At 51.3% G+C, this 57,671-nt stretch carries 49 protein-coding genes and 1 pseudogene; 42 read left to right on the top strand and 8 right to left on the bottom strand.

What is annotated here, in order from left to right; translation table 11 throughout:
• Nucleotides 1–142 precede the first annotated feature (142 nt).
• The 5 genes from Q0J41_RS03740 to Q0J41_RS03720 all read left to right on the top strand — a co-directional run bounded on the left by Q0J41_RS03740 (nucleotide 143) and on the right by Q0J41_RS03720 (nucleotide 4,434).
• Nucleotides 143–979 (top strand): glycosyltransferase family A protein, encoded by an 837-nt coding sequence (locus Q0J41_RS03740; RefSeq protein ID WP_296226310.1) that lies wholly within the window; start codon nucleotides 143–145, stop codon nucleotides 977–979.
• Nucleotides 963–1,622 carry an alpha/beta hydrolase gene (locus Q0J41_RS03735; RefSeq protein ID WP_296226309.1) on the top strand — a complete coding sequence of 220 codons (660 nt, stop codon included), beginning with the start codon at nucleotides 963–965 and terminating at the stop codon, nucleotides 1,620–1,622. The genes Q0J41_RS03740 and Q0J41_RS03735 overlap by 17 nt, the downstream gene beginning before the upstream one ends.
• A 93-nt stretch (nucleotides 1,623–1,715) precedes the next feature.
• Nucleotides 1,716–2,717 (top strand): ribose-phosphate diphosphokinase, encoded by a 1,002-nt coding sequence (locus tag Q0J41_RS03730; protein WP_296226307.1) that lies wholly within the window; start codon nucleotides 1,716–1,718, stop codon nucleotides 2,715–2,717.
• Nucleotides 2,718–2,909: 192 nt separating this feature from the next.
• Complete coding sequence (locus Q0J41_RS03725) at nucleotides 2,910–3,590, top strand: TetR/AcrR family transcriptional regulator (RefSeq protein WP_296226305.1); 681 nt, start codon at nucleotides 2,910–2,912, stop codon at nucleotides 3,588–3,590.
• 10 nt (nucleotides 3,591–3,600) lie between these two features.
• Nucleotides 3,601–4,434 (top strand): hypothetical protein, encoded by an 834-nt coding sequence (locus Q0J41_RS03720; protein WP_296226303.1) that lies wholly within the window; start codon nucleotides 3,601–3,603, stop codon nucleotides 4,432–4,434.
• A 39-nt stretch (nucleotides 4,435–4,473) separates the two neighbouring features.
• Here Q0J41_RS03720 and Q0J41_RS03715 read toward each other — a convergent pair whose 3' ends face one another.
• Nucleotides 4,474–5,124 carry a Crp/Fnr family transcriptional regulator gene (locus tag Q0J41_RS03715; RefSeq protein ID WP_296226300.1) on the bottom strand — a complete coding sequence of 217 codons (651 nt, stop codon included), beginning with the start codon at nucleotides 5,122–5,124 and terminating at the stop codon, nucleotides 4,474–4,476.
• A 37-nt stretch (nucleotides 5,125–5,161) separates the two neighbouring features.
• The gene (locus tag Q0J41_RS03710) at nucleotides 5,162–6,511 is read right to left on the bottom strand and encodes a CAP domain-containing protein (protein WP_296226298.1); all 1,350 of its coding nucleotides are present in this window, start codon (nucleotides 6,509–6,511) and stop codon (nucleotides 5,162–5,164) included.
• Nucleotides 6,512–6,665: 154 nt separating this feature from the next.
• Between Q0J41_RS03710 and Q0J41_RS03705 the strand changes: the two genes are divergently transcribed.
• The 5 genes and pseudogenes from Q0J41_RS03705 (at nucleotide 6,666) to Q0J41_RS03685 (ending at nucleotide 10,975) form a co-directional block, all read left to right on the top strand.
• Nucleotides 6,666–7,754: a D-alanine--D-alanine ligase family protein gene (locus tag Q0J41_RS03705; protein WP_296226296.1), complete on the top strand. Its 1,089-nt coding sequence runs from the start codon at nucleotides 6,666–6,668 to the stop codon at nucleotides 7,752–7,754.
• A gap of 47 nt (nucleotides 7,755–7,801) precedes the next feature.
• Nucleotides 7,802–8,446 carry a MerR family transcriptional regulator gene (locus Q0J41_RS03700; RefSeq protein ID WP_296226294.1) on the top strand — a complete coding sequence of 215 codons (645 nt, stop codon included), beginning with the start codon at nucleotides 7,802–7,804 and terminating at the stop codon, nucleotides 8,444–8,446.
• A 122-nt stretch (nucleotides 8,447–8,568) separates the two neighbouring features.
• Nucleotides 8,569–9,678, top strand: a complete 1,110-nt coding sequence (locus Q0J41_RS03695) for a YibE/F family protein (protein ID WP_296226292.1) — start codon at nucleotides 8,569–8,571, stop codon at nucleotides 9,676–9,678.
• Nucleotides 9,675–10,469 carry a YibE/F family protein gene (locus Q0J41_RS03690; RefSeq protein WP_296226289.1) on the top strand — a complete coding sequence of 265 codons (795 nt, stop codon included), beginning with the start codon at nucleotides 9,675–9,677 and terminating at the stop codon, nucleotides 10,467–10,469. The genes Q0J41_RS03695 and Q0J41_RS03690 overlap by 4 nt, the downstream gene beginning before the upstream one ends.
• Nucleotides 10,435–10,975: pseudogene (locus tag Q0J41_RS03685) on the top strand (hypothetical protein). The gene Q0J41_RS03690 and the pseudogene Q0J41_RS03685 overlap by 35 nt, the downstream one beginning before the upstream one ends.
• Nucleotides 10,976–11,099: 124 nt before the next feature.
• Here the strand turns inward: Q0J41_RS03685 and tnpA are convergent.
• Complete coding sequence (gene tnpA, locus Q0J41_RS03680) at nucleotides 11,100–11,561, bottom strand: IS200/IS605 family transposase (protein WP_003611707.1); 462 nt, start codon at nucleotides 11,559–11,561, stop codon at nucleotides 11,100–11,102.
• A 66-nt stretch (nucleotides 11,562–11,627) separates the two neighbouring features.
• On the opposite strand from tnpA, the gene Q0J41_RS03675 reads away from it, so the two are divergent.
• The 11 genes from Q0J41_RS03675 to Q0J41_RS03625 all read left to right on the top strand — a co-directional run bounded on the left by Q0J41_RS03675 (nucleotide 11,628) and on the right by Q0J41_RS03625 (nucleotide 27,376).
• Entirely contained in the window at nucleotides 11,628–13,040 is a 1,413-nt protein-coding gene (locus Q0J41_RS03675; protein WP_296226280.1) for a transposase, read from the top strand.
• Between the two features lie 332 nt (nucleotides 13,041–13,372).
• The gene (locus Q0J41_RS03670) at nucleotides 13,373–14,995 is read left to right on the top strand and encodes an alpha-glucosidase (RefSeq protein ID WP_296226278.1); all 1,623 of its coding nucleotides are present in this window, start codon (nucleotides 13,373–13,375) and stop codon (nucleotides 14,993–14,995) included.
• A 149-nt stretch (nucleotides 14,996–15,144) separates the two neighbouring features.
• The gene (locus tag Q0J41_RS03665; RefSeq protein WP_296226276.1) at nucleotides 15,145–16,104 is read left to right on the top strand and encodes a LacI family DNA-binding transcriptional regulator; all 960 of its coding nucleotides are present in this window, start codon (nucleotides 15,145–15,147) and stop codon (nucleotides 16,102–16,104) included.
• Nucleotides 16,105–16,222: 118 nt separating this feature from the next.
• The gene (locus tag Q0J41_RS03660; protein WP_296226273.1) at nucleotides 16,223–17,878 is read left to right on the top strand and encodes an alpha-glucosidase; all 1,656 of its coding nucleotides are present in this window, start codon (nucleotides 16,223–16,225) and stop codon (nucleotides 17,876–17,878) included.
• Nucleotides 17,879–17,937: 59 nt separating this feature from the next.
• On the top strand, nucleotides 17,938–19,641 hold the full coding sequence (locus tag Q0J41_RS03655) for a glycoside hydrolase family 13 protein (RefSeq protein ID WP_296226271.1): 1,704 nt from the start codon (nucleotides 17,938–17,940) through the stop codon (nucleotides 19,639–19,641).
• Between the two features lie 93 nt (nucleotides 19,642–19,734).
• On the top strand, nucleotides 19,735–22,011 hold the full coding sequence (locus tag Q0J41_RS03650) for a glycoside hydrolase family 65 protein (protein WP_296226269.1): 2,277 nt from the start codon (nucleotides 19,735–19,737) through the stop codon (nucleotides 22,009–22,011).
• The gene (gene pgmB / locus Q0J41_RS03645; protein ID WP_296226266.1) at nucleotides 21,996–22,661 is read left to right on the top strand and encodes a beta-phosphoglucomutase; all 666 of its coding nucleotides are present in this window, start codon (nucleotides 21,996–21,998) and stop codon (nucleotides 22,659–22,661) included. Before Q0J41_RS03650 ends, pgmB begins: the two co-directional genes overlap by 16 nt.
• Before the next feature lie 9 nt (nucleotides 22,662–22,670).
• A complete protein-coding gene (locus Q0J41_RS03640; RefSeq protein WP_296226263.1) occupies nucleotides 22,671–23,777 on the top strand; it encodes an ABC transporter ATP-binding protein in 1,107 nt (368 codons plus the stop codon).
• 109 nt (nucleotides 23,778–23,886) lie between these two features.
• On the top strand, nucleotides 23,887–25,104 hold the full coding sequence (locus tag Q0J41_RS03635; protein WP_296226261.1) for an extracellular solute-binding protein: 1,218 nt from the start codon (nucleotides 23,887–23,889) through the stop codon (nucleotides 25,102–25,104).
• Between the two features lie 53 nt (nucleotides 25,105–25,157).
• Nucleotides 25,158–26,516: a carbohydrate ABC transporter permease gene (locus tag Q0J41_RS03630; protein ID WP_296226256.1), complete on the top strand. Its 1,359-nt coding sequence runs from the start codon at nucleotides 25,158–25,160 to the stop codon at nucleotides 26,514–26,516.
• A 2-nt stretch (nucleotides 26,517–26,518) separates the two neighbouring features.
• The gene (locus tag Q0J41_RS03625; RefSeq protein ID WP_296226254.1) at nucleotides 26,519–27,376 is read left to right on the top strand and encodes a sugar ABC transporter permease; all 858 of its coding nucleotides are present in this window, start codon (nucleotides 26,519–26,521) and stop codon (nucleotides 27,374–27,376) included.
• Between the two features lie 150 nt (nucleotides 27,377–27,526).
• Here the strand turns inward: Q0J41_RS03625 and Q0J41_RS03620 are convergent, their stop codons facing one another.
• Nucleotides 27,527–30,532 carry a TIM-barrel domain-containing protein gene (locus Q0J41_RS03620; protein ID WP_296226253.1) on the bottom strand — a complete coding sequence of 1,002 codons (3,006 nt, stop codon included), beginning with the start codon at nucleotides 30,530–30,532 and terminating at the stop codon, nucleotides 27,527–27,529.
• Between the two features lie 196 nt (nucleotides 30,533–30,728).
• Here Q0J41_RS03620 and Q0J41_RS03615 point away from each other — a divergent pair, with 196 nt between their 5' ends.
• The gene (locus Q0J41_RS03615) at nucleotides 30,729–31,238 is read left to right on the top strand and encodes a hypothetical protein (RefSeq protein ID WP_296226250.1); all 510 of its coding nucleotides are present in this window, start codon (nucleotides 30,729–30,731) and stop codon (nucleotides 31,236–31,238) included.
• Between the two features lie 119 nt (nucleotides 31,239–31,357).
• Nucleotides 31,358–32,506, top strand: coding sequence for an N-acetylglucosamine-6-phosphate deacetylase (gene nagA, locus Q0J41_RS03610; RefSeq protein WP_296226248.1), 1,149 nt, complete (start codon nucleotides 31,358–31,360; stop codon nucleotides 32,504–32,506).
• 69 nt (nucleotides 32,507–32,575) lie between these two features.
• On the opposite strand, the gene Q0J41_RS03605 is transcribed toward nagA, so the two are convergent.
• Nucleotides 32,576–33,049, bottom strand: coding sequence for a nucleoside 2-deoxyribosyltransferase (locus Q0J41_RS03605; RefSeq protein WP_296226246.1), 474 nt, complete (start codon nucleotides 33,047–33,049; stop codon nucleotides 32,576–32,578).
• 173 nt (nucleotides 33,050–33,222) lie between these two features.
• Here Q0J41_RS03605 and Q0J41_RS03600 point away from each other — a divergent pair, with 173 nt between their 5' ends.
• Complete coding sequence (locus Q0J41_RS03600) at nucleotides 33,223–33,702, top strand: PTS sugar transporter subunit IIA (RefSeq protein ID WP_035183996.1); 480 nt, start codon at nucleotides 33,223–33,225, stop codon at nucleotides 33,700–33,702.
• 9 nt (nucleotides 33,703–33,711) lie between these two features.
• Here the strand turns inward: Q0J41_RS03600 and Q0J41_RS03595 are convergent, their stop codons facing one another.
• On the bottom strand, nucleotides 33,712–34,509 hold the full coding sequence (locus Q0J41_RS03595) for a tyrosine-protein phosphatase (RefSeq protein ID WP_296226239.1): 798 nt from the start codon (nucleotides 34,507–34,509) through the stop codon (nucleotides 33,712–33,714).
• A gap of 197 nt (nucleotides 34,510–34,706) precedes the next feature.
• Here Q0J41_RS03595 and Q0J41_RS03590 point away from each other — a divergent pair, with 197 nt between their 5' ends.
• From Q0J41_RS03590 to Q0J41_RS03565, 6 genes are all read left to right on the top strand, one after another.
• Nucleotides 34,707–35,180 carry a universal stress protein gene (locus tag Q0J41_RS03590; RefSeq protein ID WP_003611675.1) on the top strand — a complete coding sequence of 158 codons (474 nt, stop codon included), beginning with the start codon at nucleotides 34,707–34,709 and terminating at the stop codon, nucleotides 35,178–35,180.
• A 419-nt stretch (nucleotides 35,181–35,599) separates the two neighbouring features.
• Complete coding sequence (locus tag Q0J41_RS03585; protein WP_296226221.1) at nucleotides 35,600–36,541, top strand: phosphate/phosphite/phosphonate ABC transporter substrate-binding protein; 942 nt, start codon at nucleotides 35,600–35,602, stop codon at nucleotides 36,539–36,541.
• Nucleotides 36,542–36,658: 117 nt separating this feature from the next.
• Nucleotides 36,659–37,429: a phosphonate ABC transporter ATP-binding protein gene (phnC, locus tag Q0J41_RS03580; RefSeq protein ID WP_296226218.1), complete on the top strand. Its 771-nt coding sequence runs from the start codon at nucleotides 36,659–36,661 to the stop codon at nucleotides 37,427–37,429.
• Between the two features lie 2 nt (nucleotides 37,430–37,431).
• Nucleotides 37,432–38,232 carry a phosphonate ABC transporter, permease protein PhnE gene (gene phnE / locus Q0J41_RS03575; RefSeq protein WP_296226216.1) on the top strand — a complete coding sequence of 267 codons (801 nt, stop codon included), beginning with the start codon at nucleotides 37,432–37,434 and terminating at the stop codon, nucleotides 38,230–38,232.
• Nucleotides 38,232–39,044 (top strand): phosphonate ABC transporter, permease protein PhnE, encoded by an 813-nt coding sequence (gene phnE / locus Q0J41_RS03570; protein WP_296226213.1) that lies wholly within the window; start codon nucleotides 38,232–38,234, stop codon nucleotides 39,042–39,044. Before phnE (Q0J41_RS03575) ends, phnE (Q0J41_RS03570) begins: the two co-directional genes overlap by 1 nt.
• 388 nt (nucleotides 39,045–39,432) lie before the next feature.
• Entirely contained in the window at nucleotides 39,433–40,689 is a 1,257-nt protein-coding gene (locus Q0J41_RS03565; protein WP_296226210.1) for an ATP-binding protein, read from the top strand.
• 50 nt (nucleotides 40,690–40,739) lie between these two features.
• Here the strand turns inward: Q0J41_RS03565 and Q0J41_RS03560 are convergent, their stop codons facing one another.
• Together Q0J41_RS03560 and Q0J41_RS03555 are read right to left on the bottom strand one after the other, a co-directional pair.
• Nucleotides 40,740–40,862, bottom strand: coding sequence for a hypothetical protein (locus Q0J41_RS03560; protein ID WP_296226208.1), 123 nt, complete (start codon nucleotides 40,860–40,862; stop codon nucleotides 40,740–40,742).
• A 123-nt stretch (nucleotides 40,863–40,985) separates the two neighbouring features.
• A complete protein-coding gene (locus Q0J41_RS03555; protein ID WP_296226205.1) occupies nucleotides 40,986–42,611 on the bottom strand; it encodes a peptide ABC transporter substrate-binding protein in 1,626 nt (541 codons plus the stop codon).
• A gap of 252 nt (nucleotides 42,612–42,863) precedes the next feature.
• Here Q0J41_RS03555 and Q0J41_RS03550 point away from each other — a divergent pair, with 252 nt between their 5' ends.
• From Q0J41_RS03550 to Q0J41_RS03495, 12 genes are all read left to right on the top strand, one after another.
• Nucleotides 42,864–43,349 carry a hypothetical protein gene (locus Q0J41_RS03550; RefSeq protein ID WP_296226202.1) on the top strand — a complete coding sequence of 162 codons (486 nt, stop codon included), beginning with the start codon at nucleotides 42,864–42,866 and terminating at the stop codon, nucleotides 43,347–43,349.
• 57 nt (nucleotides 43,350–43,406) lie between these two features.
• Nucleotides 43,407–44,807, top strand: a complete 1,401-nt coding sequence (locus Q0J41_RS03545) for a metallophosphoesterase (RefSeq protein WP_296226199.1) — start codon at nucleotides 43,407–43,409, stop codon at nucleotides 44,805–44,807.
• 96 nt (nucleotides 44,808–44,903) lie between these two features.
• Nucleotides 44,904–46,853, top strand: a complete 1,950-nt coding sequence (gene asnB, locus Q0J41_RS03540) for an asparagine synthase (glutamine-hydrolyzing) (protein ID WP_296226197.1) — start codon at nucleotides 44,904–44,906, stop codon at nucleotides 46,851–46,853.
• 33 nt (nucleotides 46,854–46,886) lie between these two features.
• Nucleotides 46,887–48,146, top strand: coding sequence for a carboxylate--amine ligase (locus Q0J41_RS03535; protein ID WP_296226194.1), 1,260 nt, complete (start codon nucleotides 46,887–46,889; stop codon nucleotides 48,144–48,146).
• A gap of 368 nt (nucleotides 48,147–48,514) precedes the next feature.
• The gene (nrdD, locus tag Q0J41_RS03530; protein WP_296226191.1) at nucleotides 48,515–50,725 is read left to right on the top strand and encodes an anaerobic ribonucleoside-triphosphate reductase; all 2,211 of its coding nucleotides are present in this window, start codon (nucleotides 48,515–48,517) and stop codon (nucleotides 50,723–50,725) included.
• Nucleotides 50,726–50,797: 72 nt separating this feature from the next.
• Complete coding sequence (nrdG, locus tag Q0J41_RS03525) at nucleotides 50,798–51,520, top strand: anaerobic ribonucleoside-triphosphate reductase activating protein (RefSeq protein WP_296226188.1); 723 nt, start codon at nucleotides 50,798–50,800, stop codon at nucleotides 51,518–51,520.
• A 17-nt stretch (nucleotides 51,521–51,537) separates the two neighbouring features.
• Nucleotides 51,538–52,095: an iron-sulfur cluster assembly protein gene (locus tag Q0J41_RS03520; RefSeq protein WP_296226185.1), complete on the top strand. Its 558-nt coding sequence runs from the start codon at nucleotides 51,538–51,540 to the stop codon at nucleotides 52,093–52,095.
• A complete protein-coding gene (locus Q0J41_RS03515; RefSeq protein ID WP_296226183.1) occupies nucleotides 52,095–53,411 on the top strand; it encodes a DUF438 domain-containing protein in 1,317 nt (438 codons plus the stop codon). Before Q0J41_RS03520 ends, Q0J41_RS03515 begins: the two co-directional genes overlap by 1 nt.
• Before the next feature lie 99 nt (nucleotides 53,412–53,510).
• Nucleotides 53,511–54,731 carry an MFS transporter gene (locus Q0J41_RS03510; protein ID WP_296226180.1) on the top strand — a complete coding sequence of 407 codons (1,221 nt, stop codon included), beginning with the start codon at nucleotides 53,511–53,513 and terminating at the stop codon, nucleotides 54,729–54,731.
• 127 nt (nucleotides 54,732–54,858) lie between these two features.
• Nucleotides 54,859–55,197 (top strand): glutaredoxin domain-containing protein, encoded by a 339-nt coding sequence (locus Q0J41_RS03505; protein ID WP_296226179.1) that lies wholly within the window; start codon nucleotides 54,859–54,861, stop codon nucleotides 55,195–55,197.
• 24 nt (nucleotides 55,198–55,221) lie between these two features.
• The gene (locus tag Q0J41_RS03500; protein ID WP_296226177.1) at nucleotides 55,222–57,174 is read left to right on the top strand and encodes a M13-type metalloendopeptidase; all 1,953 of its coding nucleotides are present in this window, start codon (nucleotides 55,222–55,224) and stop codon (nucleotides 57,172–57,174) included.
• 284 nt (nucleotides 57,175–57,458) lie between these two features.
• Nucleotides 57,459–57,671, top strand: a 213-nt coding sequence (locus tag Q0J41_RS03495) for a transposase (RefSeq protein ID WP_296226174.1), incomplete at its 3' end; no start/stop codon positions are given.

Genomic DNA, 57,671 nt, shown 5'->3' with positions numbered 1-57,671 from the left:
TCATGCTCCACCTCCAATTATACTAGAGTTTGTTTTAGGGATATCTCTCTTAGCAAAAATTTAAGCAGGTTGCCGGCCAGGGGCAGACTTTTGAGGAAGATGATATAATGTAAAGGATAGATTTGGAGAGGGGGATGCGGCTTTGCGAGCAAATGCCGACTTGAAGCTGACGGTCATCATGACTGTTTACAACCAAGAGAAATACCTGGCCCGGGCCTTGGATTACTTGCTTGAGCAGAATAACCAGCAGTTCAAGCTGCTGGTTATTGATGACGGCTCGACTGACTCAACCGCGGAAATCGCGGCCAGCTACCAGGACCGCTTCCAGGCTTTCGACCTGGTCAGCAAGACCAATGAAGGGGTGGCCGCCGCCCGGAACTTAGGCCTGGATATGGTTGACACGCCGTATTTTATTTTTCACGATGGAGACGACTGGGTTGAGCCAGACTACACGGATTACTTTATCAAGGCTTTTGACCGCCACCCGGACGATGACATGGTAACCTGCGGTTATTATGTCGACCAGGCAGGGAAGCCGTCCGTGCCGATTACTAAGCCAGTCGAAGGCGAGTTGACCCGGATTGAGGCTGTTTTAAAGGTTTTAGGCAGTGCCCACTCGCCAGTTAAGGGCTACACCTGGAACAAGTGCTACAAGACCCAGCTGGTCCGCCGCCTGCACCTGCGCTTTAACGAGGACCTGGACTTGATGGAAGACCAGGTTTTCAATATTGACTATCTGATGCAGACGGAGGGCTGCTACTACAGCTCCGTGCCGCTCTACCACTACTGGCAAAGAGCCGACAGCGCGGTGCACACGGTCAGCTGGGACCACTTTTGGAGCATCGTGGGAGCCAATATTTCGATTTACAAGAGCATTTTTTCCCACTTGTGGCAGAAGCTGCTCAGCAAGCGGCCGCAAACCCAGGAATACCAAGGCAGTTATGTAAGGGAAAGGATCAAAGATGATCATCAAAGTTAATGGAGTCGATCTTTACTACCAAAAGCTCGGTCAGGGCAAGCCCTTGATCCTGCTGCACGGCCACCACTTGGACGGTGGAATGTACAGCAAGGTGATCGCGCCTTTGTCACTGTACTACACGGTCTACACCCTGGACATGAGGGGGCACGGCTTAAGCGGCGGTGACGGGGCTGAGCACTACCAGACTGAAGTGGAAGATTTGGCCGTCTTTATCAAGGAGCTGGGCCTGGAGAAACCATACGTCTTTGGCTATGATTCCGGCGGTCTGGTGACCTTGATGCTGGCCAGCCAGCAGCCCGATATTTTAGGCAAGGCAATCGTGGCCGGGGTCTTTATCGACGGCCGGGGGATCCACAAGTACCACTACTTGACTGAAGGGGTCCGGCGCTTTCTCCGCTTTGACCGCGACAGCCGGGTAGAACTTACCGAATCCTACATGGAGCCGGAAAGCCTGGAGCAGATCAAGATTCCTGTTCTCTGCGTGGTTGGGGAAAATGACTGGGTCAAAGTCGAACATGTCCGCTGGTACAGCAGTTTGATTCCAAATGGCCGTCTGGCCTTGATGCCGCGGCAGACCCACGATTCCTACGTGGTAGGCAGCTTGAAGATTTTGGACTTGATCAAAGATTTTTACAAGGAATAAAGAGAAAAAGGCCGATCAAAGCCGAACCTTTGCTATAATGTTACTGTAGATACAATAGATTCTGTTAATGAGAGTGTTTCTAAGGGGCTCATGATGACATCAATTACAAAAGAAGAAATTCATAAGTTGCTCAACCCGATGAAGGTGATCGGGCTCGGCGGCAATCCGCAATTGAACGAAAAGGTAGCCAGCACGCTGGGCGTTCCTTTGATCGAAACGACGGTTCACCACTTCAGCGACGGTGAAATCCAGGTCAACATCGCGGAAAGTGTCCGGGGCTGTGACGTCTTCGTCATCCAGTCAATTCAAGATCCGGTCAATGAAAACTTCATGGAACTGGAAATTGTCCTGGATGCCCTCCACCGGGCTTCAGCCCACACGGTCAACTGCGTGATCCCGTACCTGGCCTACTCTCGTTCCGATACCAAGACCCGGTCCCGGGAACCAATCACGGCCAAGCTGATTGCCAACCTGCTCCAGCTGACCGGGATCGACCGGGTATTGACCATCGACTTGCACGCTTCCCAAATCCAGGGCTTCTACAACGTGCCGGTTGATCACCTGCACGCGATGCCGCTTTTGGCTCAATACTTCCTGGACAACGGGATCGCGGCCAAGGATGACGACGACGTGGTCGTTGTTTCACCAGACCACAGCGGCACCAAGCTGGCCCGGGTCTTCGGCCAGTACTTCAACGCGCCGATCGCCATCGTTGACCAGCGCGGGGCCCGCTACGACGACAGCGTCCACGACATGATCGGTGACGTTAAGGGCAAGAAGTGCATCATCGTTGACGACTTGATCGACACTGGCACCCGCCTGGCTTCATCAACCCGGTCAGTCTTCGCTGCCGGCGCGACCAAGGTTTACGCGGCTGCGACCCACGCCTTGCTTTCACAAGACGCGATCAAGATCTTGAATGGCTTGCCGCTGGAACAAATCGTGGTTACGGATACCGTTAAGCATGAGAAGTATCCTGACCGGATGGTCCGGATCTCAGTTGACCGCCTGCTGGCCAAGGGGATTGACCATATTTACAACGATCGCTCAATTCACGACATTTTTGATGAACAAAACCGCTTCACCAAAGACTAAGGCGCGATCAACAGGGAGACCGCTAGCGGTCTCCCTTTTTGCTTATATTATTTCTATTGCTTATTTTTGGAATGTGACTTAATTAAACAAGAAAAATAACAGATTTGGGTAAAATCAAGCGTTATTGCAGTGATTGGGCAAGGAAATCTTGTTATAATTTTATTAACTTTTACAGAGAGGATGAGATGATCGATGGCAAGAAGAAAGAACATGCAGAGACGGCGGGAGATCTTGGACAACACCTTCCGCTTGATCAGAGCCAATGGCTTTGATCATGTTTCCTTGCAGATGATCGCGGAGAACTCAGGAATTTCCAAGTCTCTGCTGCAGTCTTACTACCCTCACAAGGCAAGACTGATGACTGACATTGTCAGAAATCTGTTCAATACCATGTGGGACCAGGTAGAAGTAAACTATCACGCGCCAAAGAAGAACCCCTTCACCCGGGTGGACGCTTTGATCTACACGATCGTGACTTTGGGGATGACGGACAAGGGCCTGGACCGGGTAATTACAGAGGCCTTTACTGACCAGACTTCTTTGGACAACTGGAGCCGGATGCTGAACGAATGGATGAAGTCCCACCATGCTTTTTCCGAATACAGCAACTACCAGGAAATCCGGACCGGGATTGCCTTTATCGTTACGGGGGTTGGCCGTTTGTATCGTGACCGGGAAAAGCACGGCCTTAACGCCGAACAAATGGCGGACTACTCAACCAGTTCCCTGATGTACAGCTTTTTGCACGCGGACCCGGAAGAAATCAACGCCGTGCTGGAAGAAGGCCACGGGATTATTGACGACAGCAACATCGGTGAGGTCCACCACGCGATCGACACCATGTTTGACGAAGGCAAGGTAATTTACAGTTAGGAGCAAGCGCATGGCAGAAAGTTCCGGAACGCACAGACGAAGGAACAACTATGAAATCGTGGACAACGCGTTAGAATACAAGCGTCCCTTGGCCTTTATAGCTTTCTTATTGCTCAGCTTGCTGCTGGCCACGGGAACTTTTCTGAATCCCGCTTTTATGAAGGAGACCATCAAGACCGACAGCAACACGGTCGTGGTCAGCCAGCAGGTCAACAGCCACTTCAACCGCCTGGCCACGATCGTCAACGGGTCCAGCGATGAAAAGAACCTGATCTCTGATGACCAGGCCAGGGAAGTTGCCGACTTGATCATTGACTACAAGTACGGCTGGCACTTTATCCATACCAGCAATCTGGACCTGGCCAAAGACATCAAGGCCGTGATCTTGAAGAAGGAGCAGACGGACACCGACCAGGTGACCGCCATCCGCAAGAAACTGAAAAAGCAGAGCAATTCTTCAGTCTACATCGTCAGCAACGCCTTTGACCTGGCCACGGTCATGTTAGAAGCCAACTTGATCACGATCATCCGGATCGTCAACCTGCTGGTGATCCTGCTCTGCCTGGTGGCCGTAGTCTCGATTTTGCGGGAGGCTTTTGCCAGCCACACCAAGCAGGCAGTGATTCATGACATGACAGCCGGGCTGATGTGGACCGCCTTTTGGTTCATCCTGGTCTACGGGCTCTTGGCCATGCTGCCGATCTTTATGGACACTTCGGTCATTACCGTGGCGGACCTGGGCTACTGGCTGGAAATTGCCAGCGGAGTCTTCCTGGACTTCGTGATCGCCGGCGTCATTTTATACGTTGTCAGCGCCATTCCATGGCAGGCGACTTCAAGATAGCAAAAAGGCAAAGCCGTTGGGCTTTGCCTTTTTAGTTTGCTATTTAAGGATGGTGATCTGCTTGCCTTTAGCGGCGATGTAGCCATCCTTTTTTAATTTGGAGAACTCCCGGCTGAGAGTTTCAGGGGTGATGCCCAGCAGGCTGGCCAGGTCCTTCTTCTTCAAGGGGAGAGTGAAGGTGTCGGAGCCGGCTTCGTCAGCGTAGTCTTTCAAGCTGGCGTAGAGGCGGGGACCAGCTTCCAGGCTGTTGCGGCGCATGGCGTTCTTTTGCGCGCTGACCAGGCGCTTGCCGAACTCATTTAAGAGGTGCAGGGAAAGCTCTGGGGACTTGAGAAGGAGGTCTTGGAAGTCGGAATAGTCGATGGAACAGGCCGTGCTGTCTTCCAGGGCTTCGATGAAGAGGTCGTCGTTTTCCGTGTCAAAGAGGTTTTCTTCCCCGTTGATATCACCTTCCTGCATCAGGCTGAGGACCTGCTCATGGCCATCGGGGCTGAGGCTGTAAACCTTGGCCCGGCCTGAATCCAGGGAGATGACCGATAAGCGGCCGTCGCCCGGGGCATGGATCAAGCTCCCTTTTTTAAAAAAATGTTGGTGGGTCGAAATATGAACCAAGTCCTGGCGCAGGTCCAGGGGGAGGCTCTTAAAAATCGGCACGTGGCTGATACAATTTAACTCGTCGTGTTGGTGCATAGTTGTCTGTTTTGCTTTAACTTATACTCTTACTTGTTTACTTCTTCTTACTAGACTTTTTGGCAGCTTTCTTACTGGTCTTCTTAGCCTTAGACTTTTTACTGGACTTTTTCGATTTAGCCTTAGCCTTAGACTTTTTACTAGACTTTTTCGATTTAGCCTTAGCCTTAGCCTTAGTTTTCTTACTAGACTTCTTACTAGTCTTCTTAGCCTTGCTAGTTTTCTTAGTCTTGCCGGTCTTCTTGACTGCCTTGGCATTGGTGATCTTCCTGCTCTTGACGGTGGAGATGTTCTTGCCAACCTTGTAGAGGTACTTGGCCAGGCCCTTGTTTTGCAGGTCCTTCTGGCTGACCTTGTTCTTGCTCTGGGTGCTGGAAGAGGAGACCTTGCTTGAGTAGGTCTGGCTGCTGCTCTGCTTGAAGAGCTTGAAGCTGTAAGTGGCCAGGTTGCCGGCTCTGACCGTGTACTTGTGGCCGGCCGTCAGCTGCAACTTGCTTGGGTAGTAGGTGATCACGGTCTGGAAGTTGCCAAAGCCGTACTCGCTGTAGTTGGCCACCTGGCTGGCGGTGACTGTCTTGCCGGTGTCATCGTCAGTAACGGTGATCTTTGGGGTTGAGGTCACGACCTTGTTTGAAAAGTATAAAGACCAGGCGATGTTTTGTCCATTTAAAAGTTCCAGGGGGAAGACCCCAGCGTTTGGATAGGCCACCATTTCCCGGCTGGCAGTTCTCGCGCTGTCGCCTACATTTAAAACCTGGTTGACTGAGTAGCGGTAGCCGTTGGTCCCGTAAGCTGCCCCGACTGAAATCTTGCTTAAGCGGGTGGAGAGCAGCCAGGCCCGGTGGCCTGTGTCAGACCCTGACAGGTTGTAGCGGTCGGTCAAAAGGTCAGTCACGACGTCCCCGGCTGTCTGCGGGCTGGCATTGAAATTGAGGTTGGCTGAGTTGGAGACGTCCTGGGCCAAAAGCCAGTTCTTCTTGGAAATGTAGCTTGGCCGCTTCTCATTCGGCAGCCCGTGCTGGTTGACGAACGGGTTGGCATTGATGGCAGCCATGACAGCGGCTGTCATCTGGGCATTCTTGTTGCCCTGGCTGGTCGTCTTGACGGCGGTTAAGCCGAAGAGGTCACGGTAGTAGTTGATGTAGGCGACTTGCTCGTTGATGTAGCTGGACTTTAAGCTGCCCGCCTTGAACTTCTTCTTCAAGGAAGGCTTGCTGGCATAGATATTCTGTTGGGTGTAGACGGCCTTGCTCAAGGCCTGGTATTCTCTTTGAAAACGGAGCAGCTCTGCCTGTTCCTGTGGCGTGAATTCCGCCGCCTGGACAGCCGTAGGCCCTACTACCAGAAAGATTGCCGGCAGTAAAAGCAGTACTAGTTTATGACGCATCTTCCTCAACCCCTTTCTAGTTTATATTATAGCTGATTTTTTGCTTTTTTCGCTATTAAGCGCTTTCGCTAAAAAAGCTTAAAATTTGCCCGGAAAGTGCGCCAAAAGACCGAGTTTTCGGTATAATACAGAGTTGATAAAAGGAGACGAAACAATGACGAAAAAAACACAAGTTGGTTTGATTTTTGGTGGGAACTCCTCCGAATACGAAGTTTCAATCACTTCAGCCGGCAACATCTACAAGGCAATCGACAAGGACAAGTTTGACGTCCACCCGATCTGGATCACGAACTCCGGCTACGTGGCCAGTGAAGCTGATTCATACAAGGTTCTGGAAGAGCCAGGCTACATGGTGGAAAAGGCTGACAAGACAGCCAACCTTTCCAACTTGATCGAGCTGGCTTCCCGGCCGGAACTGGACGTGCTCTTCCCAATCGTCCACGGCAACCTGGGTGAAGACGGGGTCCTGCAGGGGCTCTTCCGCCTGATCGACAAGCCTTTCGTCGGGGTTGACGTTTTGGCGGCAGCCGTAACCATGGACAAGGAATTTACCAAGATCCTGGCCCAAAGAGCCGGCGTGCCGGTAGCCAAGTGGGTATCCATCAAGCGCTACGAATACGAAGACGCCAAGAACCAAAAGCTCAGCTATGACTGGGTCAGCGGCCAGCTGGGCACCAGCAACCTCTTCGTCAAGCCGTCCAACCAGGGTTCGTCTGTCGGCATCACCCACGTGACCGATGACAGCAATTACGCTGAAGCTTTGGCTGAAGCCTTCAAGTACGATGACAAGGTTTTGGTTGAAGAAGGGATCGTCGGCACTGAAGTTGAAACTGCCGTTTTGGGCAATGACCACCCGGTAGTTTCCGGGGTCGGCCGAATCATCAACGCCGACAACACTTGGTACAGCTACGAAAACAAGTACAGCGAAGAATCAACCACGACCCTGCAGATCCCAGCCCAGATTCCAGAAGAAACTGCCAAGAAGGTCCGGGAAAACGCCTTGAAGATCTACCAGATCACTGAATGCAGCGGCATGGCCCGGGTTGACTCCATGCTTAGAGAAAGCGACGGGGAAGTTATCTTCAACGAATTGAACGCCCTGCCAGGCTTTACCAACATCAGCATGTACCCGAAGCTGTTTGAAGAAGCCGGGATTTCTTACCCAGACTTGATTACCCGCTTGATCGAGCTGGCTGAAGAGCGCTACGCCCACAAGAAGACCCTCCTGCACAAGCACGACTAAGAAAAAGTACTTTGAAAGTTTAGTTTTTTGCGAAAGAAAGTCAGAACATGAGTGAGATAAGTGAGCAGATGAAGACCAGTGAAGCCGCTCAGGCCCTTGGGGTCAGCGAAAACACCCTGCGCAAGTATTCGCAGGCGGTGGAAAAGGCCACATCACCCGCTTACTTTCCCCGGGTCAAGAATGCCCGCCGCTACCGGCCGGAAGACTTGGACAAGCTGAAGCAAATGCAGGACTTGGTCAAGGAAGGCCAGAAGGTTGACCAGGCTGCCCGGAAACTTTTTGCCAGTGAAAAGGAAGAAGCACCAGTAAAAACCGCCCGGGAAGACCAGCTGGAAGCCGCCCTGGCCGCTAAGGACCAGGAAATTGCTGAGCTGAAAGAGCAGCTGTCCCGGCTGACAGCGGCTAAGGCAGAAAAAGCTGCTGAAAAGCAGATTGATTCCCTTGAGCTAGCTGATGATGTCTTGGACCTACCGGATTTTGATGACGGCTTTTTGGAAGATAAGCCGGTCACCCCGGAGCAGAAAAGGGCCCAGGTCGTGGCTGACATGGCCAAGAGTGATGAGGAGGTCCACAGGGAACTGCTCAGCCGGGTCCAGGAAAACGCGGCCAAGGGGGCGCCAACCTACCGGACCCTGGCTGACATGCAGCTGGCACCCAAGAAGACTCCCTGGTGGAAGAAAATTTTCAAATAATAACGCAAATTGCTAAATTATACTTAAAAATCAAAGGGGACCGCGAAAGCGGTCCTTTTTTTGCACTAAAATAAAAAGTGCTGAAAACTAAAACAAAAAACAGAAAGGCAAATACAAAGAGGATGGAAACGAAAAAGCAGCGCTTCCTGGCCGCCCTGGTTCTGCTGGTCCTGGGTCTGGGCCTGGCCGCGCTGACCTATTTTAAGACGAGCGGCTACAAGAACCCGGTGGCGGTGATCACGGACACGAAGATCAAGGACCGCCTGCTGAAAAAAGAAACTGATATTTACGGCAACAAGGATGAAGAGCGCCGGCAGTACTTGCACGTTCAGGTCTTGACCGGCAAGTACAAGGGGCAGACTTTTGAAACGGTCAACACCTACTACCCTTCCCAGCTGGTCACCCAGAAGTACCGGGCCGGCGAGCGGGTCTTCGTCACGGTGACTGACGGCAGCCTGGCCCTTGTTTCGCCAAAAAGAGACTGGATCCTGGTCATGACCTTGGCCATTACTTTGTCCTTGATGGTGGCCGTAGTTGGCCGGCGGAGCTGGCACTTGATCGTTTCCATGGCCATCAGCTGGATCTTGTTTTACTGCTTGATCCTGTGGGACGTGGCGGTCAACGGGGCCGGAATCATCTGGATGTTCTCCCTGGCCGACATCGTCTTCTCCTTCTTCAGTCTGGCTATCGTGCAGGGGGTTAACAAAAAGATGCTGGTTACCTGGCTGGCGACCTTACTCGGGGTCTTTGTCTCTTTTGCCCTCTGCTACGCCGTTATTAAACTGACTGGGGAGACCTACCTCAACTATGAAATGGGCGACTACGCCACCCAGGACACGCGGGGGATCTTCATGGCCCAGGCCCTGCTGGGGGTACTTGGGGCAGTTATGGACGAGGCGACGGACATCGTTTCCAGCCTTTATGAACTGACCCAGCACAAGCCCGAGATTACCGTTAAGGAGCTTTTAGCCAGCGGACGGACGATGGGGCAGGAGATCATGGGGCCTTTGATCAATGTTTTGGTCTTGATCTTCATTTCTGAAGCCCTGCCGGAAAGCATCCTGTACTTCCGGGACAACAACACTGTCGCGACGACTTTTAACTTCACCATGTCCTTAGGGGCGACGCAGAGCGCAGTTTCAGCGATCGGGATCGTTCTGACCATCGTTTTTGCCAGTCTCTGCAGCCTCCTCTTTTTAAAAAAGCCGGAGAAAGGGGGTAAGCAAGAATGAGCAGCCTTGGCGCATTAATCATTGTTTTAGCTATCTTGATGACCATCATCGGCGGGGAAACCGGGATTCGCAGCTTCTTCAGCGTCTTGATCAACAGCCTCTTGCTGGTCCTGGTGGCCATGCTCATCTCCTGGGGCTTGAGTATTCCAATTATTACCGCGATTTTCGTGCCCCTCAAGCTGGTCACGATCATCTTCCTGGGCACCCATGACTATACCGTGGCCAAAAATTCATTCTACGCCTCTTTGATCGTTTTAGCCCTCGTCAGCGTCTTGATCTTGGGCATCCAATACCTGGCCCAAGCTGCCGGTCTGGGACCGGAAGCCGGGGAAATCCTCCTGGGCCACTCCCAGATGCCGGGGATCAGCTACGGGCAGATCGCCGTTACCGTGGCTATTTTCTCCGCCCTTGGGGCGGTGGCGGAAGCCGCCGTGTCGATGAGTTCGGGGATTTTGGAACTGAAGAAGGCCAAACCGGATATTACGGAAGAGCAGCTGATGAAGAGCGGGGCAGCTATCGGCTACGACGTTTTGGGCACGGCCATGAACACCATCATTTACGGGATGTTTGGCAGCTTTTTGTCCCTCTTTTTATGGTATTACCGCCTCCACTATTCCTTTAGTGAGGTAATTAATGATAAACTTTTTGTAAACGAAGCACTGATCATCATGTATTCTCTGCTCGGTGTCCTGCTGACGGTTCCTTTGGCGACCTTTTTGCTGGCCAAGGGGATGAGCCGGCAAAGTGAGGCAAAAAATAGAAACGAAAAAACTAGAGATCAAGAACTTTAACGGCCGGACCTACCAGCTGCAGACCTATACGGTTAAAAGTAACCATGCCCCCTTAAACCAGCTCCGCTCCCTAGCCATCGTGGTGCCGGGCGGCTCCTTCACCCATCTCTCCGTCAAGGAAGGGGAGCCGGTGGCCCTGGCCTATGTCAGCCGGGGCCTTGCCGCCTAACCGAAAGCTGGTCGACACGGCCCTGGGGGTAACTCCTAAGACGCCGCCGACCTTCATCTTCCAGTCCTGGAACGACGCGATCTGCCTGCCAACCAATGCCATGGCCTATGAAGAAGCCTTGTTCAAAAACAAAGTCAAGTGCGAGGCCCACATGTTTGACATCGGCTACCACGGCTACTCTTTGGCCACCCCGGAATTGTCCACGGAAGACATCTTCTGGCAGGGCAACCCCCATACGGCCCGCTGGTTCAATTTGAGCCTGGAGTGGCTGGAACATCTTTTCTCCGGGATCAACTATGATGAAAACAAGGACAAGCTGACCCAGATTTACCAATAGACGAAAAATGAATTTATTATTTACGAGAGCTGCCCTGGCAGCTCTTTTTTGATTAAAAGGTGTGCTCAAACTCGTGTCTTTAGACATGAGTTAAGCACGCAAAAACGCCCCATTGGGGCGTTTTTTAGTTTCTCTTTCTTCTCTTTCTTTCCAACTCGCCATACTTGCCATTCTGCTGTTTTTTCATGGCTGCCGTGTACTGAGATGCAATGTAATTTTTAACGACTTCTTTGCTCATGTCACCTAAGGTGCTCATAAAATAGCTTGGTGACCAGAGGTGGCCGCCCCACAGCATCTGCTTAGTTTCCGGGTGCAGCTCGAACCATTTCCGGGCTGTCCAGCCTTTCAGCCCTTTAACTACGTCTACGGGCCTCTGTTTTGGCGAAAATGAAATAAGCATGTGAACGTGATCGGGCATTACTTCCATTTCCTGGATCTGGATGTCCGACATATCCGCTCTTTTTTGGAGCAGCCCTTTCATTTCTTCAACCTTTTCTGGGCTATCAAAGACTTCTTTCCGGTACTTGGTCACGAAAACTAGATGGAAATTGAAGTTATAAACGCAGCCTCTTTCATGGACGATCATAGTGTATGCCACCTTTCTTTGTGGTATAATTATAGCATAAAGTAGGACGAAAGAAGGTGTGCATCTGTGTCTAATGAAGAAAAGTATGGATTTACCAGACAATACCATGTGTTGCTGACTGACAAGCAAAAAATCCAGCATGAGAAAGCGTTGAAAACTCAGAATGCTTTGTTTCAGTACGCTTTAAAGTATCTCTTTAAGACTTATGGCGTTAAGCATATCGGACGCCCTATGCCATTTAGCCAAAAGCCCATTCAGTACGTACTTAACAAAATTAAAACTGGCTTTATCAAGGACAAGTACGGCTTGGCACGTTGGAAGAAGTCAGTGCTGTTTTTGTCGTCTCATTCAGCCGATGAGTTTCTCAAGACCGTCTACACCAACTTCTCACAGTATCGCAAGCGCTTGGTGAAAGCAGACAAGAGCATGGACGAGAAGGCTCGCTATAACTTCAAGATGAACGTAACTAAAGATAAGTACGGCAAGCACAAGAACCAGCTCCACAAATCTTGGTACCGCAAGGGATCGATCAACTTTTTGAGAAACAGCGCAAGCTTTAGAACCATCACCTCACAAAAGCTTCCAGAAGATTCTAAAGGAGGCATCAGAATTGAGGACAAGCATACAGACAACCACACCTTCTTAACAGTAGCCGACTTTGGTACTGTCGAAGTCATTGAAGACTTGTCCGAATTAAACTTGAAGGACATTGCTTTGACAAAGATAAAGAAGCTTCCAGATGGTTCTTACAGACTGCAGCTGACCTTTTCTCTGCCCCGCAAGAAGCAGAAGTCAAAAACTATTCAAGGCTTTGACTGGAACATGGCTGGCAATGAGGCTTTTTGCTCATCAGACGGCAAGCGGATCAAGGTATCAGACGCCGCAATCAAGCGAGCTGACGAATATGAGCAGAAGATCAATGCAATTAAGTCAGCGCGTGATCTGGAAGGAAATGCCCACGGGCAAAGCAAGCTGTATCGCAAGCTTGACCGCAGACAGCAGAAGATCAATGCAAAGCGCTCGAACATGCTTACCAACGAATACCGCCATCTGGTACACGAAGTAGTCGATGACTGCGACACGATCGTCGTTGAGAAATTGGATGCCTATGAGATGCGCAAGCGTGGGAAAGGCTCTGCTCAAAGAAAAGGCATCAATCGCAGACTGGCGGTCCTCAAGCCATATGAGCTGATGACTATTTTAGAGTCGCTTGTAAAGAAGCAGAACAAAAGGTTTGTCAAAGTGGATTCATTTTGGACAAGCAAGGCATGCCACGACTGCGGATACATCAACAAAGATCTCAAAGTTGGTCAGAAAGAATGGCAGTGTCCAAGTTGCAAGAAGACGGTAGACAGGGATTTAAACGCAGCAAGAAACATATTAGATTGGGGGATTCATCCAGAGCATCACGCAAAGCTGAAGAAAACGGCCGAAGAAGGAAAAAATCTTAGCCCTTCGTCACTGGTGACGGAAGTCTAAGATTAAAGCACTAAAAACAGCCCGGGCGAAACGGAACAATCGTCCTTAGCACTAGACGGTGTTATCTGCGTAATCTTCTGAGCGAGTCAAAACGAAGACGAGATGACATTGGGCAGTTGTGAAACTAACCTAAACACTCTGAGTACTTCTAAGAGTTGTCGATCTTACGTGTAATGTGTTGGGTGGCCCCCAGATTCCTGCGACTTTAGTCGTAGGAGGTTCAATTGGTTAGCGGTAACTGCTTGCATCCGTACCTGTTTTCCCTATACTAAACTTGTAGAAAAAAATGACAGCGCTTCAGCTGAATTTAGATGAGAGTTTGAGGAAATAAAATGACAGCAGAAAAGCAAAAGCAAGAACCATGGTGGAAGCAGGCCGTGATCTACCAGATCTATCCCAAGTCCTTCCAGGACACTAACGGCGACGGGGTCGGCGACCTGCGGGGGATCATCAAGCGGCTGGATTACCTGCAAGACTTGGGCATCGACGCCATCTGGCTCTGCCCGGTCTACAAGTCGCCAGGCGTGGACAACGGCTATGACATCGCTGACTACGAAGCCATCGACCCCCAGTACGGGACCATGGCGGACATGGAAGAATTAATCAGTGAGGCCAAGAAGCGGGGGATCCGGATCGTGATGGACCTGGTGGTCAACCACACCTCCAACCAGCACCCTTGGTTTATCGAGGCCCGGAAAAATCCATCCTCTTCGGAACACGACTACTATGTCTGGGCGGACAAGGCCAATGAACTCAAGTCAGCTTTTTCCGGCAGCGCCTGGGAATATGATGGCCAGGTCGGCCAGTACTACCTCCACCTTTTTGCCAAAGAGCAGCCGGATTTGAACTGGAAGAACCCGGCCCTAAGGCAGAAGGTCTATGACTTGATGAACTTCTGGATCGACAAGGGGATTGGGGGCTTCCGGATGGACGTGATTGAACTGATCGGCAAGGTCCCGGAAGAAGAGATTACCGCTAACGGCCCCAAGCTGCACGACTACCTGCAGGAGATGCACCGGGAGACTTTTGGCGACCGGGACTTTTTGACAGTCGGGGAAACCTGGGGGGCAACTTTAGACAACGCTCCCCTGTATAGCGACCCGGACAGAAAAGAACTGTCCATGGTCTTCCAGTTTGAATTCACGGAATTGGACAAGCAGGCCGGCAAGGAAAAGTGGGACACCAAGCCCCTTGACTACGGCGACTTGAAGAATGTCCTGGCCAAGTGGCAAAAGCTGGACTTTAACCACAGCTGGAACAGCCTCTTTTGGAACAACCACGACCTGCCCCGGATCGTGTCCCGCTTTGGCAATGACCAGCAGTACCGCGAGCGCAGCGCTAAGATGCTGGCCCTTCTCCTGCACGGTTTGCGGGGGACCCCTTATATCTACCAGGGTGAGGAAATCGGGATGACCAACTGTCCGGTTTCGGCTATCGACGAGGTAGAAGACATCGAAGCCCGGCGGATGTACCAGGAACGGCTGGCAGAGGGCTGGAAGAAGGAGGACTTGATCAAGGCCATCAATGCCCGGGGCCGGGACAATGCCCGGACCCCAATGCAGTGGGATGCTTCAGCTTCCGCCGGCTTTACCAGCGGCCGGCCATGGCTGGCGGTTAACTCCAACTGCCAGGAAATAAACGTAAAAAATGCATTGAATGATCCAGATTCAATTTATTATTTCTATAAGAAGCTGATTGCCCTCCGCCACCAGGAACGGATTTTGACCGATGGGTCCTTTGAACTCTTGGACACGGCAGATGCCGTCATGGCCTACCACCGGGAAAACGCGGAAGACAAGTGGCTGGTAGTCTGCAACTTGACTGGCGAGGAGCAAGAAGTTTCCCTGCCAGATAAGGTCAAGGAAGTCATTCTGGCTAACGGGCCTGTCCCGGAAGACCTGTCTAAGGCTCTTTTACCCCCTTACGCGGCCTTTCTTTGCCGGGTGGAAAAATAAGTCCTTTATCTAAAGGCTTTAATCGATAATCTAATTTTTTGAAAGCGAATTTTTTTACTTACAAAAAATATACTATTTTGTGTTAGAATCTAGCATAGGAAGTGAAGAAGAAAAAGTTAGACTAGAGTCCTTGATGGGAGGAAATTTGCTTGAAGAGAACCGCTACTTTAGAAGATGTGGCTCGCAAGGCCCATGTGTCGAAGATGACCGTTTCAAGAGTGATCAACCACCCCGAACTGGTTGCTCCGGAACTGCAGGTGGTCGTTGAAGACGCCATGCACAAATTGAACTACCACCCCAACAACGCGGCCCGGGCCTTGGCCAAGAACCAGACCAGCGTGGTGAAGTTCGTGATTTTAGAAGACGTTGACGATACAGACCCTTACTTTACCAATGTCTTGTTTGGCATGGCGACAGAGTTGAAGAAGCAGAACTATTCCCTCCAGCTGCTCTTGAAGGGGAGCCAGCTAGACCAGGGGGCAGCTGACGGCTACGTGATCACCGGAGCTAGGACTGATGATTACCCCCAATTGAACGAGCTTAAGCAGCCTTTCGTCCTGTTTGGCGAGAACCGGGGCGGCTACGACTTTGTCGACACCAACAACTTGCTGGGTGAGACCATGGCGACCAAGTATGCCTTGAAGGCTGGCTACCGGAGCGTGGTTTTTATCGGTATCGATGTCCGTGAGGCTTTTGAATTTTCCAGAGAAGCTGGTTATGTCAACACCATGCAGCAAAACAAGAAGATTCCCAGCGTCTTCCGGGTGGAAAACAGCTTAGCCGCGGCCCGCGAGTTCATCCAGGAACACTTGGGCGAATTTCCCAAGAACACCTGCTTTGTCTGCGGCAGTGACCGGATTGCCATGGGGGTCATCCAGGCCCTGGTGGAGGCGGAAGCCAAGATTCCGGAAGACTTTGGCGTGATCGGCTATGACGGGGTCCTTTTGGACCGGCTGTCATCGCCGACGATCACGACCGTCAAGCAGAACCTCTGGCTGATCGGCGAGAAGCTGGCGGAACTCATTTTAAGAAAAATTGCCCAAAACGGCGCGCCGCAAGGGGAGGTCTTTATCGAACCGACCTTGAGCGAGGCCGAATCAACCAAATAGTGACTGAAGCATCCTAAGGGATGCTTTTTTCATTGCCTTTTGTTACCGATAACAGACAGGTCAGGCTTGTAAGCGCTAACTGTTATTTGGTTAAATTTCTACTGGAGGAAAAAGAAACATGACTAAGCAGGATGCATGGCAAAAGAATGCCATTATTTACCAAATTTACCCGAAATCATTTCAAGACAGCAACGGTGACGGCATCGGCGACTTAAACGGCGTCCGCCAGCGGATTCCTTACTTAAAGCAGCTGGGCATCACCGCCGTTTGGCTGAACCCGATCTACCAGTCACCGGGCGTTGACAACGGCTATGACGTCAGCGACTACTACAAGATCGACCCGATCATGGGGACCATGGCAGACTTTGAAGCACTTGTTAACGACCTGCACCAGGCCGGGATCAAGCTGATCATGGACTTCGTTTTGAACCACACGTCTGACCAGCACCCTTGGTTCAAGGCCGCGGTCAGTGACCTGGCCAGCCCTTACCGGGACTACTACATTTTTGCCGGTAAAAACGGGGTCCGGCCGAACAACTGGGGCAGCTTCTTTGGCGGCAGTTGCTGGGCAGCTGACCCGGCCGGGACGGGCCAGTCCTACTTCCACCTTTTTGCCAAGGAAATGCCGGATTTGAACTGGAAGAATCCAGCTGTCCGCGAGGAAATGTTCAAGGCGGCTGAATTCTGGCTCAAGAAGGGGGTCGACGGCCTGCGCCTGGATGCCTTCATCCACATCGCCAAGGCCGACCTGCGCCAGTCCTACCCAAGTGAGGACGACAAGCCGGTCATCGCGGAAGACTTTTTCGCCAACCGGCCGGAAGTGCAGGAATGGCTGGCACCTTTCTGCGCCCGCCTGCGGGAAGAATTTCCAGACCTCCTGCTTTTAGGGGAAGCAGCCAGCGCCAGCATCAACCTGGCGGCAGACTACACTGATCCTAAGCGGAATTTGATGGACTCAGTCATTACCTTCCGCTACTTTACGGAAAAAGAAGATTCAGTTAACCCGGACTTCAGCGGCCAATACCAGCCAAAAGAGTTTGACTGGCTGGCCTTCAAGCAAACCCAGACTGTCTGGCAGCAGACCCTGTCAGCCGCGCCGACCCTGTACTGGAGCAACCATGACATGGCCCGCCTGGCCACCCGGGTCGCCAAGACCCCGGTCCAGCAGCGGTCTTTGGCCATGGCCATGTACCTGGAGCGGGGGATCCCGGTGATTTACTATGGGGAAGAATTAGGCCTGCACAACCTGGAATTTGATAATGCAGACCAGTTTGCTGATGAGACGGTGGCTGACTTCGTCAAGGAAGCCGGCGAGGCCGGGGTAGACGAAAAGACGGCCTTGGAAATGGCCAGCCAGACCCACAAATTGCCGGCCCGGGGGCCAATGCCTTGGGACGAAAGCCAGTATGGCGGCTTTAGCACTGCTGAGCCTTGGCTGACGGGCAGAAGCCGGGACAAGGTCAGCGTGGCCAGCGAAGACGCGGACCCAACCAGCATGCTCAACTTCTACCGGCAGCTTTTGAAATTGAAGCAGACGCCTTTGTTTACCAAGGGCAGCTACTACCTGCTGGATACTAAGCCCGACCTTCTGGTCTACCAGCGGGATTTAGGGGATGAGCGTGCTTTAGTGGTCGTTTCCCTCAGCGCCAAGAAGGAGCATCTGACCCTGCCAGAAGAACTGACTCCGGTCTTAACTGCCGGCAGCATCAACCTGCAGGGCAAGGAACTGACCCTGATGCCTTTTGCCGGAGCAGTTTTACAAAAGAAAAAATAAGCAATAAAACAAGCAGCAAATAACCAACGTGATGATTTTTTAGCGAGGAAACAGAAAAAATGCAAACAGCAGCAGTTAGACACAGACCTGAAAGCGAAGATTGCTATCTGGTGACGACGGAGACCATGAAGCTGCGCCTGCACACGGGCCGCGACGTCAAGGAAGTTTACGTTCACTATTGTGACGTCCACGAACCCTTGACCAACTTGAAGAAGCAGGTCATGGACCTGGCCGGCCACGGCCAAGTAAACGACTACTGGGAAACGACGGTGACTTTGCCTTTGCACCGGGCCCAGTACGTCTTTGAAATCCACGGTGAAGACGGTGAGAAATGGGTTTACGGTGACCGGGGCTTCAGAAAGAACGAAAAGGAAACTTACGAAGACCCGAACAACTACTTCAAGCTCCCTTACTTCCACGCGGTTGACATGACCAAGAGCCCGGACTGGGTCAAGGAAACGGTTTGGTACCAGATCTTCCCGGAACGCTTTGCCAACGGGGACAAGAGCAATGACCCGGAGGGAGTTAAGGACTGGAATCCAAGCGACCACCCTGGCCGGGAAGACTACTATGGCGGTGACCTGCAAGGGGTGCTGGACCACTTGGACTACTTGCAGGACTTGGGAATTAATGGCCTGTACTTCTGTCCGATCTTCAAGGCCAGCTCCAACCACAAGTACGACACGATCGACTACCTGGAAATCGATCCGGACTTTGGGGACAAGCAGCTTTTTGCCCGCTTGGTCAATGAAGCCCACGCCCGAGGGATGAAGGTTATGCTGGATGCCGTCTTCAACCACATGGGCGACTCCTCCATGCAGTGGCAGGATGTCGTGAAAAATGGCCCTGATTCCCGCTTTGCCAACTGGTTCCACATCAACCGCTTCCCGGTTGAACCATATGACCCGGCCAATCCAAGCTACGAGACTTTTGCCTTTGAAAAGCACATGCCGAAATTGAACACTGCCAACCCGGAAGTCGTGGACTACCTTTTGACAATCGCGACCTACTGGGTTAAGGAATTCGATATCGATGCCTGGCGGCTTGATGTGGCTGACGAAGTTGACCACCAATTCTGGAAGAAGTTCAAGGCCGCTGTTACGGCCATTAAGCCGGACTTCTACGTCCTGGGCGAGTCCTGGCACTCTAGCCAGTCCTGGCTGAACGGGGATGAATTCTCCGGTACCATGAACTACCCATTCACTGGCCAGATTGCTGACCACTTCCTTAAGGAGACGCAGGATGCCAAGACCATGACCGAATTATTGACTGACCAGCTCTTCTTATACAGAGAGCAGAGCAATTCAGCCATGCTGAACGTTTTGGACTCCCATGACACTGCCCGGATCAAGACGGTGGCCGGTGAAGATGAAGACAAGGCCCTGCAGGCTCTGGCCTTCACCTTCATGCAAACCGGTTCCCCGTGCATATACTACGGGACGGAAATGGGTATGAGCGGGGACAACGACCCTGACTGCCGCAAGCCAATGAACTGGAGCCAGGCAGGCAGTCCGGTCTGGCAGGCAGTTAAAGCGATCATCGCCTTCCGCCGCCAGCACTGGGAGAGCCTGAGCAAGGGGCAGACCTGGCTGGAAGTTGAAGAAAACGGTTTGATCCATGTTAAGCGGACCGGTAAGGAAACGATCGAAGGCTGGTTCAACACGACCGAGCAAGCCATCAGCTTAAGCGCGAAAGCCGCTTTGAGCCGGGGCTATGAAGCCGGCCAGCTGGCAAACAAGGGCTATGTTCTGAGCGTGAAATAGAAGCTGTTAGCGGTAACATAAAAACAACTCTTGTTAGCGTTTGCATGTTAGCTGATAATGATTACAGAATGATTTGAGCGAGGAAGAATAGCGATGAAAAGAATTTTTGAAATTGATCCCTGGAAATTGACCAGTCACACCTTTTCAAAAGAAGATAAGCGTCTTCAAGAAAGCATGACTTCAATCGGCAACGAATACATGGGCCTGCGCGGCAACTTTGAAGAAGGCTACAGCGGCGACAGTTTGAAGGGTACCTACTACGCCGGTGTCTGGTTCCCGGACAAGACCCGGGTCGGCTGGTGGAAGAACGGTTACCCGGACTACTTCGGCAAGACCTTGAACGCCCCAAGCTTCATTGACCTGCCAGTGACCATCAACGGCCACAAGCTGGACCTGGCAACTGATGAAATCAGTGACTTCAGCTTGAGCCTGGACATGCACCAAGGCCTGCTTACCAGAAGCTTTATTTATGAAGGTAAGGACTGCCGGGTTCAATTTACTTTCACCCGCTTCCTTAGTTCCGTCATCAAGGAAGCTGCCTTGATCAAGGTTAAGGCCACTGTCTTGAGTGGTAAGGCTGACCTGCAAATTGCCAGCCGCCTGAACGGGAATGTGGTAAACGAAGACAGCAACTACGAAGAAGGCTTCTGGGATGCCTTAAACGAAGATCCTAACGGCCGCAGCATCCAGCTGCGGACCAAGACAAACAACTTCGGTACCCCGCAATTCACGGTTCTCTTGAAGGAAGTTACCCGGGAAGACGGCCAGGTCATTTCCGGCGACGTGACAACCGCCAGCGGCGAAGTCAGCGAAAGCTTCGCCAAGACTTTGACCAGCAGCCAAAGCTGGGAACTGGAAAAGGACGTCATCGTCATCACCAGCCGGGACGTGGCTGATGAAGAACAAGCCGCCAAGGCTGACGAATTGATGGCCAAATTGACCAGCAAGACTTTTGCCGAGAACCTGGCCGACCATGAAGCTGTCTGGGAAAAGCGCTGGGCAAGCTGTGACGTGACGATTGACGGTGACCCGGCCGCTCAGCAGGGGATCCGCTTCAACATCCTCCAGCTCTTCATGACCTACTACGGCCAAGACCCGCGCCTTAACATCGGGCCGAAGGGCTTTACCGGTGAAAAGTACGGCGGTGCCACTTACTGGGACACTGAAGCCTTCATCGTGCCAATGTACTTGGCCGTAGCGCCTAAGGAAGTTACCAAGTCCCTCTTGGAATACCGGCATGAACAATTGCCAGGTGCCTTCCACAACGCCCGCCAGCAAGGCCTTAAGGGTGCCCTCTTCCCAATGGTTACCTTCAACGGGATTGAATGCCACAACGAGTGGGAAATCACTTTTGAAGAAATCCACCGGAACGCGGACATTCCATTCGCTATCTACCAATACACCCGCTACACGGGCGACGACTCCTACGTCAAGGATGAAGGCATGGACGTCCTGGTTTCAACTGCCCGCTTCTGGGCTGACCGGGTCCACTTCTCCAAGCGCAAGGGCCAGTACATGATCCACGGGGTAACTGGTCCTAACGAATACGAAAACAACGTTAACAACAACTGGTTCACCAACACCATGGCCAAGTGGCTTCTGGGCTACACCTTGGAACGCTGGCCACTGGCAACTGAAGCAGCCAAGAAGCGCCTGCAGGTAACTGATGAAGAACTGGCCAAGTGGCAAGACATCGTCGACCGGATGTACTTGCCGGAAGACAAGGAACTGGGCATCTTCGTCCAACACGACACTTACCTGGACAAGGACCTCAGAAGCAAGGACACCATCCCGGCTGACCAATTGCCGCTGAACCAGCACTGGTCCTGGGACAAGATCCTGCGGTCACCGTTCATCAAGCAAGCCGACGTTTTGCAAGGGATCTACTTCCTGAACGACCACTACACCAAGGAAGAAAAGGAAAGAAACTACGACTTCTACGAACCAATGACGGTTCACGAAAGTTCCTTGAGCCCGTCAATTCACGCCATCCTGGCTGCTGAACTGGGCAAGCAGGACAAGGCGGTTGAATTCTACGAACGGACTGCCCGCCTGGACCTGGACAACTACAACAACGACACGGTTGACGGTTTGCACATCACTTCCATGAGCGGGAGCTGGCTGGCCATCGTGCAAGGTTTTGCCGGCATGCGCTACAACGAAGACGGCATCAGCTTTGCCCCATTCCTGCCAAAGAAGTGGTCCAGCTACAGCTTCAAGATCAACTACCGTGGCCGCATCTTGGCCTTGGCAGTTGAAAAGGACAAGGAAGTCAAGCTGACCCTGCTCTCTGGTGAAGACTTGCCAGTCAAGGTTTGGGACCAAGAAGTAACTCTGAAAGAAGGACAAAGCCAATGCTTAAAGGATTAATTTTTGACCTGGACGGGGTCATCACTGACTCAGCAGTCTACCACCTCAAGGCTTGGCAAGACCTGGCCCGCGGCATCGGGATCGAACTGCCGGAAGAATTCGGCGACAAGCTGCGCGGCTTGTCCAGAATGGATTCCCTGGAAATCATCCTGGAATACGGGCATAAGGAAAATGACTACAGCCAGGAAGAAAAAGAAGCCCTGGCAGCCAAGAAGAACGCGGCTTACGTGAACGCGGTCAAGGACATGACCCGGGCCGACATCCTGCCAAAGATGGATGACCTGCTCAAGCAGGCCAAGGCCCAAGGGCTGAAGATGGCCCTGGCCTCAGCTTCCAAGAACGCTCCTTTGATCTTGAAGCAGCTGGGACTTACAGACATGTTTGATGCCCGGGTTGACCCGGCTACCCTCAAGCACGGCAAGCCGGATCCGGAAATCTACATCCGGGCCCAGGAACTGCTTAGTTTGGAGAAGGATGAAGTAATTTCTTTCGAAGACGCGCCAGCAGGCGTAGCAGCCATCAAGGCGGCCGGCCAGTTCGCGGTCGGGATTGGCGATCCGATCGTTTTGAAGGGGGCCGACTACATCGTTGGTTCAACCAGCGCCTTGGATTTGACCGAGATTGAGAAAGTTTTTGAAGCAGGGAATTAGGTAAGAAAAATGGTAAAAATCAACTTAAATCATATCTACAAGAAGTATCCAAACGCGGATGACTACTCAGTTTCAGACTTTGACCTGCACATTGGCGACCATGAATTCATCGTCTTTGTTGGCCCGTCTGGCTGTGGTAAGTCAACGACTTTGCGGATGATTGCCGGCTTGGAAGACATCACTGAAGGGACTTTGGAAATCGGCGGCAAGGTCATGAACGACGTGGCTCCCCGCGACCGCCACATCGCCATGGTTTTCCAGAACTACGCTCTTTATCCGCACATGACGGTTTACGACAACATGGCCTTCAGCTTGAAGCTGCGCCACTATGACAAGGCCGAAATCGACAAGCGGGTCAAGAATGCCGCTGAAGTCCTGGGCCTGGCCCACCTTTTGGAGCGGCGGCCAGCCGACCTGTCTGGTGGTCAAAGACAGCGGGTTGCCTTGGGGAGAGCGATCGTGCGTGACGCTCCGATCTTCCTGATGGACGAACCTCTGTCCAACCTTGACGCCAAGCTCCGTGTCTCCATGCGGGCGGAAATCGCCAAGTTGCACCAGAACTTGAAGACGACCACCATCTACGTTACCCACGACCAAACTGAAGCCATGACTCTGGCTGACCGGATCGTTGTCATGAACGCCGGCCGGATCCAGCAGATCGGGACGCCTAAGGAAGTCTACAACAAGCCTGCTAACCAATTCGTTGCCGGCTTCATCGGGTCACCGCAGATGAACTTCTTTAATGTGACCTACAAGGACGGCTACATCGACGACGGCCAGGGCATCAAGCTCAAGGTGCCGGAAGGCCGGACCAAGGTCCTGGATGCCAAGGGCTATAACGGCAAGGCCATTGTGATGGGCCTGCGGCCGGAAGACATCCACATGGAAGAAGCCTTCCTGGAAACCTGGCCGGAAGCGGTCGTTTCCGCCAAGGTTGTCGTTTCCGAATTGCTAGGTGCAACCAGCCAGCTCTACATGAACGTTGACAAGACTGAATTCGTCGGCGTTGTCAACGCCCGTGACTTCCACAAGCCGGGTGACAGCGTCAAGGCGGGCTTTAACCTGAACAACGCTCACTTCTTTGACAAGGAAACGCAAGTAACGATTACCGATTAATTCCATCAAATATCGGACGCTTAAGAAAAATTAATTCAGCTAATCAACTTGCAGCTAAAGGCTGCAAGGTGATATAAAAAAATAAACATTATTTGTTTAGGAGGAAAAAATGAGTTTCTTTAAAAAGGCTGCTTTGAGCAGCGCGGCAGTATTAGCTGCCTTGAGTTTGTCAGCATGCTCCAAGAGCAGCAATAGTTCATCATCAACTGCCGACAAGAAGGCATCATTGACTTTGTGGGTAGATACTGAACAAGTATCTTACTACAAGGATATTGTTAAGGACTTCCACAAGAAGTATCCAAACATTACCGTTAAGGTTACCCAAAGTCCTAATGGTTCCGCTAACGCCAAGACTGACGTTGGTAAGGATGCTTCCAAAGCAGCCGATGTCTTTGAAGTTCCAAACGACCAATTAGGCCAAATGGCAAACGCTGGTTACATCAACCCGCTGTCACCAAGTGACACTGCCAACATCAAGAAGAACTATGTCAGCCAGGCTTCCAAGGGTGTTACCTGGAAGGGCAAGGTTTACGCTTACCCATACGCTCAACAAGCCGACACGATCTACTACAACAAGTCCAAGCTGTCAGCTAATGACGTTAAGGACTGGGACACTTTGACTTCCAAGGGTGTTCTGGCTACTGACTTCACCAACGCTTACACCATGTGGCCAATCTTCTTCTCAGCTGGCACTAGCCTGTACGGGGAAAACGGTGAAAGCTTGAAGGGGTCAACCTTCAACAGCCAAAACGGTGTCAACGCTTTGACTTGGATTGCCAAGCAAAAGAGCAACAAGGGCGTAATGCAAACTTCAAACGCTTTGAACCAATTGAAGAAGGGTAATGCTGATGCCATCATGGACGGTCCATGGAACGCTGCCAACATCAAGAAGATCTTGGGCAAGAACTTCGCTGTTGCCAAGTACCCAACTGTAACTGTTGGCGGCAAGAAGAAGCAATTGGAAGCCTTCCTGGGTATCGAAGGTTTCGCGGTTAACTCCCACACTTCAAACGCCAAGGCCGCTTCACAACTGGCTTCTTACATCACCAACGAGAAGTCACAATTGATCGCTCACGAAAAGGCTGGTCAAATCCCAGTTTTGAAGAGCGCTGTTAACTCAAGTGACGTGCAAAATGACCCAGTTGCTAAGTCCGTTATCGAAATGTCACAACCAGGCAACTCAGTTCTGCAACCAAAGTTGCCACAAATGGCAACCTTCTGGGACGGTGCAGCTCCTCTGATCAGTGGTACTTACGACGGCAAGATCAAGGCTAGCCAATACAAGGCACAACTTGCCAAGTTCTCAAAGAAGATTTCTCAAAAGTAATTTAATTAAGCAGCAACAACTTTAATTAAGCTTGAGAAGGAGAGTAATGAAAAATGTTTAAAAGAAAAGGACATGTTCCTCCGAAAGCCAGCTACAAAGAAGTCTGGTCCAAGGGGGACGCGGCTGATAAGCTGTCCTTCTTCTTCATGGGCGCCAGCGCCCTGAAGAAAAAGCAGTGGGCCAAGGGCCTCAGCCTGCTGATCAGTGAAATTGTTTTCCTGGTCTGGCTTATCTTTAGCGGGGTCAGTGCCCTCAGCATGTTGAGCAACCTTGGGGAAAACAAGACTAAGAAGGTTGTCTTTGACCAAGCACAAGGCGTTTACGTGACCAAACAGCCAGACAACTCAGTCTTGATCCTCCTCTTCGGGGTCATGGCCCTCTTTCTGGTCATCGGTTTTATCTGCCTCTATGTCGCCAACTTGCGCTCAACCCGGGCCAACTACATCAAGAAGCGTGATGGCAAGCACATTGCCACAAACAAGGAAGAACTGGCCAGCCTGTTGGACTCCCGCCTGCACGCGACCTTAATGTTCATTCCTGTGCTGGGGATTCTCCTTTTCACTGTTTTGCCAACTGTCTTCATGATTTCGATGGCCTTTACCAACTACGACCGCCAACACCCGATCGGCTTCTCCTGGACTGGTTTCCAGGCCTTCGGTAATGTTTTGAGCGGGGACCTGGCCGGAACTTTCTTCCCTGTTCTGGGCTGGACCTTAATCTGGGCCGTAGCTGCCACGGCAACCACCTTCTTAGGTGGGGTGCTCCTGGCCCTCTTGATTGAATCCAAGGGGATCAAGCACCGGAAAGTATGGCGGACGATCTTCATCGTGGCTTACGCCGTACCGCAATTCGTTTCCTTGCTGCTGATCGCGCAATTCCTGGACGCGCAGGGGCCTTTGAACAGCCTGTTGCAAAATTGGGGCTGGATCTCAGGGCCGATTCACTTTATCGACAATGAAGCTGCCCCTTGGGTAGCCCGGCTGACGGTTATCATCGTCAACATGTGGATTGGTATTCCGGTTTCCATGCTGGTTTCCATGGCGATTATCCAAAACCTGCCACAAGACCAGATTGAAGCCGCGAGAATCGACGGGGCTAACGCCTTCCAGATTTTCCACAACATTACCTTCCCGCAGATCCTCTTTGTCATGGGTCCGTCCTTGATCCAGCAATTCATCGGCAATATCAACAACTTCAACGTTATCTTCCTGTTGACTGGTGGTAAGCCAATGAACAACAACTACAACGGTGCCGGCTCAACTGACCTTCTGGTCAACTGGCTCTACAACCTGACCTTCGGTCAGCAGCAGCGCTACAACGCCTCAGCCGTTCTGGGCATCTTGATCTTCATCTTGAGTGCGACGATTTCCTTGATCGCTTACCGTCACACCACTGCGTTTAAGGAGGGATAAAATTGAAGTCTTACTCTAACCAGAGAAAAGTATCCCTTTTCTTCAGATATTTATTGCTGACGATTTTAGCAATTTTGTGGCTGATCCCCATCCTCTGGATCGTTTTGGCCAGCTTCTCATACAACGACACTGGCTTTATCTCAACTTTCTTCCCTGAAAAATGGAGCTTACAGAACTATATCGGGATCTTTACCAACTCCCAGTTCCCATACCTGCACTGGATTATCAACACTTTGCTCGTGGCCATCATTTCCGCCACTCTGTCAACCTTCTTCCAAATCTCGGTTGCTTACGTCCTGTCCCGCTTACGCTTCAAACTCCGCAAGCCATTCCTGCAGATTGCCCTGGTTTTGGGTATGTTCCCTGGCTTCATGTCCATGATCGCCCTTTACTACATCTTGAAGGGGCTGAACATGCTGAACCTGGGCGGCTTGATCCTGGTCTACGTCGGTGGTGCCGGCCTTGGCTTCTACGTTGCCAAGGGTTTCTTCGACACTATCCCGCGGTCACTGGATGAAGCAGCTGAACTGGATGGGGCAACCAAATGGCAGGTCTTCACTAAGATCGGCCTGCCGCTCTCCAAGCCAATGATCGTCTACACAGCTTTAACGACTTTCATGGCACCATGGGTAGACTTCATCTTCTCCGGGATCATCCTCTCAACTTCAGGTGACCCAAAGACCTACACGATCGCGTATGGTCTGTACAACATGCTTTCTTCTTCAAAGGGGAGCGCGACGGCCTACTTCGCCCAATTCGTGGCTGGCTGTGTCATCATCGCTATCCCAATCACGATCCTCTTCGTCATCATGCAGAAGTTCTACGTCAGTGGGATTACTGCAGGTGCTGACAAGGGTTAACACACAAACCCAAACAACATTTCATTCAATCCTTGCCTTCTCAGCGAAAAGAATCTGAGAATATCTCGGATTCAATTAAAGAAAAACAGTGGAAGCTTCCTTACGAAGCTTTCCACTGTTTTTTTGTCTAAAAATATCGAAATTTACTGTTTATTTAAGGGGCCGGTAGAAGTCGATGCGGCTGGCGGCCGCGTAATCGCCGGTCGTTTCCAGGATGATAAGGCGGACAGCCTTGGCGCTGACCCCTCTGAGGCCAATGACCTTGTTCTTGTAGTCACTGTTGAACTGGTAGTCAGATCCGTAGCTGGTGAAGTTTTCCCCATCGGTGGAGATTTCCACCCGCATCTTTAAAGGCCGTCCATCCCGGCTGCTGGCTCTTGGCAGGTAGATCAGCTTGTTTAATTCCGTTTGGTCCGGGAAGCTGAAGGTCAAAGTCAGCGGCTGGTCTTCACTTGGCTTGCTAACGCTTTGCCAGTCGGTTGCCAGTCTCCGGTCCAGGAGATTTTTCAGTTGGTGGCCACTTGCGCTTTCCTGGCTAGAAGTGACTTTGACATTGGAGATGATAAAGTCCCGTGGGTTCTGCTTGGTCTTGACCTGCAAGAAGTCGGACCATTCGGATACCTTATAGCCGGCTTTATAGCGCAGGCGCAACCGGTAGCCAGTGTCAGCGGCTAGGTCGGTAAAGGTAAAGATGTTCCCGCTGATCCCGGTGTAGAGCAGGCCGTTCAATTCGATCTGGACGCTAGGCGTCCGCTGGGCCCATTTGATCGTAAGAGAGTGGGCACTGATCTTATCCCGGTCGACTTCGACCTTGCCCGGCAGGGGCAGGGCGGCGTCGGTGATCTGGTGAACCAGCTGCTCATTAGCGAAGCGGAAGTTGTTGACCAGGATTTCCAGCTTTTCCTGCTTGATGTCCCGCTCTTGCAGCTTGATGATCAAAGCCGGGCGGGGAGTTGCCCCCAGATCCTTGAAGCCTTCCGGCCAGCAGAACTTGTTGTCGTAGTAGAAGCCTTCCTTAGCTCTTTGCAGGGTTTCCGGCGTGCCGTATTCAGTCAAAGTGATGACTTCCTCGTCACCAGCCCGGAGCTGGATTTCATCTGGGTGCTGGTCACAGTATATATAAAGGAAGGTTTGCTCTTTAATGGCCATGTTCGGGTAGTAGCCGGTGGTTGGTTCGATGATTACGCGCAGCTTGCTGTCGGCCACATGGGTGCGGATAACGGTTTGGGCGCTGTTGTGCTTGTAGTCGCTTTGGTCGTTGTCGCTGTAGGTGCTGATGGTGGAGTCGCCTTGCGGGTAGAGGACGAAGCGCCGGTTGCCCAGGTCGAAGATGCTGCCGCCTCTGACGAAGACGGGCAACTGCCAAAGGGGGTATTTGCGCCGGTTGTAGACCCGGCCGCCCATTAGCCGGTCACCGGTAAAGAGGTCGATCCAGACGGTCTGCTTGTCAGGCAGGTAGATCCGGTCGCGGACGCTCATGCCTTGGTTATCAGACTTCCCGTTGACGATTGGGGCGACAAGCAATTGGTCACCCAGCATGAATTCATCGGCAAAATCCCGGCCGTAGCCAACCTGTTCATGTGGAAATGCCATAAGCAGAGGCCGGACCAGGGGCAGGCCGTCCTGGGCCTGGCGGTTGAGGGCATAAAGGTAAGGCTTCAGCTGTTCGCGCAAGCCAAGGTAGGCCTTCATGATCCGGGAGACCTTGTTGTTGAAGGCAAAAGGCGTCTTGCTGAGAGGGCTTTGGTCGTCGATAACGAAGAAAAGTGGGGTGAAGGTCTTCCACTCCAGGTCCCGGACGGCAACTTGGGCATTTTCCTGACCATGTTTGCCGCCAGCCGCTGCTCCGATGAAGGGCAGACCGGACAAACCGGCACCTAATAAGGTAGAGATTTGCGTTTTAATGCTGGACCAGTCGCCGCTGACATCGCCGAAGGCCAGGGCAGCCTTGCTTTGGTAAGGTAGGAGGCTGTCGCGGACCAGGCTGAGGGGCTTGGCTTTTGGATTTTCCTTAGCCAGGTCGGAATTGACGGCGGTCAAGTCGCTGCTTGGGTCGTCGACCGCGGCAAATTCGCTGTGGTGGGCTAAGGGCTGGCCCTTTTCACTCCAGAAGCCGGGGTGGCAGCCGCGGCTTTGGGCATAGCTGGCAAAGGCCGCGAAGTCATCGGGCTTGGCAGCAGTTTGGCTTTCGTAGTTAGGAACGATCCAGGATAATGGGAAGCCCCAGCGCTGGTAGCGGTCCAGCATGGCCCGGGCTGAGAACTGGTAGTCCTTGTCCCCGTTTAAGCTAGGCAGGCGGCCGCTGCTTTCCTTCTTTCTTGAATAGTAGCGGTTGTCTTCAAAACGGACAGCTTCATGGCCCTTGCCGTCAGCTTCTTGCCAGGAGCCGTCCATGAAGTTGCCGAGGTGGCCAAAGGAGAGGGCGTAGCTTGGCAGCATGAAGGGTTTACCGGTCAAATAATAGAAGCTGGACAGCAATTCTTGCGGAGAGTTTCCTATTATATAGTAGCTGTCAAAGACCGGGGTCCGGTGGCTGAGGATGGTGAGCTGGGAATTTTGTCGGCCGAAATCATAGTGGCCAGTCGCGGTCGTGTTGCGTAGTTCAGCAAAGCCGGCATTGGTCCAGAAGAAGGGGACAGCTGCTAGAACGCCGTCAGCCCCGGTGATACCGTCGGTCTTGATGGTGATTTTTTCACCCTTGTGGCTGAAGTGGCCGTTTTGGACCCCGCCGCCGTAGTAGTATTCGTTTTGCCCTTGCTTCAGGATTTCGATGCTGTGCTTGCCGCTCAGTTCGAGGGCGGAAGCCTGGACCATCCGCGGCCGGTGGACAGACTCGTCAAAGATACTGAAGCTGCCGGTTTTTTGCTGGAAGATCAGCTTGCAGCTGCCAGTGGTGATGATGAACATGTCGCTGGTCGCGTGGGCCGTGGCCCGGGCGAAACATTGCGGGTCGGGCTCAATGCCTTTGACCAGCATGTCGTCAGTTTCGGCAAATTCTTGACTTGGATCCAGCCAGTAGCGGAAGATGCCGCTTGCGATCAAGTAGACGCGGGCGATCTCGCCGGTCGCGTAATGAAGCTCATAGTAATTTTCACGCTTATTGACGCCAACCAGTCTTCCTAATTGATGTCTTGAATTTTGCAGGTCTGCAGTCATAATCTTTTTCCTTTATATCATGAAATATCTAATCTAATTATAGCCAAAAAGCCGGTAAATTGGAAAAAATAGCCTATACCAGTTTGGGTGATGAGGATTATAATTGACAGGAGTTGGAAACAGGTTGCCCAGTTTAATTGATAATTTATAAAGCATATCTAATTTATATGCCTGTGTTTATTTTTGGGTTAGATGAATGGTAGAATTGTTGGAAAATAAACTAGACGATATTCTGGCGAAAGATGACGAAGAGAATGAAGGTAAGTGGTATTACCTTGATTTCTTTCCTGTAACCTTTCAAGCTGGAAATGATAAATTTGATGAGTTTGAGTCATTTATCCAAGAAAAGTACTATAAATCTTTTTCTAAAAAGCTTTCTTTCATCATTTTGGGCCTGGTCAGCTACTATGACGCGGAAGTCTATTTGTATGATGTGGATTACGGTGATGACTGGCTGAACTCCTTGTGTCATCAAGATCTTTTAAGGCAATTAGAATACCCGGACTTGAGCAAGCTCATCAAGCACTTTTGCGTGAGCGAAACGCTTGGTTTAAAAATTGCCTTGCAGGATCATGACAATTTGGCATTGATGCTCTTTGAGGGCGGCTTGCGGCTAAGTTTTTACAATTTGACGGATGAACAGAAGAAAGTTGCTGAAGACCTGACCCGGTCGCAGGGCTTTTTCTTCAAAGAATCCAATAGCTGATCTTTAACTGCCTGAAATGGACAGTTTTATTTTTGCTCATTTTTTAGCAAAGCATTGACTAAAGCACTTACAGAGTTAAGAATAGTAAGAGAAAAAGATTGTTTTACTAAGGAGAAAAAATGCGCTATTACATTCATGCTGATCAGTTTTACCTGCCAAACGGCCGGGAAAAAGGCGGCTATTTAGAGATTGTTGATGGTAAATTCGGGGCCTACCTGCCAGAAGGTAGCCAAGTGCCGGACGCGGTGGACTATACTGGTTTCAGTGTGGCTCCGGGCTATGTCGATACCCACATCCACGGCTCTGTCAAGGAAGACGTGATGAAGAGCGACTGGGAGGGGATCAACCGCTTGTCTGAAGCCTTGCTGAGTGCCGGGGTAACCAGCTGGCTGCCAACGACAGTGACCGCGTCGAGCGAGCAATTGTCAGAAGTCTGCCGGATGTTTGCTGCTCACCAAGGAGAAGAGAGCGGGGCTAAGATTCAAGGGATCCATTTTGAAGGCCCATTTTTCACGGAAGAACACGCGGGGGCGGAAAATCCAAAATACATGATGGACCCAAGTCCGGCAGAACTAGACAAGTGGCTGGAAGCGTCAAAGGGGATGCTGAAGAAAATCTCTCTTGCGCCAGAACGTCCTGGAACGCCAGCTTTTGTAAGCTATGCTGTCAGCCGGGGAGTCAAGGTAGCCCTGGGCCACTCTAGCGCCAGCTACGACCAGACTAAGGCAGCCGCGCAGGCTGGGGCGACGATTTTTACCCACACCTTTAACGGGATGCCGGACTTCTCCCACAACCAGCCAAACATCGCTAACGCGGCCATGGCCCTGGAGAATATGGACAACGAACTGATTGCCGATGGCCACCATGTCACGCCTAGCGCCATCAAGGCCCTGCTGGCGGCTAAAGGCAAGGACCATATCGTTTTGATCACTGACTGCATGGAAGCTGGGATGATGCCGGATGGCGACTACATGCTGGGTGAACTGCCAGTATACGTTAAGGACGGGATGGCGCGCTTGAAGGATGGCGACAACCTGGCTGGCAGCGTCTTGCAGCTGAAGGATGGGGTAAAGAACCTGGTTGACTGGGGCTTGGCTGGCAAGGAAGAGGCTGTGTTGATGGCCAGCTATAACCCGGCCCGCAGCCAAGGCCTCTTGGACAAGTGCGGGGCAATTCGTCCGGGCCTGCCAGCTGACTTCTTGATTCTGAAGGATGATATGTCCCTAGCGAAGACCTACTTGAACGGGGAAATCCGCTGGGAAGAATAATAAGTATAAAGAAAAAAGCCTATCTTCCAAAATTGCGGAAGGCAGGCTTTTTGTTAGATATAGTTGTTTTTAGTATACGGCACCTTCGTAGAAGTCGAAGCGCGGCTTGTTGAAGTTGAAGTCCTTCAGCTGGCTCATCTTGATCACGTTGTCGCTGACGCCCCAGCTCATGAGGTTGATCGGCTTGCCGTAGTCTTCATCCGGGATGACCAAAAGGACGTACTTGCCTTGGCTCAAGGCGTAACCCAGTTCCATGCCCAGGCCGACGTCTTCTTCGTCAGGGATGTAGACACCCAGCATGACGTCGTTGGTCTTGATCCCGTTCAAGTCGTTGTTGTAGGTGGCCGTAGCCCAAACCTTGTCATGCAGGTATTCCGGGTGTTCATCAACCCGGATGCCCTTATATTGGTTTTCCAAAGGCACGTAGCTGTTTTCCAGGTCAATGGTTGGGTTTTCCTTGAGGGCTTCCATGGCTTCCTTGTAGGCTTTGTTTTGGCGGTCAGTGAACCAGCCGGCACCGAAGTAGATCGTCTTTTTTGGCATATCTTGTATTCCTTTCATGTCCGCGGCGAGATATTGTGTTTCTTTTTCTAGAATAACTTTACCATTTTCCGCCCCGGCTGACTAGTCAAAAATTAAGCCTTGGCGAAGTCGAGAGGGGCTAGAAAGCTTATAATAAAAGTAGTTGTATTTTTGAAAAAAGGGGTGGACTAAAAGTGACTGAAGAACTCTTAAAAGCGGAAAGCTGTTTTGTTTTGCGCGCCGAAGACCGGGCTGACATGTTTGCCCAAGTCTACAAAAAGCTGCTAGAGCAGGGGCTGGTAGCGGCCGGCTTTTTAGACCAGGTGGTGGACAGAGAAGAGGACTTTCCGACCGGCCTGGCCAGCTGCAATCTGGCCCCGGGTCTCCCCAACTTGGCTTTTCCGCACACGGAAGGCTGCTTCGTCAAGCAGCAGCGGGTCGTTCCCATTAAGCTGCTGGCCCCGGTCAGCTTCAAGAGCATGGTCGATCCCAGCCGCGAATTGCCAGTTGGCTTTTGCTTCATGCTGCTGGACCAAAAGGCAGACGGCCAGGCTGAACTTTTAGCCAGAACCATGACCTTCCTCAGCCAGGCTGAACCAGCAGCCCTCAGTTGGATTTTTGCCCAGACTGATCCTGCCGGCTTGTACTCTGCCCTGCGGGAAGAGGGCTTTTAATTCTGGCGCTTATTTCTCCAAGTATATCGTTCGCAAATCCAATAGGTCAGCATTAGAGAGACCGATCTGCTGGTGAAGGTAGGCATTGATGCTGCCGTAGTCCCGGTTGATGACATTCAGCAGGTACTTGAAGTAGTCCGGCTGCACAGTCTGCAAATCGCGGAAGGTCGCTAGGAGGCTGTCATCAGCTCCGGCGGCCTTTTCCTTGGCCAAAAGCTGGCTGACGAAGTCCTTGATTACTTCATTAGTGAAGAGGTAGTCTTTTTCAATGGTTTTCATCGGTACGCCCAAGGCCGTCAAGATCAGGATTGCCCCGAAACCGGTCCGGTCTTTCCCAGCCGTGCAGTGGAAAAGAACGCTCTCGCCGTCTTTTTCATTAGCCAGGAGAACTTCAAACAGGTGCTGGTAGGCCTTGTTGGCGTTCTTCCCGGTTGCCATGTTCTTGTAGGCCCACAGCATCCGCTGGTAGCCCCAGCCTGGATCCTGGCTTTCTCTCGCCATGTCGGAAATGCTCATGGTGGAGTTGGTCAAGTCCTCATCGAAAACCGGGTCGGCAAAGTACTCAACGCCCGCGATCTTCCGGTCCGGCTGCTTGTTTCTTTCAAAACTGGTCCGGAGGTCGATGTCGTATTTAAGGCCGTAGCGGCGCAGGTATTCCTGGTCTTCCTTGAGCAGGTCGGCTAAATGCCCGCTCCGGATCAGCTTGTGCATTTTGATCTTTTTGCCGGAAACGGTCTGGTAGCCGCCCAGTTCACGGAAGTTCCGGCCGCCTTTAACGGCCAGCAATTGCTGCTTTAATGAAGTCATTTTTCGAATCCTTTCTTAATTTTTATATCTGTATTTTCTTTTTATTGTTTTCTAGCGGTTGATTTTTTCATCCTGCTTAAAAAATGCTCCCCTGCAAGTTTAAGATGTAACAATTTTGCGAAAGCGCATTACTAAACTGTGACTTATGTTAAAATATAGATAAGCGAAATACGTAGATAGTACGGGAGATGAGCACTATGACTGAAGAAAAAATCAAAATTTTGGTACCTGTCGATGGATCTGAATCTGCTGAACGTGCTTTTGATAAGGCCGTGAAGATTGCCGCCAACAACGGCTACCACGTTGATGTTTTGAACGTGATCGACACCCGGCAGTTCATGGGCGAAATGCAGGACACCTTGATCTCAGGCGACACGATCTACCAAATGACCCAAGACTCAGAGGAATACCTCAAGAGCCTCAAGCAATGGGCCCACGACAACCTGGCCTTTGACGACATTGACTACCACATCCGTTACGGCAGCCCGAAGAGAATCATCTCTTACGACTTCGTCAAGGACCACGGCAACAACCTGATCGTGATGGGCGCCACCGGTTTGAACGCCGTTGAACGGATGCTGATGGGGTCAGTTACCGAATACGTCAACCAGCACGCCATGGCCGATGTCTTGATTGTCAGAACTGACGTCAACAACATGCCTGCCAAGTAAGCTGGCTGATAAAAGTATATCTTAAAAAGGGGACGTTTGGAACAATTTCCAAACGTTCTTTTATTTCCTGTTTATTTAACTAAAATTTTACTTTCGTTCGGATTTCAGCCAATTAAGTTAGTAGTTTGTGTAATTTTTCGCTATTTCATTAACTTTTTGCTGACAAAATTGGACCGTATCAATTAGTTTGGGTAAAAAAGCCGAAAAAAGCTTGCTAAAACCCGAATATTTCTGGTAAAATTGTTCCAGAACACAGAAGCGAGATTCGCCTAGCTGTCGTTCCGATGAGATTCATGAGCGTGAGAGCCGCCGATGGAGGAAGCTTTTGTGTGTGCCTCTCTCTGGCTGCTTTCAAGTTCATCCCTTATGCTGCTGTTGTACTGTTTTAACTTTCATTAACCATTTTTCAGGGGGAAATAATGAAAAAGTTCAAGAAAGCATTGTTTGGTGCTTTAACTGTTGCTGCTGCCGTGCTGGCAACTGCTTGCTCTTCAAGCAAGTCATCTTCTTCATCAAAGGGCTACACTCCATCAAAGTCACACCCTTTGACGATCCAATTTGTTCCTAGTCAAGCTGCTTCCACTTTGGAAGCCAAGGCTAAGCCGCTTGAAAAGATCCTTTCCAAGGAGCTCGGCGTTCCGGTTAAGATCTCAATGTCAACCGACTACAACACGGTTGTCGAAGCCATGAAGTCAAAGAAGGTTGACGTCGGCTTCCTGCCACCGGATGGTTACGTTCTGGCCCACAAGCAAAAGGCTGCTGACGTTCTGTTGCAATCTCTCCGTTACGGTGTAAAGCAGCCAGGCGGTAAGGCAACCAACAAGCTGGTTAAGTTCTACCGGGCAGAAATCCTGGTTAAGAAGGGGTCAAAGATCAAGAGCTGGAAGGACTTGAAGGGCAAGAAGATTGCCGTTCAAAACGCTACTTCTTCAGCCGGCTACATTTTCCCAATCGCTGAATTGAAGGAAAAGGGCCTGGACTTGACTAAGAAGGGCAACGCCAACCTGGTAACTGTAACTGGCCACGACCAAGCCGTGCTTGATGTTCTTAACGGGGACGTTGACGCTGCCTTCACTTTCGAAGACGCACGTAACACTGTTTTGGCTGACCAACCAAACATTATGAAGAAGGTTGTTCCGATCTACTTCACTAAGGGCATCCCTAACGACACTATCTCAGTTCGTTCAGACATGAGCAGCTCCTTCCGCAAGAAGCTGTCCAAGGCCTTCGAATCTCTGCGCGATGACAAGAAGAGCTTGAAGATTATCGAAAGCATCTACAGCCACGAAGGCTACACCCCTTCAAAGGACTCAGACTTCAACATCGTCCGCAAGTACGACAAGATGGCTGCTACGAAGTAGTCATTGATATCACAAAGACTATCAACTGAATACTAATAGTGAAATCGTGCCCCGCTTTAACGTAGGACACGATTTTCAATGAAAAAGCAAATTTAGTTATTTAAGGAGTTATTATTCATGGCAGAACAGCCGATGATCGAAATGAAGAACGTTACCAAGGTCTACGACAATGGTACCGTTGGTTTGAAGAACATCAACCTGAAAATCAACAAGGGTGAGTTCGTGGTAATCGTTGGTCTTTCCGGTGCCGGCAAGTCCACTCTGCTCCGGGCCATCAACCGCCTGCACGACATTTCTGAAGGAGACATCTTGATTGACGGTGAGTCAATCACCAAGGCCAAGGGTAAGAACCTGCGCCTCATGCGGCGCAAGATCGGGATGATCTTCCAAAGCTTCAACCTGGTTAAGCGTTCCAGCGTTTTACGGAACGTCTTAGCTGGCCGTCTGGCTTATTACCCAACCTGGAAGACTACTTTCAACCTGTTTACTGACAAAGACAAGCAAAGAGCTTATGAAGCCCTGCAAAGCGTTGGCATGGCTGAAAAGGTTTACTCTCGGGCTGACGAGTTGTCCGGTGGTCAGCAACAGCGGGTGGCTATCGCCCGGGTTCTGACCCAAAGACCGGAAATCATCCTGGCCGACGAACCAACTGCTTCTTTGGACCCGAAGACTTCCCGGCAGGTTATGGAAGACTTGAAGATGTTGAACGAAAAGTATGACATGACGGTCGTGGCCAACCTGCACTCAATTGAATTGGCTAAGGAATTCGGCCACCGGGTCATCGGTGTCCGGGCCGGGGAAATCGTATACGACGGCAAGATGGAAGACACGCCGCAAAGCGTCTTCGACAACATCTACAATGGCGGCAAGGGTAAGGAGGAAGACTAACAATGTCAGCAACTGACCGCGACATGTTAAAACTTCCAAAAAAGAAGTTTAAGATGTGGAACTGGGTCTGGCTCATCTTAATGATCCTGGGTCTGGTTTTATCTGTTAACAACACGCAGACCAGTCTGCCGGAATTTTTTGCCAACTTTGACCAGTTCGCGGAAATCTTCGTGCAGATGGCTCAGCCGGACTTGTCTTACGCCGGGACGGCTATCCCTTATCTGGTGGAAACGATCAAGATGGCCATCATCAGTACGGTTATCGGGTCTCTTCTGGCCTTCGTTTACTCACTCTTGATTGCCAGAAACATCGTCCACAACCGGGCAGTTACTGGTGTTCTGCGTTTCATCATGAACATCATCAGAACTATCCCAGACCTGCTCTTGGGTTCAATCTTCGTTGCCATCGTTGGTATCGGCCCGGTTGCCGGTATCCTGGCCTTGATCGTCTTCACCTTTGGTGTTGTTGTCAAGCTCTTCTACGAAGCCATCGAAACTATTGATCCAGGTCCAAGTGAAGCCATCAAGGCTGTCGGGGGCAACGGGATGAACAACATCATGTTTGCCGTTATGCCGCAGATTTTGCCTTACTTCATCAGCTACGCCCTGTACGCTTTTGAAATCAACGTCCGGGCATCCACGATCCTCGGTTACATCGGTGCCGGTGGTATCGGTCTGCAATTGAAGAACACTTTGGACATGTTCAGCTACAACCAAACGGGGATGATCATCCTGGTTGTCTTCCTGGTTGTTTTGGTCATCGACTTTGTTTCAACTAAAGCAAGGGAGGCTTTGATGCGCTAATGGATACGACAATGAAGAAATTACCACCAAAACCAATGACGGCCAAGACCAGAGCAATTGAGTGGGGCGGCTGGATCATTTCCATCGCCATCATCATCTGGTCCTGCACGGGCATCGACTTCGGCGGGATCAAGCCAACTGCCGGTCAGATTACCGGGGCGATCTTCAATGGTCTTTTCCACCCGGACTGGTCCTATGTTTATAACGGCAGCGGGGAAGACCTGGTTTCCCAATTGTGGCAAACCTTGTGTATTGCCTTCCTGGGTACTTTTATCTCCGCGGTTATTTCCGTACCTTTTGCCTTCTGGGCTGCCAACACCCGACACAAGAAGTTCTGGGTATCTGAAAGCGGGAAGATCGTTTTGACTTTCATCAGATCCTTCCCGGAAATCGTTCTGGCCTTGATGTTCATTAAGGCTGTTGGTCCAGGCGCTCCAGCCGGTGCCCTGGCCTTGGGTTTCCACTCAGTCGGGATGCTGGCCATGCTGTTCTCAGAAGCGATTGAAAGCTTGGATGATGGTCCAGCTGAAGCTATTACGGCGGTCGGCGGGTCCAAGTTCAACGTTGCAGTTTTCGCGACCCTGCCTGACTTGATGCCAGCCATCGTTTCCAATACCCTTTACCGTTTTGACGTGTCCGTCCGGTCCGCTTCTGTTTTGGGTCTGGTTGGTGCCGGTGGTATCGGATATCCTTTGATCATCGCCTTGAACTACCGGCAATGGAGCCGGGTCGGGATCATCCTTTTGGGGATCATCGTCATGGTTGTGATCATCGACTGGATCTCTGGTGCCATCCGGAAGAAGCTGGTTTAAAAATTATCTGAATAATAACTCTTTGAAAAGCTGTGGCGGTTGCCACGGCTTTTTTCATTTTGTTAATTACTGGCAGAGATGCTCCGGCTCTTGCTGCTCCTCTAGCTGGCTAGTTTGATGGAATTTATTGCCAAAATCATCCGTGACAAGTTTCCGACTTTGCTGATCGTGCTCTTGTTGATACTTTTCTTTAGGGCAACTCATGCGGCTTGGGACGCTTACTGGCGTTTCCGCAAAGATTTACGTGTTAATAAAATACGTAAAAAATACAATTAGCTTTTTATCTTTTTTGCATGCGAAAAAAACGCGCAAATTTGCTAATTATGTGTTAAAATTGATACGCAAAAAACACAATTAGCTTTTCGTGTTACGCAAGGAGAAGATGCAAATGCGTGAAACTAAAAACCTAGAATTTAAGGAAAAAGTATCTAATAAATTCCTCAAAACCGTTAGTGCTTATGCCAACTATGGAACTGGCAAAATTATTTTTGGCCTAACCGACTCTGGAAAAGCTGTGGGAATCAATGATCCAGTAGCTACTTGTCTAAAAATCGAAAATACAATTAATGATGCTATTAAGCCTAATCCTAAATATGATTTGGATATTGACTCAGACAAGAAGTTAGTTGTTTTGACCGTCCACCAAGGTAAGTTTCCCCCATATTTTTACAAGTCTAAGGCCTACAAACGCAATGATAGTTCTTCAATTGAAGTCGATCCTTTAGAACTGTCTGAATTAATTTTAAAGGGTAAAAACCGTTCATATGATAGCCTACCAGCGCCTAACCAAGATTTGAGCTTTGAATTTTTGAAGAGAACTTTTCAGCGAGACTTAGGCATATCTGATCTTACTCGTGATACCCTAATTACGCTCAACCTCTATGAACAAGGTTCAGGATACACAATTGCAGGGGAACTCCTTGCTGATCAAAATACTTTTCGCGGGATTGACATGGTACGCTTTGGGAGCGACATTAATACCATGCGAGAACGCGTCATCTATGAAAAGGAATCTATTCTAAGAGAATACGAAGAATCTATCACCAAATATCAACAATACTACCAGTATGAGCAAGTCGTTGGCGCATACCGGCAAAAGTTTGAGCTGATTCCTGAAGACGCCTTTCGTGAAGCCTTAGCCAACGCCTTGGTTCACCGGAATTGGGAAATCAATGCTCAAATCAAAGTAGCTATGTTTGACGATCGAATCGAAATTACCTCTCCTGGTAATTTACCTCAAGGTCTAAGCAAAGAAAGTTACTTAAATGGCGAAATCTCAGTTTTACGAAATCCAATAATTGCCAATATTTTCTTTAGACTAAAAATTATTGAGCAGTTTGGAACTGGGATTCAGCGAATTATTACTAGCTACAGTGATAGTACTATACAGCCTCAGTTCTCTGTTTCTGAGAATTCGGTCAAAATTATTTTGCCGATAATTCAAAATGAAGCTAGCTTAACTGGTGACTTGAAATTAGTATACGATTCTCTACAAAGCATCCCCTTAGCAACTTCTGACCTAATGCAAGTAACTGGCTTTAGTAGAAGCAAACTTGTTAAGCTCTTAAACGAGTTGATTGCACAAGGTTACGCTGTTAAATCAGGACGCGGACGCAGCACTAAGTACTGCCGAGCACAAAAATAAAGCTAAAGGCTAGATCACGTTATGTGATCTAGCTTTTTTAGATTACTTTTTCAGATTTGTTTTGCTTCTTCCGTTGCCTTTTGCCAGGCAGCCGCTTGGCCGGTCTGGGTGAAAAAATTGCCGCTAATTTCTTGACCTTGCTTGGCATGCTTTTGCTGATTTGACAGTGACAATCATCATTACTTGCTTCTTGCTTTTGTTGCCTTCCTTAGGCAAAAGAAAAGAGACTCGCGTAAGCCGCGAGCCTCTTTTCTTTATTTCTAGTTTGTTATCTATCGTATCGCTACTGTGACTTGTTATTTCAAGTAAGCGTACTTGAAGCTGTAGTTTGCCCCGGCGCCGTTGTAGATCACGCCCTTAACGCTAGGCTTGACCATCCAGGCTTCAATTGGGTGGTAGAGTGGGGTAACCCCTTGTTCTTCTAGCAGGATTTGTTCAGCCTTGGCCAGGTCCTTGAAGCGGTCAGCATCTGAGCTGGTCGTCTTGGAAGCAGCCACGTACTTGTCGTATTCCTTGTTGGACCACTTGCCGAAGTTGTATGAAGCACCAGTAGTCTGCAGGTCAAGGAAGGAAATTGGGTCAGCGAAGTCGGCGTTCCAGCCAGTTGAAACAACGTCAAAGTTGCCGCTCGTCATTCTGGTCAGCCGGGTCTTCTTCGGGATGCTTTGAACTTGAACGTCGATGCCCAGGTTGTTTTCCAGTTGGCTTTGGACGAATTCCGCTGCCTTCTTGGCCGTATCGTCATCATCGCCAAGGAGAGTGAAGGAGATCTTCTTCTTGCCGGTTTCCTTCAAAGCTTGCTTGTAGAGCTTCTTGGCTTCCTTGACATTGTAAGTCGTTGCCTTTTCAGTAGCCGCGTTCTTGACCGTGTCAGTGTAGTCCTTGTTACCAACCGTCGTCATGCCTTCTGGGTCAAAAGTCGTGGCTGGAGTAGCTGCCCCGCCCAGAGTTGAAGCCAGTTCCTTCCGGTTAATGGCCATGGAGATAGCCAAGCGGAGATTCTTGTTCTTGAATTCTGGGTGCTTCTTGATGTTGTAAGACAGGTACTGGGTCGTGGACATCTTCCGCTGGGTGTAGCCGGTCTTGCCCTTCAAAGACTTAGTGGCTTGGGCGTCCAGGAAGGCGGCATCAAGCTTGCCTGACTGGTAAAGGTTGTAGTCAGTTGATGGCGTCTTTTGCACGCTGAACTTGATCGTATCGAGCTTGATGCTCTTCTTGTCCCAGTACTTGTCGTTCTTGACCAGTTTCCAGCTCAAGTTAGACCCGGTCCAGCCGACTTGCTTATATGGACCGTTGTAGATCATGTACTTGGATGAGGTCGCGTACTTAGAACCCATCTTTTCAATGAACTTTTGGTTCTGCGGGAAGAAGAGCGGAAAGGCCATCAGCAGCTTAAAGTAAGGGATCCGCTTTTCCAGAGTAACCGTCAGCTTGTACTTGCCGTCAGCCTTGATCCCCAAAGCTGCTGGCTTCTTCTTGCCGGAAACGATGGCGTCAGCGTTCTTGATGCCGGAGAACAAATAGGAATATTCAGACGCGGTCTTCGGGTCGATGGTTCTGCGCCAGGAATAGACGAAGTCCTGGGCCGTAACCGGGTCCCCGTTGGACCACTTGGCGTTCTTCCTCAAAGTAAATGTCCAGGTCTTGCCGTCAGCGCTGTTCTTGGTAGAAGTAGCCAGGGCGTTTTGCACCTTGGCGTTCTTGCCTAAAAGGTAAAGTCCTTCTTCAACGTTGTTGATCTGTTCATAAGATGCCTGGTCAGTTGCCTTGGAGGCGTCCAAAGTTGCCATTTCCGCGGTGTTCATCCAGGTAAGGGTCTGCTTCTTGGTACTGCTTTGGGAGCTGCTTGACCCGCAGGCGGCTAAAGTGGCCGCGCTGGCTAAGATTACGGCTGAGCTGGCTAAAAGTTTCTTGCTTCTCATATTTTGTTGCCTTCTTTCTCTTGTAAAACTCATATATTATGACACGGGCAGATAGATGCAGCTAAACTACTGATCTAAGAGATATTACTAATTATAGCAAATAAATTAAAAAGCGCTAGTTGTACTTTAATTTTTTTGCCATTATTTTTAAGAAGCTCTTTTAATCCTTAAAAAAGCGCTTTGCCAAAGTAAAAAAAGCTATTCCAGACCAACTTTTTGCTATAATTAGGGTAAGATTGCAAGGAGGACAACATGGAAAAATTAACTACCATGGAGCTGGCTGACGAGTTGGCTGAAGCTCAAGACAAAATTCTTAACGGTGAAGCAAAGCTGGATACCGGCCGGGTTTACCAGGCTATCGATGATTTGGGCGTCTTGAACGATCCCATCAGCAATTACTTCGACCGGACCGAAGACGAATACTATGAAACTGAAAGTGACCACTACCTGGCCTTGACTAATTTGACTGGTAAGCTGGCTGACCTGCATGACCGCATCTTGACCAACCACGTGGACGGTTTCGTTGACAAGGATGAAATCAACTTGACTTATAATCACGAAGATGTTTATGTCGAAGGCAACTATGTGCCAAGAACCGACATGCACGTTTTGGTCTACGGGCTCAAGGTAATCGGGGCGGTTGAAGCCATCGCCGCTGCCGACCTGCGCAACGTCTTGTCCAAGGATGCCGTGCTTTCCTTGGGCCTGGCGGCACACGCTTTAGCAGAAAATCTATAATTGAGAGCCGGGGGAGGCCCGGCTTTTTGTGATTTTAGGCTTTTTGGAAGGGTAGAAATGGACCTGTTTAAATACACAAAGGGAATTATTGACAAGGCAGTTGGGGCTTCCAAGCTGCACGCCGTGCAAAAGAATGGCGGCGAGCTCCTGGATCCCATGCAGAAGTATCTGACGGTAGGGGAGTACCATGTCGATGCTCGCGACGCCACGCCTGACGGCCGGCCGTTTACCTTGACGGTCTACCAAGATGACCAGGGCATCCTGCACCAGGCGCTCAGTCCGGAAAGCACCGACAGCCTGGCCGCTGAATATGACCGGAAATTCGTGCCGGAACTGAACCGCTTCAAGGCTTTCCGCAGCCGGGAAACAGGCCGGCGCTATGTCGTGGAAGACTACCTGGCCCGCTTTGTCAGCGACGTGAAAAAGGAAATCCGGGAAGGGGACGACTCTGTCAATATCGGGGTCATTACCGACACCCACTTCAAGAACGTTGACAGCCTGGACTTCTACGGCTGGAACGGCTTAATGCATGTCAAAGAGTTTTCCTACCTGGACCAGCTGGATATTTTGGACCTCAAATGCCACCTGGGCGACTGGATCGACGGCTCTGACGCCGGCCTCATTAGTGAAAGCGAACTGATGAAGTTGCGGGACTCCTTTAAGTCCAGCAAGGTGCCTTACCTCATGATCAAGGGCAACCATGATGAAAACGACAAGTTTGACGAGCACCATGACCTGAAGGCCAGCTTCCCGGAGCGGGAGTTTGAGAAGATTATGTGGCCGGATATGTACCGGCAGCGGGAATTGGGCTACATTTCCCGCCAGCACGGGGTGGCCTGGTTTGACCAGGGCCATGTCCGGGTGATCAGTCTGAATACGTCAGATATTCCCTACATTTTGGATGAAAAAGGGCAGAAAAAGTACGATGTTAAATTGACCCTGGGGGTACGGGAAGACCAGGTGCAGGAACTGATCGAAATCCTGCAGCAGTCAAGCGGCAAGCAGGTCATCCTGCTCAGCCACGCCAACCCGATCAACCGGAAGGGCGGCAATGCCTTGAAGTATAACGGGCGGTCCCTGCATGAACTCTTGGTAGCTTTCAACCAGAAGGAAAAGGGCCGGATGCACTCCAGCAAGGACGTGCCAGCGGAATTCCGCTTAAGCAACGACTTTGACTTCACCAAGGTCAAGGACGCCCGGATCATCGCCTACTTCTGCGGCCACCGGCATGTGGAAGACCAGTACCGGATAAACGGCATCCAGTATGTCCTCTTCAACTGCTCAGCCTTGATGGGCCCAAGCCACCAGCTGACGACCAAGTATAACAGGAACTTAAACCGGAAGATGGACCACCAGAATGAATTTGCCGGCTATGTCGTCAACCTGGACCTTTTCCGGCGGCGGATCAAGGTCTTTGGCTATGGGGCCGCGACCAGACGGAGAATTTTTTTCATTTAGGTAAAGATTGACAAGGACTCTGTAAACATTAGAGCCCTTGTTTTATAATAAGAAGTTGACTTTATAGAAACTAACTAGAATTAAGGGAGAGAAAATATGTGCGGAATTGTCGCCTTTTACGATCCAGAAATCAATGACAAGCAGGCGGCCATCGGTAAGATGATGGCTACCATCCAGCACCGGGGACCAAACAGTGACGGGATGTATACCAACGACAAGGTAGCCCTGGGTTTCAGAAGACTGTCGATTATCGACCTGCGGGGCGGTAGTCAGCCAATCTACAACGAAGACCGCAGCCGAGCAATCATTTTCAACGGGGAAATCTACAACTTCAAGCCCTTAAGAGAGGAACTGATCAAGGCGGGCCACACCTTTTCCACCAAGGCCGACACTGAAGTCATCCTGCACGGCTATGAAGAATGGGGGATGGACGGGATCCTCAAGCGGCTCCGGGGGATGTTCGCCTTTATCATCTGGGACGACAATACCCAGACCATGTACGGGGCCCGGGACTTCTTCGGGATCAAGCCGATGTACTACCAGGACGTGGACGGCCACCTTTTGGTCGGCTCAGAATTGAAGAGCTTTTTGCCCTTCCCTCATTTTAAAAAGGAACTGAATACCGAAGCCGTCAAGCCATACCTGATGAACCAGTACAACGACCTTAAGGAAACCTTCTTCAAGGACGTCTACCGCTTCCAGCCAGGCCACTGGTTCGAATACAAGGACGGCAAGATGAAGACCCACCAGTACTGGGATGCTGAATACAAGGACAACAACCTTTCCTTTGAAGAAACGGTCAAGAAGATCAACGAAGACTTGAAGGAAACGGTTGACCTTTACCGTAACGCCGACGTTAAGGTCGGGTCCTTCCTTAGTGAAGGGGTTGACTCCAGCTTCTTGACGGCCCTTTTGGACCCGGATGAAGTCTTCTCCATCGGCTTTGACGACAATACCTACGATGAAGCTTCCAAGGCCAAGGCCCTGGCCGACATCAACGGCTGGCACTTCTACGCTGACAAGGTCTACTCAGAAGAAGCCATGCGGGACTTCCCGGAAATGCAGTACCATATGGACGAACCAGACGCCAACCCGTCAATCATTCCTTTGTGGTACCTGTGCAAATTGGCTAGAAAGCACGTGACCGTTGCCTTGTCCGGGGAAGGGGCCGATGAGCTTTTTGCCGGCTATGTCAACTACGGGATGCACACCCACAACAATGTCATCAAGGTCTTTACTGACAAGCTGAAGAAGCTGCCAAAGGGCAAGCGGGTTAAGCTGGCTCATAAGATCAAGAAGATGCCAAACTTCCCGGGCAAGGTGCACCTTTACACCAACCTGGCTGAACCAAGCGAATTCTACGTGGGCCAGTCAGTCATCTACGACATGGACTACCCGACCATCTTCACTTCCAAGGACGCTAACGCTGTCTTGCAGCCGAGCTACCGGAACAAGCTGACGGTTAACGGCAACTACCAGGAAGACTTCAAGAAGGTCAAGGACCTGGACAATGTCAAGCAGATGCAGTACATCGACCTGCACCACTTCATGCTCAACGACATCGAGCAGAAGGCTGACAAGATTTCCATGGCCCACTCCCTGGAACTTCGGGTGCCTTACCTGGACGTGAAGATCGCCGAACTGGCCAACTCTATTCCAAGCAAGTACCTGGTCAACAAATATGACACCAAGTACGCCCTGCGCAAGGCTTCAGAACAGGTCCTGCCAGATGAATGGGCCAAGCGGCCGAAGCTGGGCTTCCCGACGCCAATCAAGCAATGGCTGCAGGAAGAGCGTTTCTACAAGCAGGTCAGAGACCTCTTCAGCGAAGACTTCGTCAATGATATTTTTGAACAAAAGAAGATCCTGGACCTGCTGGATGAGAACTACAATGGGGACGGTTCTCACCGCCGGCAGATCTGGGCAATCTACACCTTCCTGGTTTGGTACAAGCTCTTCTTCGTTGACTACGAGGAAACCGTGCGCAAGTACCAGCACGTGCAGCCGGAAGTGGCCAGCTTGATCGCCCAGGGCAAGCTGCTCTAATCCAAAAAGAAGAGAAAGAGAATTTAATTACTAATGGCTAAATTTACACCAATTTTGCTTGGCAGCGACATCAACGTTTACGGGATGGCGCGGTCTTTTAACGAAGCATATGGCATCAAGGTCCAGGCTTGGGCGGCAGCGCAATTGGCGGCCACCCGCTATTCCAAGATCGTGGACGTTGAAGTGCACCCTGGTTTTTCCGAAGACCCGGGCTTCATGGAAGTCATGCAGGAAAAAATCAAGGAATACCAGAATCATGAAGAGCTAGTCATTCTGATCGCTTGTGGGGACGGCTATGCGGAACTTTTGGCTAAGCACAAGCAGGAACTGGAAGGGACCTTCGTCGTTCCTTACATCGACTACCAGCTTTTGGAAAAGCTGATCTCTAAGGAAGGCTTCTACGAGGTCTGTGAAGAATACGGCCTGCCTTACCCGAAGACCAAGATCATCAAGCTGGCTGACTACCAGGATGGGTCATATGCCGATGTGCCTTTTGCCTTCCCGGTTGCCTTGAAGCCGGAAGACCCGGTTTCCTGGCTGGATGTCCAGTTTGAAGGGCGGAAGAAGGCTTTTGTCATTAAGGATCTGGATGAATTCAAGGACATTGTGGGCAAGATCTACACCAATGGCTACAAGGAAGACTTGATCCTGCAGGACTTCATCCCGGGCGACGACTCCAACATGCGGGTCTTGAATGCCTACGTGGACAAGAACCACCAGGTCAAGATGATGTGCCTGGGCCACCCGCTTTTGGAAGACCCGACTCCGCAGTCAATTGGGAACTACATGGCTATTTTGCCGGCCTATGACGAAAAGCTCTACGAGACTGTCCAGACCTTCCTGGAGAAGATCAACTATGTCGGCATGGCCAACTTCGACATCAAGTACGATGCCCGCGACGGCCAGTACAAGTTCTTTGAAATCAACCTCCGCCAAGGCCGGTCCAGCTTCTACGTGACCTTGAACGGCTACAACCTGGCCAAGTGGTACGTGGAAGATTACGCTGAAGACTCCTTGGCCGGCCAGGAGACCGTCTATGCCAACAAGCTGGAGAGCAGCCACATGCTCTGGCTGGGCGTGCCGGAGAAGATCTTCAAGGAATATGCGGTCGACAACGAGGCCAAGCAGGCGGCCTTGAAACTGATCGATGCCGGCCAGGTGGGGACGACCGTCTTCTACGACCAGGACGGCTCCTTTAAGCGCTGGCTCTTGATGAAGTACATGTTCCACAACTACTACAAGCGCTTCAAGACCTACTTCCAGGTTAACAAGGGCCAGTACTTCGATAAATAGCCAATACTTTTATAAGCCCTTGATGAAAATCAAGGGCTTTTTTTTCACCTTTTTAAAATTTTCGAAGCGCTTTGCCAAAAGGATAAAAATATTTGCTCTAACAAAATATTCTTTTTTTAAAAATATACGGGCTCCAAGTCCCGTGACAACTGAATTCTGCTCTGCTGTTTAACACAAACGCGTCTTTGTATAGACCACAATATCTGGTAGTTTGTGCTATGCTTATCTCATAAACTAAACAAGATGTGGTGGTTATCCACACTTAATCTACAAGATAGTCTACTGCTTGTGGTCAACTCGCTTAAACAGCCCCAGAGGCTGGATGTAAAAAACGTAAAGTATTTTTGAGAGATAAGAGGTTAATTGTCATGTTAAAGCCAGCAGCAGAAACTGTGAGCTTGAATTTCGCTAACGCGCCAAAGAAGTTCATCAAGCGCGACGGCGCCCCATTTAAATTTGAACAATTCAAGCTGGAAATGGTTCTGGATGAACTTGGCCTGGAAGACAGCGAAATCAAGGCTGCCGTTTTGAGCAAGGTTTACGCCAAGCTGGCCGCCTACACGGTTGACGCCGTTCAGGTCCACGATGCTTTTAAGGCCAGCTTGAACGAACTGGGCTATCTGAATGAAGCCAGGGAATACGAAGCCAAGCGGCAGGAAGACGAAGCTGACTGGCGGGCAGAAACTGACACCAAGCAGCGCCTGGCCAAGCTGGTCGACAAGGACCCAAGCATCGTCCACGAAAATGCCAACAAGGACTCTGACGTCTTTGCCACCCAGCGGGACTTGACTGCCGGGACGGTGGGCAAGACGGTCGGCCTGACCTTGATGCCTCAGCACATCGCCAAGGCCCACCTGCGCGGGGACATCCACTGGCACGACCTAGACTACACGCCCCTTTCACCAATGTCCAACTGCTGCTTGATCGACTTTGACTACATGCTCAACCACGGTTTCAAGATCGGCAACGCCTTCGTGGAAGTGCCGAACTCCATCCGGGTGGCCACCAGCCAGGTAGCCCAGATCATCACCAGCGTGGCTTCCAGCCAATACGGCGGCTGCTCCTTTGACCGCTGCGACGAAGTCCTGGCGCCTTTTGCCGAAAAGAACTACAAAAAGCACCTGGAAGAAGGGCGTGAATTTATCGACGACGAAGACAAGGTGCAGGCTTTTGCTAAGAAGCGGACCCAAAAGGACATCTACGACGCTATGCAGAGCCTGGAATACGAGATCAACACCATGTTCTCCAGCCAGGGGCAGACGCCTTTCACCACCTTGGGCTTCGGTCTGGGGACCAACTGGATTGAAAAGGAAATCCAAAAGGACATCTTGAAGGTCCGCATCGAAGGCCTGGGTCGGGAACACCGGACAGCCATCTTCCCGAAGCTGGTCTTCACTTTGAAGAAGGGGCTTAACCTCCACCCGGGCGACCCGAACTACGATGTTAAGAAGCTGGCTCTGGAATGTGCTACTAAGCGGATGTACCCAGACGTTTTAAGCTACGACAAGATCATCGACATCACTGGCTCATTCAAGGCCCCGATGGGCTGCCGGTCCTTTCTGCAAGGCTGGAAGGATGAAAATGGCCAGGAAGTCAACTCCGGGCGGATGAACCTGGGCGTGGTTACTTTGAACCTGCCAAGAATCGCCATGGAAAGCCAGGGCGACATGGACCACTTCTGGGAAATCTTCAATGACCGCTTGGAACTGGGCCGGCAAGCCTGCGAATACAAGGCTAAGAAGGTCACTGAAGCTAAGCCGGTCAACGCTCCAACCCTGTACGAATACGGCGCCTTTGGCCAAGGGGTTGGCGATGATGGTGACGTCAACGACTTATTCAAGAACGGCCGGGCTACGGTTTCCCTGGGCTACATCGGCCTTTACGAAGTTGGCACGGTCTTCTACGGGCCAGACTGGGAAAAGAACCCGGAAGCCAAGGCCTTCACTTTGGAAGTGGTCAAGAAGCTGCATGATGCCTGCGCCAAGTGGGAAAAGGAAGACCCGAACCACTACCACTACAGCGTTTACTCCACCCCAAGTGAAAGTCTGACTGACCGTTTCTGCCGCCTGGATACGGAGAAGTTCGGCAAGGTCAAGGACATCACGGACAAGGAATACTACACCAACTCCTTCCACTATGACGTCCGCAAGCACCCGACCCCATTTGAAAAGCTGGACTTTGAAAAGGACTACCCATACTACGCTGCCGGTGGTTTCATCCACTACTGCGAATACCCGAACCTGAAGCAAAACCCGGCCGCCCTGGAAGCTGTCTGGGACTGGGCTTACGACAGAGTCGGCTACCTGGGTACCAACACCCCGATCGACAAGTGCTACGAATGCGGCTTTGCCGGCGAGTTCAAGTCAACCGCCAAGGGCTTTGAATGCCCGCAATGCGGCAACCACAACCCGGAAACCTGCGACTGCGTCAAGCGGACCTGCGGCTACTTGGGCAACCCGCTGAAGCGGCCAATGGTTCACGGCCGGCATGAAGAAATCGCCCACCGGGCCAAGCACATGAGCTTGGGCATGGTCAGCGAGGAAGCCAGCTTGGAAAAGCAGAAGAACAGCCAATACTAAACGAAAAGAATTATACTAATAGGCAGGAGGCTTTCCTGCCTATTTTTTAGTCAAAAGCAAAGGAGAAGCGAGATGCCAGAGAAAGACAAGAATCAGCAAGAAGGCCCTGACGTCCGGGACAACCTGATCCGGATCAGCGTCGGCGGGGAAACGGTCTTTGTGGACGCCAACCAGTACAAGGCTAAAAATGCCGGTCAGACGGCCAAGCCCCGGAAGATGAAGCGCCAGCCCAAGAACCCTAAGCCGGGCGAATGGATCTCAGAAGATTACAGCAAGCATAAGATTGCCGACTACAAGCCCTTCAACTTCGTAGACGGGGAAGGGGTTCGCTGCTCCTTATACGTGTCCGGCTGCCTCTTTGACTGCCCGGGCTGCTACAACCTGGCCGCCCAGAACTTCAACTACGGCCGTCCCTACACCCAGGAATTGGAAGACCAGATCATTGCGGACATCGGCCAGTCTTATGTTCAAGGCTTGACTTTGCTTGGCGGGGAACCCTTTTTGCACACCTGGGTCTGCAACCGGATCATCGACCGGGTCCGGGCCGAATACGGCCACAGCAAGGACATCTGGTCCTGGTCCGGCTATACCTGGGAAGAACTTTTGAAGGAAACCCCGGACAAGGTGGAAATGCTCAAGAAGCTGGACATCCTGGTTGACGGCCGCTTCATGGACAACTTGAAGGACCTGACCCTGCAGTTCAGAGGGTCCAGCAACCAGCGGATCATCGACGTGCAGAAGTCCCTCAAGAGCCCGGACCTGCACCCAGTCATCTGGGACAAGCTGCAGAGATAGTTTTTTAGCGAGGAAAAATGAACGAAGAAAAACGCGCCTTGGTTAACCAGATTATCGGCCAGCTGCAGACCGTCATCGACCCGGAGCTCCTGGTCAATGTGGTCGACCTGGGCCTCATCTACGGAGTCGACATCGATGATGAGGGCAACTGCCTGGTGACCATGACCTTGACCACAGCCGGCTGCCCCTTAAACGACTACCTCAACCGGGAAATCCGCCAGGCGGTGGGCCAGCTGGCCGCCATCAAGCAGGTGGACATCAAGCTGGTCTGGTACCCGGTCTGGACCCCGGACCGCTTAAGCGAGCAGGCGAAAAAGCAGCTGGGCATCAAGGAAGAGCTGGCTCCGGCGGCTAAGGAGATCAACCTCCACCAGCCGATCAAGACTTTCGCTGACCAGTATCCGGAATTTACCGAAGATATGGCCGAGATCGGCTTCAACCGGATTAAGATTCCGGGGATGCTGGACACGGTGGGCCGGCTGATGACCCTGCCGATGGGCTGCCGGGCCATGGGCTTTGACCTGGAAGAGGTCAAGGAGAAGCTGCGCTTGAAGGGATACGAGGTGACTGAGTGATGACCATGTCTTTAAAAGAGCGGCAGGAGAAGCTGCTGGAGATCTTGCGCCTTTTGCGGGACAAGGGAGACTTTGACCAGGCCAAGGCCATGTTCAATGAGGCTTTTTCTTCAGTCTCAGTCAAGGAAATCACGGAAGCTGAGCGGGCCTTGATCGCCGGTGGCCTCAATCCCCAGGAAATCCAGAACTTGTGCACGGTCCACGCGGAAGTCTTCCGGGGATCGATCGGCGAGCAGGAAGCAGGGGAGGCTTTTGCCCGGCCCGGCCACCCGGTCCAGACCTTAAAGCAGGAGAATGTCGTTTTGACTTCTTTGGTTAACGACGCCCTTTTGCCAGACCTGGCCAAGTATGAAGCCAATCCGGCCCCGGACCTTCTGGCCAAGATCAAGCGGGAGCTGGCTGACCTGGCCCAAGTGGACAAGCACTACACCAGAAAAGAAATCTCCATGTTTCCCTTGATGACCAAGTACGGCATCACGGCCCCGCCCCAGGTCATGTGGGGGGTAGATGATGATATCCGGGGCTGGATCAAGGAGTCCCGGCAGGCGGCTGAAACGGGCGAGGCAGAACTTTTGGCCAAAAAGGTCAAGCGGGCGGCTAAGGAAGTCACCGAAATGATCTTCAAGGAAGAGGCGATCATGCTGCCGCTCTTGACAGAAGTGGCGACTCCGGCTGATTGGCTCAGGGTCAAGGAAGACGAGGTCCGGGTGGGCTACTGTTTGATTCCCAATCCGCCAGCCTGGCGGCCATCCGCGGCCGAACTGGCTGAGAAAAAGGCAGCTGACCCGGCAGCGATCGCCAAGTGGAATGACCAGATCGGGGCTTTTGCCGGCCAGCTGGGCGGAAATGAAGCCGAAAACTACCAAAAGCTGGTGGAAGTTGAGCAGACGGAGGAAAAAGCCCGGCCGGCCCTGACGGACTCCTTTATTGAGTTCGCGGAAGGCAGCCTCAGCTATGAGCAGCTTTCGGCTGTCCTGGACCTTCTGCCCCTGGACCTGGTCTTTGTGGATAAGGACGACGTCATCCGCTACTTTGGCGGCAGCTGCGGCTTTTATCCCCATTCTAAAAACGACCTGGGCATGAACCTGTTTAGCATTCACATGCCCAAAAGCGTGCCTAAGGTCAAGGCTATCGTGAATGACCTCAGAAGCGGGAGAAAAGACAAGCATGCCTTCTGGTTTGAAGTTCGGGGCCGCTTCGTCTATATCCAATACCTGGCGGTCAGAAACAAGGCCGGGGAGTACCTGGGCGTTTTGGAAGTCCTGCAGGATATTACCGACCTGCGCGCCTTGCAAGGAAAGAAGAAAGAGTTGTAGAATTATAATAAAGAGAGAAGCCATGACTTGCTGAGTCGTGGTTTTCTTATTGCCTGGAGTATTTTTAGCAATTAAGTTTAGAAAAGGAGGAATGGAGAAATGAAAACTAAACACGGACAGAGCCAGTTGCCGGAAATCGCGCTGCCCTGGCTGGTCGTGGCCGAACTGGCTACTTGGATCGGGGCCAGCTTCATTTGGCCACTGACTTCCGTTTACCTAAACAAGCGGTTGGGGATCAGCCTGTCGGTAATCGGGATCGTCCTCTTCTGCAACTGCGCGGCCAATATGCTGGGGTCGACCATCAGCGGCCGGCTTTTTGACCGGCTCAATCCTTATCCTTTGATTGTGGGCGGGATGCTGCTGGATGCCCTGGTTCTGTTGGCCATGGCCTTCTTCCATGGTTGGCCGGTTTACTGGGTCTGGCTGGCCTGTACGGGCTTTTTAGGGGGCTGGAACGGGGCCCTGGTCAATTCCATTGCCACCAGCCTGCGCAAGTATCCGGGCCGGTATGTCTTCAATATTCTCTACTTCTCCCAGAACCTGGGGGTGGTAATCGGGACCTTGATTGTCGGCTACCTTTACGACTACTCAATTGAGCTGCTCTTTATCATAGCCAGCTGCCTTTTCTTGATCGGGACTTTAGTTGCCTTCTGCAAGTTTAAGCCGATCGTGGCCTACCATGCCCGCCGGCAGGAGCAGAAGAAGACTGGCCAAAGCCCACTGAAGGCGGAAAAGATGCCGAAGGCCAACTTCTGGATGACCATGGGCTTCTTCATCACCCTGGGTGTAACCTGGCTGATGTACATGAACTGGGAGTCCAACCTGTCCGTTTACATGGTCAGCCTGGGGATTCCTTTCCACCTCTACTCAACTTTGTGGACGATCAATGCCGGCATCATCGTGGTCGTGCAGCTGATTTTGGCCCGCTTCCCGCGGATCTTCAAGAGCATCTACCAGCAGATCTATTTCGGGATTTTCATGTTTGCCGTGTCCTGGCTGACCTTGATTTTTGCCAAGACCTACCCGGGCTTCGTCTTGTCCATGTCGATCTTGACCTTGGGTGAATCGACGGCCTTTTCCGCCATTCCGGCCTATGTCAATGACATGTCGCCGTATTCCAGCAAGGGCAAATACCAGGGGATGACCCTGGTGGCCAGCGGGGTCGGCCGGGCCTTCGGGCCGCTTTTCGGCGGGACCCTGATCGACCTCTTCGGCTACAAGGCCATGTTCGTGGTCGCCAGTTGCGGCATCTTCCTTTGCCTTTTGGCCCTCTTGCCGCTGAGAGCCAAGCTGAAGGACCAGGTGCATTTCTTCAAGTAGAGCATTTTTAGCATTTTTGCAAAAGTAAGACTGGATTTTCATTCCGGCCTTATTTTTTTGCACTTTGATTGAAAGGGAAGCAGTTAACGGGTAAAATAAGAAAATAGTGAGAAAAGGAGGAAAAAACATGCTTAAGGTTTACGGGACAAAAATCTGTCCGGACTGCATCGCCTGTGAGGCCAGTTTTAAAAAGCATGGCATCGACTACGAATTTATCAATATTTTCGCGAATATGCCGGATTTCAAGGAATTTTTGCGCTTGCGGGATGCCAGTCCCGCCTTTGCTCACGCTAAGGAGCAGGGCAACGCGGGGATTCCAGCCTGCGTCAAGGAAGATGGGGAAATTTTTACCGACTGGGAAGGTTTCTTAAAGGACCAGGGCTTAGAGCCAATCTGGCCGGAAGCTGCCGATCAGGCCAAGGTTGAAATTGAAGCTCAGTGCGACCTGCGCCAGCACAACTGCTAGCTGAAAAACAAGGAGGAATAAAAAATGAACAATAAATTTGCCGTCCGCGGCGGCAGCGGCGACACGACTGTCGTTGACAAGACTGCCCGCCCGCAGGACAACCTGTATTTGGCCGTTAACTCTGACTACCTGGACCAGCTGGAAATCCCAGCTGACCGGTCCCGCATGGGAAGCTTTGACCAAATCGCTGAAAACGTGGAAAAGAGCTTGATGGCTGACTTCGCGGCTTTTGCCAGCGGGGAAAAGGAAGTGCCAAACCTGCCGAACCTGGCCAAGGCTGTTGAACTCTACAAGCTGGCCAAGGACTTTGACAAGCGGAACGCTGACGGGGCAGAACCAATCCAGGCTGACTTGCATAAACTGGAAGGATTGAATAGCTGGGCTGACCTGCAAGGCGCGGCAGCTGCCTTGGCCAAAGAAGGCTTTGACCTCCCATTCTCCTTCTCCGTTGACGCGGACATGAAGAATACCAAGGTCAACACGGTTTACTTCGGCGGTCCTCACATCTTCTTGCCAGACACGACCACTTACGAAAGCCCGGACGCTGAAAAATTACTGGGCGTTTTGAAAGAACAGTCCCTCAAGCTCTTCCAAATGGCCGGAGTCAGTGAAGAAAAAGCCGCTGAATACGTGGACGGGGCCCTGGCTTATGACCAGCGCCTGGCTAAGGTAGTCAAGTCCAGCGAAGAATGGGCCGACTACCCGGCTATGTACAACCCGATTTCATTGACGGACTTCAAGGGCAAGTTCACTAGCTTTGACATGGGCCAGTTCCTGGCAGGCTTCCTTGGCGAAGAACCAGAAGTTTTGATCAACACGGAACCGCGCTACCTGGACCAGGCTGAAGGCCTTTTAAACGAAGCAGGCTTCAGCGAAATCAAGGGCTGGATGCTGGTTAAGTTTATCAATGACGCGGCCTCCTCCTTGTCGCAAGAATTCAGAGAAGCCGCCTTCCCGTTCAGCCAAGCTTTGACCGGCCAGCCGCAACTGGCCAGCGGGATCAAGCAGGCCTACCGGATCGCCAACAGCACTTTCAGCGAAGTTGTCGGCGTCTACTACGGGCAGACCTACTTCGGGGCCGCCGCCAAGGAAGACGTTTTGGGCATGATCAAGCGGATGCTGAAGGTCTACGAGGACCGGCTGGCCAAGAACGACTGGCTCTCCCAGGCGACTAAAGACAAGGCCATCACCAAGCTGCAGGCCTTGATCTTGAAGGTTGGCTACCCGGACAAGATTGAAGACATCTACAACCGCCTCCAGGTTACCCCAGCTTCAGCCGGCGGCAACCTTTACGGCAACCTGCAGGCCGCCAGCCAGGAAAGCATCAAGTACAGCCTGGAGAAGCTCCACCAGCCGGTTGACCGGACTGTTTGGCTGATGCCAGGCAACCTGGTTAACGCCTGCTACGACCCGCAGAGAAACGATATCACTTTCCCAGCGGCCATCCTGCAGGCACCGTTCTATAGTGCTGACCAAAGCCGGGCAGCCAACTACGGCGGGATCGGGGCCGTGATTGCCCACGAAGTTTCCCACGCCTTCGACAATAATGGGGCCCAGTTCGATGAATTCGGCAATATGAAGAACTGGTGGACCGAAGCTGACTACAAGGAATTTGCTGACCGGACCAAGGCGGAAATCACCCTCTTTGACGGGCTCAAGTTCGGCCCGACTACTTTGAACGGCAAGCAGATCGTGTCTGAAAACATCGCTGACCAGGGCGGCTTGGCCGCGGCCATGACCGCCTGCAAGGAAGAAGGGCAGAGCCTGGAAGACTTCTATGTCAACTGGGCTAGAGTCTGGGCAGAAAAGTCCCTGGAAGCAGCCATCAAGATGATCGTTTCCGTTGACGTGCACGCGCCAGGCCCTCTGCGGGCGAATGTCCAGGCTCAGTGCCAGGACGAATTCTACGAGACCTTTGACGTCAAGCCGGGCGACGGGATGTACCTGGCTCCGGAAGACCGGGTCAAGATCTGGTAGTTTTTCATAAAATTTCATAAACAACAAAACATACTAATCTAGTGTTGGATGATTACTCGACGGAGTAGTCGTTCAACACTTTTTCTTTTACCATGTAAAGTGGAGATGAAGCCAATGCCGCGCGTCTTTTGGACACTCGATGTCGTAAGCAAAACGGGCAGCTTCACCATTCAATTGTGAATCTCGTCTAAGTATGTTGGCTGCTAAAGTCCTGTTGAGAAAATTAGATCTGATTGAATTGGGTGAAGGCAGCTCATCTCCAAGCAAAGCGGAGGTTTATTCTTATGGATTTATTGAAAACTGTTTTCGGTATTGATGTTAGCAGCCGGAAGTCTAACGTATGCATTATGGTCAATGGCCAAAAAGTTAATGACTATGCCATCTCCAACGATATGGTAGGCTTCAATCAGCTGCTAGATGATCTTAAACAGGTTACCAACCCGCAAATTATCTTTGAAGCTACTGGCGTTTACTCCAGAAGACTCCAGGCGTTTTTG

Source organism: uncultured Lactobacillus sp. (assembly GCF_944327175.1).
Lineage (GTDB): Bacteria > Bacillota > Bacilli > Lactobacillales > Lactobacillaceae > Lactobacillus.
Note: the sequence above shows the minus strand (reverse complement) of the source record. Positions and strands in the feature narration are given on the sequence as shown.

What these genes read in the sequence shown, in the direction of transcription:
- Q0J41_RS03615 (WP_296226250.1), top strand. Translation starts at nt 30,729, where the DNA reads ATGGTAGAATTGTTGGAAAATAAACTAGACGATATTCTGGCGAAAGAT.
- Q0J41_RS03640 (WP_296226263.1), top strand. Translation starts at nt 22,671, where the DNA reads ATGGTAAAAATCAACTTAAATCATATCTACAAGAAGTATCCAAACGCG.
- Q0J41_RS03715 (WP_296226300.1), bottom strand. Translation starts at nt 5,124, where the DNA reads ATGCACCAACACGACGAGTTAAATTGTATCAGCCACGTGCCGATTTTT.
- Q0J41_RS03730 (WP_296226307.1), top strand. Translation starts at nt 1,716, where the DNA reads ATGACATCAATTACAAAAGAAGAAATTCATAAGTTGCTCAACCCGATG.
- Q0J41_RS03520 (WP_296226185.1), top strand. Translation starts at nt 51,538, where the DNA reads ATGAACGAAGAAAAACGCGCCTTGGTTAACCAGATTATCGGCCAGCTG.
- Q0J41_RS03510 (WP_296226180.1), top strand. Translation starts at nt 53,511, where the DNA reads ATGAAAACTAAACACGGACAGAGCCAGTTGCCGGAAATCGCGCTGCCC.
- Q0J41_RS03660 (WP_296226273.1), top strand. Translation starts at nt 16,223, where the DNA reads ATGACTAAGCAGGATGCATGGCAAAAGAATGCCATTATTTACCAAATT.
- Q0J41_RS03555 (WP_296226205.1), bottom strand. Translation starts at nt 42,611, where the DNA reads ATGAGAAGCAAGAAACTTTTAGCCAGCTCAGCCGTAATCTTAGCCAGC.
- Q0J41_RS03550 (WP_296226202.1), top strand. Translation starts at nt 42,864, where the DNA reads ATGGAAAAATTAACTACCATGGAGCTGGCTGACGAGTTGGCTGAAGCT.
- asnB (WP_296226197.1), top strand. Translation starts at nt 44,904, where the DNA reads ATGTGCGGAATTGTCGCCTTTTACGATCCAGAAATCAATGACAAGCAG.
- Q0J41_RS03725 (WP_296226305.1), top strand. Translation starts at nt 2,910, where the DNA reads ATGGCAAGAAGAAAGAACATGCAGAGACGGCGGGAGATCTTGGACAAC.
- phnE (WP_296226216.1), top strand. Translation starts at nt 37,432, where the DNA reads ATGTCAGCAACTGACCGCGACATGTTAAAACTTCCAAAAAAGAAGTTT.
- Q0J41_RS03505 (WP_296226179.1), top strand. Translation starts at nt 54,859, where the DNA reads ATGCTTAAGGTTTACGGGACAAAAATCTGTCCGGACTGCATCGCCTGT.
- Q0J41_RS03700 (WP_296226294.1), top strand. Translation starts at nt 7,802, where the DNA reads ATGAGTGAGATAAGTGAGCAGATGAAGACCAGTGAAGCCGCTCAGGCC.
- Q0J41_RS03515 (WP_296226183.1), top strand. Translation starts at nt 52,095, where the DNA reads ATGACCATGTCTTTAAAAGAGCGGCAGGAGAAGCTGCTGGAGATCTTG.
- tnpA (WP_003611707.1), bottom strand. Translation starts at nt 11,561, where the DNA reads ATGATCGTCCATGAAAGAGGCTGCGTTTATAACTTCAATTTCCATCTA.
- Q0J41_RS03605 (WP_296226246.1), bottom strand. Translation starts at nt 33,049, where the DNA reads ATGCCAAAAAAGACGATCTACTTCGGTGCCGGCTGGTTCACTGACCGC.
- Q0J41_RS03705 (WP_296226296.1), top strand. Translation starts at nt 6,666, where the DNA reads ATGACGAAAAAAACACAAGTTGGTTTGATTTTTGGTGGGAACTCCTCC.
- Q0J41_RS03545 (WP_296226199.1), top strand. Translation starts at nt 43,407, where the DNA reads ATGGACCTGTTTAAATACACAAAGGGAATTATTGACAAGGCAGTTGGG.
- Q0J41_RS03650 (WP_296226269.1), top strand. Translation starts at nt 19,735, where the DNA reads ATGAAAAGAATTTTTGAAATTGATCCCTGGAAATTGACCAGTCACACC.
- Q0J41_RS03690 (WP_296226289.1), top strand. Translation starts at nt 9,675, where the DNA reads ATGAGCAGCCTTGGCGCATTAATCATTGTTTTAGCTATCTTGATGACC.
- nrdG (WP_296226188.1), top strand. Translation starts at nt 50,798, where the DNA reads ATGCCAGAGAAAGACAAGAATCAGCAAGAAGGCCCTGACGTCCGGGAC.
- Q0J41_RS03630 (WP_296226256.1), top strand. Translation starts at nt 25,158, where the DNA reads ATGTTTAAAAGAAAAGGACATGTTCCTCCGAAAGCCAGCTACAAAGAA.
- Q0J41_RS03595 (WP_296226239.1), bottom strand. Translation starts at nt 34,509, where the DNA reads ATGACTTCATTAAAGCAGCAATTGCTGGCCGTTAAAGGCGGCCGGAAC.
- Q0J41_RS03635 (WP_296226261.1), top strand. Translation starts at nt 23,887, where the DNA reads ATGAGTTTCTTTAAAAAGGCTGCTTTGAGCAGCGCGGCAGTATTAGCT.
- Q0J41_RS03655 (WP_296226271.1), top strand. Translation starts at nt 17,938, where the DNA reads ATGCAAACAGCAGCAGTTAGACACAGACCTGAAAGCGAAGATTGCTAT.
- Q0J41_RS03590 (WP_003611675.1), top strand. Translation starts at nt 34,707, where the DNA reads ATGACTGAAGAAAAAATCAAAATTTTGGTACCTGTCGATGGATCTGAA.
- Q0J41_RS03735 (WP_296226309.1), top strand. Translation starts at nt 963, where the DNA reads ATGATCATCAAAGTTAATGGAGTCGATCTTTACTACCAAAAGCTCGGT.
- nagA (WP_296226248.1), top strand. Translation starts at nt 31,358, where the DNA reads ATGCGCTATTACATTCATGCTGATCAGTTTTACCTGCCAAACGGCCGG.
- Q0J41_RS03565 (WP_296226210.1), top strand. Translation starts at nt 39,433, where the DNA reads ATGCGTGAAACTAAAAACCTAGAATTTAAGGAAAAAGTATCTAATAAA.
- Q0J41_RS03500 (WP_296226177.1), top strand. Translation starts at nt 55,222, where the DNA reads ATGAACAATAAATTTGCCGTCCGCGGCGGCAGCGGCGACACGACTGTC.
- phnC (WP_296226218.1), top strand. Translation starts at nt 36,659, where the DNA reads ATGGCAGAACAGCCGATGATCGAAATGAAGAACGTTACCAAGGTCTAC.
- Q0J41_RS03720 (WP_296226303.1), top strand. Translation starts at nt 3,601, where the DNA reads ATGGCAGAAAGTTCCGGAACGCACAGACGAAGGAACAACTATGAAATC.
- pgmB (WP_296226266.1), top strand. Translation starts at nt 21,996, where the DNA reads ATGCTTAAAGGATTAATTTTTGACCTGGACGGGGTCATCACTGACTCA.
- Q0J41_RS03670 (WP_296226278.1), top strand. Translation starts at nt 13,373, where the DNA reads ATGACAGCAGAAAAGCAAAAGCAAGAACCATGGTGGAAGCAGGCCGTG.
- phnE (WP_296226213.1), top strand. Translation starts at nt 38,232, where the DNA reads ATGGATACGACAATGAAGAAATTACCACCAAAACCAATGACGGCCAAG.
- Q0J41_RS03695 (WP_296226292.1), top strand. Translation starts at nt 8,569, where the DNA reads ATGGAAACGAAAAAGCAGCGCTTCCTGGCCGCCCTGGTTCTGCTGGTC.
- Q0J41_RS03620 (WP_296226253.1), bottom strand. Translation starts at nt 30,532, where the DNA reads ATGACTGCAGACCTGCAAAATTCAAGACATCAATTAGGAAGACTGGTT.
- Q0J41_RS03535 (WP_296226194.1), top strand. Translation starts at nt 46,887, where the DNA reads ATGGCTAAATTTACACCAATTTTGCTTGGCAGCGACATCAACGTTTAC.
- Q0J41_RS03585 (WP_296226221.1), top strand. Translation starts at nt 35,600, where the DNA reads ATGAAAAAGTTCAAGAAAGCATTGTTTGGTGCTTTAACTGTTGCTGCT.
- Q0J41_RS03710 (WP_296226298.1), bottom strand. Translation starts at nt 6,511, where the DNA reads ATGCGTCATAAACTAGTACTGCTTTTACTGCCGGCAATCTTTCTGGTA.
- nrdD (WP_296226191.1), top strand. Translation starts at nt 48,515, where the DNA reads ATGTTAAAGCCAGCAGCAGAAACTGTGAGCTTGAATTTCGCTAACGCG.